This window comes from Undibacterium pigrum, from assembly GCF_003201815.1.
Taxonomy (GTDB): domain Bacteria; phylum Pseudomonadota; class Gammaproteobacteria; order Burkholderiales; family Burkholderiaceae_D; genus Undibacterium; species Undibacterium pigrum.
Window position 1 is genome coordinate 1,038,085 of sequence record NZ_QJKB01000001.1, and the last position, 57,671, is coordinate 1,095,755.

General features: G+C 49.3%; 56 protein-coding genes (2 of these 56 only partly in view). 26 read left to right on the forward strand and 30 right to left on the reverse strand.

Features of this window, described 5'->3' with window-relative positions; all coding sequences use genetic code 11:
* The 13 genes from DFR42_RS04555 to DFR42_RS04620 all read right to left on the reverse strand — a co-directional run.
* Positions 1–1,543: the 5' portion of a methyl-accepting chemotaxis protein gene (locus tag DFR42_RS04555; RefSeq protein ID WP_110253730.1), read on the reverse strand. The gene continues 191 nt to the left of window position 1, outside the view; 1,543 of the gene's 1,734 nt are visible here — the first part of the coding sequence; its start codon is at positions 1,541–1,543; its stop codon lies off the left edge, out of view.
* Between the two features lie 80 nt (positions 1,544–1,623).
* Positions 1,624–2,133 carry a chemotaxis protein CheW gene (locus tag DFR42_RS04560; RefSeq protein WP_110253731.1) on the reverse strand — a complete coding sequence of 170 codons (510 nt, stop codon included), beginning with the start codon at positions 2,131–2,133 and terminating at the stop codon, positions 1,624–1,626.
* A 35-nt stretch (positions 2,134–2,168) separates the two neighbouring features.
* Positions 2,169–4,202, reverse strand: a complete 2,034-nt coding sequence (cheA, locus tag DFR42_RS04565; RefSeq protein WP_110253732.1) for a chemotaxis protein CheA — start codon at positions 4,200–4,202, stop codon at positions 2,169–2,171.
* Positions 4,203–4,252: 50 nt separating this feature from the next.
* Positions 4,253–4,618, reverse strand: a complete 366-nt coding sequence (locus DFR42_RS04570; protein WP_110253733.1) for a response regulator — start codon at positions 4,616–4,618, stop codon at positions 4,253–4,255.
* A gap of 51 nt (positions 4,619–4,669) precedes the next feature.
* Positions 4,670–5,218: a chemotaxis protein gene (locus DFR42_RS04575; protein ID WP_110253734.1), complete on the reverse strand. Its 549-nt coding sequence runs from the start codon at positions 5,216–5,218 to the stop codon at positions 4,670–4,672.
* Positions 5,219–5,283: 65 nt separating this feature from the next.
* Positions 5,284–6,207 (reverse strand): flagellar motor protein MotB, encoded by a 924-nt coding sequence (gene motB, locus DFR42_RS04580; protein ID WP_110253735.1) that lies wholly within the window; start codon positions 6,205–6,207, stop codon positions 5,284–5,286.
* Positions 6,208–6,233: 26 nt separating this feature from the next.
* Positions 6,234–7,094 (reverse strand): flagellar motor stator protein MotA, encoded by an 861-nt coding sequence (gene motA, locus DFR42_RS04585; RefSeq protein ID WP_110253736.1) that lies wholly within the window; start codon positions 7,092–7,094, stop codon positions 6,234–6,236.
* 118 nt (positions 7,095–7,212) lie between these two features.
* The gene (locus DFR42_RS04590) at positions 7,213–8,019 is read right to left on the reverse strand and encodes a class I SAM-dependent methyltransferase (RefSeq protein WP_245936823.1); all 807 of its coding nucleotides are present in this window, start codon (positions 8,017–8,019) and stop codon (positions 7,213–7,215) included.
* Positions 8,020–8,044: 25 nt separating this feature from the next.
* Positions 8,045–8,599, reverse strand: coding sequence for a flagellar transcriptional regulator FlhC (flhC, locus tag DFR42_RS04595; protein ID WP_110253737.1), 555 nt, complete (start codon positions 8,597–8,599; stop codon positions 8,045–8,047).
* 38 nt (positions 8,600–8,637) lie between these two features.
* A complete protein-coding gene (flhD, locus tag DFR42_RS04600) occupies positions 8,638–8,955 on the reverse strand; it encodes a flagellar transcriptional regulator FlhD (protein WP_110254236.1) in 318 nt (105 codons plus the stop codon).
* 535 nt (positions 8,956–9,490) lie between these two features.
* Positions 9,491–10,198 (reverse strand): DNA polymerase III subunit epsilon, encoded by a 708-nt coding sequence (gene dnaQ, locus DFR42_RS04610; RefSeq protein WP_110253739.1) that lies wholly within the window; start codon positions 10,196–10,198, stop codon positions 9,491–9,493.
* Positions 10,199–10,231: 33 nt separating this feature from the next.
* Positions 10,232–11,623 (reverse strand): tRNA lysidine(34) synthetase TilS, encoded by a 1,392-nt coding sequence (gene tilS, locus DFR42_RS04615; protein ID WP_110253740.1) that lies wholly within the window; start codon positions 11,621–11,623, stop codon positions 10,232–10,234.
* The gene (locus tag DFR42_RS04620; RefSeq protein WP_110253741.1) at positions 11,620–12,594 is read right to left on the reverse strand and encodes an acetyl-CoA carboxylase carboxyltransferase subunit alpha; all 975 of its coding nucleotides are present in this window, start codon (positions 12,592–12,594) and stop codon (positions 11,620–11,622) included. Before DFR42_RS04620 ends, tilS begins: the two co-directional genes overlap by 4 nt.
* Positions 12,595–13,073: 479 nt before the next feature.
* Between DFR42_RS04620 and DFR42_RS04625 the strand changes: the two genes are divergently transcribed.
* Genes DFR42_RS04625 through DFR42_RS04645 form a run of 5 tightly spaced genes read left to right on the forward strand, consistent with a single transcriptional unit; the run spans position 13,074 to position 17,426 of the window.
* On the forward strand, positions 13,074–14,102 hold the full coding sequence (locus tag DFR42_RS04625) for a YybH family protein (RefSeq protein ID WP_110253742.1): 1,029 nt from the start codon (positions 13,074–13,076) through the stop codon (positions 14,100–14,102).
* Complete coding sequence (locus tag DFR42_RS04630) at positions 14,102–15,376, forward strand: L,D-transpeptidase family protein (protein ID WP_110253743.1); 1,275 nt, start codon at positions 14,102–14,104, stop codon at positions 15,374–15,376. Before DFR42_RS04625 ends, DFR42_RS04630 begins: the two co-directional genes overlap by 1 nt.
* A 38-nt stretch (positions 15,377–15,414) precedes the next feature.
* A complete protein-coding gene (locus DFR42_RS04635; protein WP_110253744.1) occupies positions 15,415–16,086 on the forward strand; it encodes a peptidylprolyl isomerase in 672 nt (223 codons plus the stop codon).
* A gap of 35 nt (positions 16,087–16,121) precedes the next feature.
* Positions 16,122–16,610, forward strand: a complete 489-nt coding sequence (locus DFR42_RS04640; protein WP_110253745.1) for a peptidylprolyl isomerase — start codon at positions 16,122–16,124, stop codon at positions 16,608–16,610.
* A 30-nt stretch (positions 16,611–16,640) separates the two neighbouring features.
* The gene (locus tag DFR42_RS04645) at positions 16,641–17,426 is read left to right on the forward strand and encodes a UDP-2,3-diacylglucosamine diphosphatase (RefSeq protein ID WP_110253746.1); all 786 of its coding nucleotides are present in this window, start codon (positions 16,641–16,643) and stop codon (positions 17,424–17,426) included.
* A 20-nt stretch (positions 17,427–17,446) separates the two neighbouring features.
* Here the strand turns inward: DFR42_RS04645 and DFR42_RS04650 are convergent, their stop codons facing one another.
* Positions 17,447–18,139 carry an ABC transporter ATP-binding protein gene (locus tag DFR42_RS04650; protein WP_110253747.1) on the reverse strand — a complete coding sequence of 231 codons (693 nt, stop codon included), beginning with the start codon at positions 18,137–18,139 and terminating at the stop codon, positions 17,447–17,449.
* 13 nt (positions 18,140–18,152) lie between these two features.
* Between DFR42_RS04650 and DFR42_RS04655 the strand changes: the two genes are divergently transcribed.
* Positions 18,153–18,812, forward strand: a complete 660-nt coding sequence (locus DFR42_RS04655) for an arylesterase (protein WP_211324150.1) — start codon at positions 18,153–18,155, stop codon at positions 18,810–18,812.
* A 28-nt stretch (positions 18,813–18,840) separates the two neighbouring features.
* Positions 18,841–19,911 carry a tRNA 2-selenouridine(34) synthase MnmH gene (gene mnmH, locus DFR42_RS04660; RefSeq protein WP_110253749.1) on the forward strand — a complete coding sequence of 357 codons (1,071 nt, stop codon included), beginning with the start codon at positions 18,841–18,843 and terminating at the stop codon, positions 19,909–19,911.
* A gap of 23 nt (positions 19,912–19,934) precedes the next feature.
* On the opposite strand, the gene ccoS is transcribed toward mnmH, so the two are convergent.
* From ccoS to DFR42_RS04695, 7 genes are all read right to left on the reverse strand, one after another.
* On the reverse strand, positions 19,935–20,078 hold the full coding sequence (ccoS, locus tag DFR42_RS04665; protein WP_110253750.1) for a cbb3-type cytochrome oxidase assembly protein CcoS: 144 nt from the start codon (positions 20,076–20,078) through the stop codon (positions 19,935–19,937).
* Positions 20,079–20,094: 16 nt separating this feature from the next.
* The gene (locus tag DFR42_RS04670; RefSeq protein WP_110253751.1) at positions 20,095–22,359 is read right to left on the reverse strand and encodes a heavy metal translocating P-type ATPase; all 2,265 of its coding nucleotides are present in this window, start codon (positions 22,357–22,359) and stop codon (positions 20,095–20,097) included.
* A gap of 4 nt (positions 22,360–22,363) precedes the next feature.
* Entirely contained in the window at positions 22,364–22,606 is a 243-nt protein-coding gene (locus DFR42_RS04675; RefSeq protein ID WP_110253752.1) for a heavy metal translocating P-type ATPase metal-binding domain-containing protein, read from the reverse strand.
* Positions 22,607–23,067: 461 nt separating this feature from the next.
* A complete protein-coding gene (locus DFR42_RS04680; RefSeq protein WP_110253753.1) occupies positions 23,068–24,051 on the reverse strand; it encodes a S49 family peptidase in 984 nt (327 codons plus the stop codon).
* 15 nt (positions 24,052–24,066) lie between these two features.
* A complete protein-coding gene (locus DFR42_RS04685; RefSeq protein ID WP_110253754.1) occupies positions 24,067–24,432 on the reverse strand; it encodes a Rieske (2Fe-2S) protein in 366 nt (121 codons plus the stop codon).
* Between the two features lie 26 nt (positions 24,433–24,458).
* Entirely contained in the window at positions 24,459–25,118 is a 660-nt protein-coding gene (locus DFR42_RS04690) for an HAD-IIIA family hydrolase (RefSeq protein WP_110253755.1), read from the reverse strand.
* Between the two features lie 101 nt (positions 25,119–25,219).
* Positions 25,220–26,227 (reverse strand): RluA family pseudouridine synthase, encoded by a 1,008-nt coding sequence (locus DFR42_RS04695; RefSeq protein ID WP_110253756.1) that lies wholly within the window; start codon positions 26,225–26,227, stop codon positions 25,220–25,222.
* Between the two features lie 628 nt (positions 26,228–26,855).
* Between DFR42_RS04695 and DFR42_RS04700 the strand changes: the two genes are divergently transcribed.
* The 10 genes from DFR42_RS04700 to DFR42_RS04745 all read left to right on the forward strand — a co-directional run bounded on the left by DFR42_RS04700 (position 26,856) and on the right by DFR42_RS04745 (position 39,339).
* Complete coding sequence (locus DFR42_RS04700; protein ID WP_110253757.1) at positions 26,856–29,855, forward strand: Rne/Rng family ribonuclease; 3,000 nt, start codon at positions 26,856–26,858, stop codon at positions 29,853–29,855.
* Between the two features lie 151 nt (positions 29,856–30,006).
* Entirely contained in the window at positions 30,007–31,308 is a 1,302-nt protein-coding gene (gene chrA, locus DFR42_RS04705; protein WP_110253758.1) for a chromate efflux transporter, read from the forward strand.
* Between the two features lie 84 nt (positions 31,309–31,392).
* Complete coding sequence (gene moaA / locus DFR42_RS04710) at positions 31,393–32,511, forward strand: GTP 3',8-cyclase MoaA (protein WP_110253759.1); 1,119 nt, start codon at positions 31,393–31,395, stop codon at positions 32,509–32,511.
* A 43-nt stretch (positions 32,512–32,554) separates the two neighbouring features.
* Positions 32,555–33,178 (forward strand): molybdenum cofactor guanylyltransferase MobA, encoded by a 624-nt coding sequence (mobA, locus tag DFR42_RS04715; protein ID WP_342766831.1) that lies wholly within the window; start codon positions 32,555–32,557, stop codon positions 33,176–33,178.
* A 1-nt stretch (position 33,179) separates the two neighbouring features.
* Positions 33,180–34,481, forward strand: a complete 1,302-nt coding sequence (gene moeA / locus DFR42_RS04720; RefSeq protein ID WP_110253761.1) for a molybdopterin molybdotransferase MoeA — start codon at positions 33,180–33,182, stop codon at positions 34,479–34,481.
* A 109-nt stretch (positions 34,482–34,590) separates the two neighbouring features.
* Complete coding sequence (locus tag DFR42_RS04725; protein WP_110253762.1) at positions 34,591–35,433, forward strand: peptidylprolyl isomerase; 843 nt, start codon at positions 34,591–34,593, stop codon at positions 35,431–35,433.
* A gap of 87 nt (positions 35,434–35,520) precedes the next feature.
* Positions 35,521–35,895, forward strand: a complete 375-nt coding sequence (locus DFR42_RS04730; protein ID WP_110253763.1) for a ComEA family DNA-binding protein — start codon at positions 35,521–35,523, stop codon at positions 35,893–35,895.
* Positions 35,896–36,032: 137 nt separating this feature from the next.
* Positions 36,033–37,238 carry a hypothetical protein gene (locus DFR42_RS04735; RefSeq protein ID WP_110253764.1) on the forward strand — a complete coding sequence of 402 codons (1,206 nt, stop codon included), beginning with the start codon at positions 36,033–36,035 and terminating at the stop codon, positions 37,236–37,238.
* 9 nt (positions 37,239–37,247) lie between these two features.
* Positions 37,248–37,676 carry a hypothetical protein gene (locus DFR42_RS04740; RefSeq protein ID WP_110253765.1) on the forward strand — a complete coding sequence of 143 codons (429 nt, stop codon included), beginning with the start codon at positions 37,248–37,250 and terminating at the stop codon, positions 37,674–37,676.
* Between the two features lie 10 nt (positions 37,677–37,686).
* On the forward strand, positions 37,687–39,339 hold the full coding sequence (locus tag DFR42_RS04745) for an EAL domain-containing protein (protein WP_110253766.1): 1,653 nt from the start codon (positions 37,687–37,689) through the stop codon (positions 39,337–39,339).
* Here the strand turns inward: DFR42_RS04745 and DFR42_RS04750 are convergent.
* Positions 39,318–40,385 (reverse strand): questin oxidase family protein, encoded by a 1,068-nt coding sequence (locus tag DFR42_RS04750; protein ID WP_170133410.1) that lies wholly within the window; start codon positions 40,383–40,385, stop codon positions 39,318–39,320. The genes DFR42_RS04745 and DFR42_RS04750 overlap by 22 nt on opposite strands.
* Before the next feature lie 90 nt (positions 40,386–40,475).
* Here DFR42_RS04750 and soxR point away from each other — a divergent pair, with 90 nt between their 5' ends.
* Positions 40,476–40,946, forward strand: a complete 471-nt coding sequence (gene soxR, locus DFR42_RS04755) for a redox-sensitive transcriptional activator SoxR (RefSeq protein ID WP_110254237.1) — start codon at positions 40,476–40,478, stop codon at positions 40,944–40,946.
* Between the two features lie 16 nt (positions 40,947–40,962).
* Here the strand turns inward: soxR and DFR42_RS04760 are convergent, their stop codons facing one another.
* From DFR42_RS04760 to DFR42_RS04785, 6 genes are all read right to left on the reverse strand, one after another.
* Complete coding sequence (locus DFR42_RS04760; protein WP_110253768.1) at positions 40,963–42,432, reverse strand: DNA recombination protein RmuC; 1,470 nt, start codon at positions 42,430–42,432, stop codon at positions 40,963–40,965.
* A 50-nt stretch (positions 42,433–42,482) separates the two neighbouring features.
* A complete protein-coding gene (locus DFR42_RS04765; protein WP_110253769.1) occupies positions 42,483–42,896 on the reverse strand; it encodes a group II truncated hemoglobin in 414 nt (137 codons plus the stop codon).
* A 34-nt stretch (positions 42,897–42,930) separates the two neighbouring features.
* Entirely contained in the window at positions 42,931–43,563 is a 633-nt protein-coding gene (gene yfcF, locus DFR42_RS04770; protein WP_110253770.1) for a glutathione transferase, read from the reverse strand.
* A gap of 39 nt (positions 43,564–43,602) precedes the next feature.
* Entirely contained in the window at positions 43,603–46,101 is a 2,499-nt protein-coding gene (locus DFR42_RS04775) for an ABC transporter permease (RefSeq protein ID WP_110253771.1), read from the reverse strand.
* A 117-nt stretch (positions 46,102–46,218) separates the two neighbouring features.
* Positions 46,219–47,472, reverse strand: a complete 1,254-nt coding sequence (locus tag DFR42_RS04780) for a cystathionine gamma-synthase family protein (protein ID WP_110253772.1) — start codon at positions 47,470–47,472, stop codon at positions 46,219–46,221.
* A 99-nt stretch (positions 47,473–47,571) separates the two neighbouring features.
* A complete protein-coding gene (locus tag DFR42_RS04785; RefSeq protein ID WP_110253773.1) occupies positions 47,572–48,465 on the reverse strand; it encodes an alpha/beta fold hydrolase in 894 nt (297 codons plus the stop codon).
* A 145-nt stretch (positions 48,466–48,610) separates the two neighbouring features.
* On the opposite strand from DFR42_RS04785, the gene DFR42_RS04790 reads away from it, so the two are divergent.
* On the forward strand, positions 48,611–50,335 hold the full coding sequence (locus DFR42_RS04790) for an acetate--CoA ligase (protein ID WP_110253774.1): 1,725 nt from the start codon (positions 48,611–48,613) through the stop codon (positions 50,333–50,335).
* A gap of 23 nt (positions 50,336–50,358) precedes the next feature.
* On the opposite strand, the gene DFR42_RS04795 is transcribed toward DFR42_RS04790, so the two are convergent.
* The gene (locus DFR42_RS04795) at positions 50,359–50,913 is read right to left on the reverse strand and encodes a flagella assembly protein FlgT middle domain-containing protein (protein ID WP_170133411.1); all 555 of its coding nucleotides are present in this window, start codon (positions 50,911–50,913) and stop codon (positions 50,359–50,361) included.
* A gap of 184 nt (positions 50,914–51,097) precedes the next feature.
* Between DFR42_RS04795 and DFR42_RS04800 the strand changes: the two genes are divergently transcribed.
* Both DFR42_RS04800 and DFR42_RS04805 read left to right on the forward strand, forming a co-directional pair.
* A complete protein-coding gene (locus tag DFR42_RS04800) occupies positions 51,098–51,634 on the forward strand; it encodes a GNAT family N-acetyltransferase (protein WP_110253776.1) in 537 nt (178 codons plus the stop codon).
* Positions 51,635–51,742: 108 nt separating this feature from the next.
* Complete coding sequence (locus DFR42_RS04805; protein ID WP_110253777.1) at positions 51,743–52,372, forward strand: GIN domain-containing protein; 630 nt, start codon at positions 51,743–51,745, stop codon at positions 52,370–52,372.
* Here DFR42_RS04805 and DFR42_RS04810 read toward each other — a convergent pair.
* Positions 52,369–53,175: a ferritin-like domain-containing protein gene (locus tag DFR42_RS04810; RefSeq protein ID WP_170133412.1), complete on the reverse strand. Its 807-nt coding sequence runs from the start codon at positions 53,173–53,175 to the stop codon at positions 52,369–52,371. The genes DFR42_RS04805 and DFR42_RS04810 overlap by 4 nt on opposite strands.
* A gap of 95 nt (positions 53,176–53,270) precedes the next feature.
* Here DFR42_RS04810 and DFR42_RS04815 point away from each other — a divergent pair, with 95 nt between their 5' ends.
* The 5 genes from DFR42_RS04815 to DFR42_RS04835 form a co-directional block, all read left to right on the forward strand.
* On the forward strand, positions 53,271–53,795 hold the full coding sequence (locus DFR42_RS04815; RefSeq protein WP_110253779.1) for a gamma carbonic anhydrase family protein: 525 nt from the start codon (positions 53,271–53,273) through the stop codon (positions 53,793–53,795).
* Positions 53,796–53,808: 13 nt separating this feature from the next.
* Positions 53,809–54,735, forward strand: a complete 927-nt coding sequence (hslO, locus tag DFR42_RS04820) for an Hsp33 family molecular chaperone HslO (protein ID WP_110253780.1) — start codon at positions 53,809–53,811, stop codon at positions 54,733–54,735.
* 149 nt (positions 54,736–54,884) lie between these two features.
* Entirely contained in the window at positions 54,885–55,298 is a 414-nt protein-coding gene (locus DFR42_RS04825; protein ID WP_110253781.1) for a DoxX family protein, read from the forward strand.
* A 99-nt stretch (positions 55,299–55,397) separates the two neighbouring features.
* A complete protein-coding gene (locus DFR42_RS04830) occupies positions 55,398–56,438 on the forward strand; it encodes a MerR family transcriptional regulator (RefSeq protein WP_110253782.1) in 1,041 nt (346 codons plus the stop codon).
* Between the two features lie 21 nt (positions 56,439–56,459).
* Positions 56,460–57,671: the 5' portion of an MFS transporter gene (locus DFR42_RS04835; RefSeq protein WP_245936825.1), read on the forward strand. It continues 102 nt past the right edge of the window; only the first 1,212 of its 1,314 coding nucleotides appear in the window; it begins with the start codon at positions 56,460–56,462; its stop codon lies beyond the right edge, outside the window.

Genomic DNA, 57,671 nt, shown 5'->3' on the forward strand with positions numbered 1-57,671 from the left:
AATTCATCTTGAAAACGCTCACTGCCTGGGCCAATGCTACGGCCTGCTCTTCCATGCTTTCTGCGGCTGCCGCTGCCTGCTCCACCAAAGCTGCATTTTGCTGCGTCATCTCATCCATTTGCGTAATGGCCAGGTTCACCTGTTCTATGCCTGAACTTTGTTCCTGGCTGGCGGCGGTGATCTCGCTCATGATGTCGGCCACATGTTGAACACTGGTGACGATTTCATCCATGGTCTTGCCTGCCTCATCCACCAGCTTACTCCCCTGATCGACTTTGTCTACCGAATCACTGATGAGGGATTTGATTTCCTTGGCTGCACTGGCACTGCGCTGGGCCAGATTACGCACCTCTGCTGCCACCACCGCAAAGCCACGGCCCTGTTCACCTGCCCTGGCGGCTTCTACCGCTGCGTTCAAGGCCAGAATATTGGTCTGGAAGGCAATACCGTCAATGACGCCGATAATATCGACAATCTTGCGCGAGCTTTCCTTGATGGAGCCCATGGTGCTGACCACTTGTCCAACCACCTCACCACCTTTGACGGCAACACTGGAAGCAGAGACCACCAGTTGATTCGCCTGACGGGCGTTGTCAGCATTTTGCCTGACCGTACTGGTCAACTCTTCCATGGAACTGGCGGTTTCTTCCAGTGAACTTGCTTGCGACTCTGTACGGCTGGAAAGATCGGCATTACCAGAGGCAATTTCTTGCGAAGCCACAGTGATGGTTTCAGTGCCAGTCCTGACTTGCCCTACAGTAGCAGCCAGATTGTCATTCATGTTCTTCAAAGCCTGGAACAAGGACGTAACTTCATCGTTACCTGATACGGTCACCTGACTGCGCAAATCGCCTTCAGCTACGGTTTCAGCCAGTGTCAAGGCCTCTTGCAATGGTTGGGTAATGCTACGAGTGATAGTCCAGGCGAATAATGCACCTACAGCCAGAGCAGACAGCAGAATCACATACAACCAGATCGTCAGTTTCGCGCCTGCTGCGGAAAAGGTTTCAAAAACCTGTTTCGATGCCACATCCTGCACATCAACCAGCTTGTTCATCTCCTGAATAGACTTTGTGCTGAGCGGGTCGATGACTGTTGCAATAATTTTTGCTGCACCTTCGGCATTGAATGCCAAGGCCTGCCCAACGGCGTCTTTTAAAGGCTTGTCTATTTCCTTATCAATCTTGGCGATATCACCAAGAATTTTCTTTTCCTCTTCACTCAACCCTAAAGACGCAATTTTTTCTTTGGCATCTTCATACTTTTTCTTTTGCAGTTTGACCTTGGCCTCTTCTTTTTGCATCTCTCCGACATCGGACTGTATGCCAATATTACGCATGGCTATGCCGCCCTCAAACAGGGCGCTTTTCATATTGTTGGCCAAAACCTGTTTTTGCGCGGACAGGTTCAAGCCATCTACCATTGCCTTGCGATTATTACCGCTCAGTGCATTAACAAATAATATAACTGATATCAGACCTGCCAAAATAAGCGCGAAGCCGACCCCCAAACGGGTGCCAATTTTAAAATTTCTCAGATTCATAGCGTCTCCTATTTATTTTTTAGCCAGCTTCTATGTCTACTCTTTTTTACTGATAGAGCAATCAGAGAGAAACCATAAAATCAAACTTCTGCATCCACGAGCCCCATTTCTGGACTGGACATCAATTTATCGATATCCACCAGGATCAGCATGCGATCATCCAGAGTACCCAGTCCAATCAGGAAATCTGTACTGAAAGTCGTTCCCATTTCAGGCGCTGGCCGGACCTGCTCTGGCAGCAATGTCGTGACATCAGACACACTATCAACCACCATACCAACAATACGTCCTTCAATATTCAAAATGATGACGACTGTGAATTGATCGTAGGTAGGCGTACCAAGATTAAACTTGATACGCATATCAACCACAGGAACAATAATGCCTCGTAAATTAATGACACCTTTCAAGAATTCTGGTGCATTGGCGATACGTGTTACGGCTTCATAGCCACGTATTTCCTGCACCTTCAGAATGTCGATGCCGTATTCTTCATTACCAAGAGTAAAAGCAAGGAATTCATGCCCAGCAATATCGGATTTAGTTCCATCATTGGAACCTTGATCACCAGCCTGTGAAATTTGCGTCATTTCTTTTTCCTCGTCTTAAATTTCTAATTCAATCTTTATCGTGCCGTGCGCAAAACAGCAGCGACATCCAAAATAAGTGCAACGCCACCATCACCCAGAATAGTTGCTCCTGAGATTCCGGGGACTTTCTTGTAATTTGATTCTATATTCTTTACCACAACTTGTTGCTGCCCTACCAAATCGTCTACAAACAGTGCGGCTTTTTTACCATCCACTTCAACGATGACGACAATGCCATCAGATGGATCAGTATATTTGGGCTCAATGTCAAAATACTCGTATAAAGGCACCAAAGGCAGATATTCATCACGAACCTTGACTACCCTGCCCTTACCACTGATTTCTTTAATATCGGCCTTGGCTGGCTGCAGTGACTCCATGACAAAACCCAAAGGCAGAATATAAATTTCATTGCCGAACTTAATCGACATGCCATCAAGAATTGCCAGCGTCAATGGCAAAGAAATGGTGATCGTCGTGCCATACCCCATTGCTGAGCGTATATCAACGACACCACCCATGGCAGCAATATTACGCTTGACCACATCCATGCCTACACCACGACCAGATACGTCAGTCACGGTTTCTGCAGTAGAAAACCCTGGGGCAAAAATTAATAACCAGACTTCACTGTCACTCATGGAGTCGGATACAGCCAAACCATTTTGCCGGGCTTTGGCGAGAATTTTTTCCCGGTTCAGCCCACCACCATCATCACTGACTTCGATGACAATATTACCGCCCTGATGCACGGCTGAAAGAGACAATTTACCCGTTTCATTTTTACCAGTTTGCGCCCTGGTCGCTGGCATTTCTATGCCGTGATCGATACTATTTCTGACCAGATGGGTAAGTGGATCAACTATGCGCTCAATCAAGCCCTTATCCAGCTCCGTCGAAGCACCATAAGTAACAAATTCAACTTTTTTGCCAAGTTTTGTCGCCAGGTCCCTGACCATGCGCGGGAAGCGTGAGAACACATAATCCATAGGCATCATGCGTATGGACATTACTGCCTCTTGCAAGTCACGGGTATTGCGCGTCAAATGTGCAACGCTGCTTAACAAGCGTTCATTAGCGATAGGATCAAGGTCCTGAGTGCGCTGTTCCAGCATCGCCTGGGTAATGACCAGTTCACCGATCAGGTTAATCAACTGATCGACTTTTTCTATCCCTACCCTGATAGTCGAGGATTCTTGTGAGGCTGCAGGCTTTTCAATTTTTTTCTCGGCTTGCACGACCTGTTTTTCAGCAACGACTACATCCACCACTTTTTCAGCGACGGCCTGGTCTTTATTTTCTTCTGGCGGGAACATGGATTCCAGCGGTTCAAAGAATCCATATCCAAGATCATCGTCTGTAGGTGCAGCCTTGCTTACCGGTAAATTGGCGATCTGTTCTTCAGTTATCTTCAGCGTATCCGGGTTAAGGATGAAAGAGCAAATCGAAATGATATCGTCCTTGCTTTCATTTGTGCGTAATGCCAGCACGACGTTCTTGCCGTTGTTATCCAACCTGAAAATTGCACCCAGCAAGCCCATCTCGGACATAATGGCTGCAGCATCCGCCTCAGAGACATCAGGCATTTCAATTTTGAATGCGGTTTTAAACACCACATCAGAATGATCAACTTCAGGTGTACGACTGGCGAAACTGGCAGTTGGTGCAGCAATGGGCACAGCATCCTGCGACAGGGATTGCAGCAGCATCCTGACATCGGCGACAGCATCCTGATCAACCGGCGTGCCCAGCCTGTGCCCGTCAAGCTGCATCTTCAAAATGTCTTTGGCGATGAGAAAAGCATCGACGTGCTCACCCGTCAGCGCCATCTCTCCCTTGCGTATCTTATCGAGCAGTGACTCCAGTATATGAGTCACTTCCGTCATATCCGTCAGGCCAAAGGTCGAAGCGCCACCCTTGATGGAATGAGCTGCCCTGAAAATGGCATTCAAGTCCTCAGGATCTGGCGAAGAGATATCGACGGCAAGTAACAATTTTTCCTTCTCGGCAAGAAGCTCTTCCGCCTCGTCGAAAAACACTTGGAAAAACTGACTCATGTCAATCGTCATTATTAAACTCCGTGATTTACATTTGTTTGCCCGGACTACAGGCCATGAATTCAGCCAATCACTTTTTTAACTACTTCAGTCAACTTCTGTGGATCAAAAGGTTTTACCAGCCAGCCATTGGCACCCGCTGCCCGGCCTTTTGCCTTCATGTCGTCGCTTGATTCGGTTGTCAGCATCAGAATAGGGACGCGTGCATAGGATGGCAAGCCACGCAAAGACTTGATCAGGGTAAGGCCATCCATACGTGGCATGTTTTGATCTGTAAGCACCAGATCAACTACCTGATTGCGCGCTTTTTCCAGACCGTCCTGGCCATCAACTGCTTCAATTACCTGATATCCCGCCGCTTTTAAACTGAAAGCTACCATCTGCCTCAAGGAGCCAGAATCATCCACAGCTAAAATTGTCTTGGCCATATTTACTCCGTTATACGAATTGTAGGCAGCTTATGCTCACCGCCACTTGATTTAAAATAACTCTATGTCACCGCTATCCAGATGCTTTTGATGCACTGCTTTACGTAACAAATTCTTCAGGTCCGCACTTTGTTTTTCCAGGCGTACGGTAGTTTCTCGCAATAACGCCGTCAATTCATCTGATTCACCATCATGTTCGATATCATTACCCAGCACACCTAAAGTTCCCAACACTTCACGCAAACCTTCACATCTTTGCAAGGTCCGTGAAATCAATTGGCTGGTCAAATCCTGAAATTGCAAACTGGTGACAGCCGAACTGATATGTCTGGCGATATCTTCCTGTATGACCTTGAGTCGCAATACACTTTCGTCTGAAACCCCGCCAGAACTAACGATCAAATTGATTTCTTCCTGCTCGCTCGATATTGCTGCATGCAGCGCCATGAAGCTGACACCGAGCTTCTCAATCGCTTCACCCAAGAGTATCGTAGTTTGCGCAAGGTCAGTCTCAACCTCCAGCAAATGTGCATTTCCGTGATCAGACACACCTGATAAAAGTTGCTTAACCTGAGAACCCAACAGTTTCTTTTTGGACATCTTAAGCATCCTATCTATGCATTTTGACTTAATGATGCTGCAGTCTTACGTGTCACTTGCTTCTATCAAGGCTTGACTGAAATTTCTGCACTTGAGTCAGACTGATTTGCGACCTCAATGGAGCCGCCATCCTGAGATGCAGATTGCTCTGCTTTTTTATTCATAACGATGATGCTGATCCTGCGATTGATAGGATTTAAAGGATCTTGCTTGTCAAACAGCACCGAAGAAGAAAGACCGACCACTCTTAACATCTTGGTTTCATCCATACCGCCATAAATCAACTCCCGTCTGGAGGCATTGGCACGATCAGCCGATAGTTCCCAATTGCTGTAGCCACGTTCGCCACTACCATAAGGTGCAGCATCAGTGTGACCAGACAAGCTGATGCGGTTGGGCACATCATTGAGTGCCTTGCCTATCTCGTGCAAAATTTCTCTGGTATACGGCTGCAAGTCAGCCTTGGCTGAGGCAAACATGGGGCGATTTTGTTCATCCACCATCTGTATGCGCAAACCGTCGGTCGTAATATCCAGCAGCAACTGCTTCTTGTATTGTTTCAATGTAGGATTGGATTCAATTGCCGCTTCAATTTTGGACTTCAATCCCTTCAAGCGGTCTGCCTCAACCTTGGCCAAAGCAGCCTCTGCGGCCTGAAGATTGTAAGTCTTCTTCTGGGCGTCAATTTCACCTTTGCGATTCTGCCCTTCGCGCGCACTCAGGTCCTTGCCGCCACCCTTGATGACACTTGAGCTATCGCCACTACCATCACCACCAGCCATGGCTACTTTCAAGGGTGTCTGAAAATACTCGGCAATGCCGTTCAAATTACCCTTGGCCGTTGAACCCAGCAACCACATCAGCAAGAAAAACGCCATCATCGCCGTCACAAAGTCAGCGTACGCAATTTTCCATGCGCCACCATGGTGACCACCGGCCACCTTCTTGATGCGCTTGACAATAATCGGTCGTAGTTCTTCGCTTGCCATCACCAATCCTGCATTTTTTATTTAATTTATTTAGATTTTGATTGCTTGATATGCTCTTCCAGCTCTGAGAAAGTAGGTCTCTCAGTTGAGTACAGCACCTTCCTGCCAAACTCGACTGCCAAGGCAGGGGCATAACCATTCAGGCTCGCCAGTAAAGTTACCTTGATACACTGAAAAGTTTTGGATGATTCATCCAGTTGTTGCTCCATCAGGCTGGACAATGGTCCGACAAATCCATAAGCCAGCAAAATACCCAGGAAAGTACCAACCAGCGCATGCGCAATCAAAATACCCAGCTCGGCAGGTGGAATACCAACAGACTCCATCGTATGCACAACCCCCATCACCGCCGCCACAATACCGAAAGCGGGCAAACCATCACCGAGCTTGGCAATGAAATGCGCAGGAACATGTCCTTCGTGGTGATGCGTTTCCAGTTCATTGTCCATCAGATTTTCAATCTGGAAGGCATCCATATTCCCTGAAACCATCAGACGCAGATAGTCCCCTATGAATTCCATCATATGATGATCATGGACGATTGCAGGATATTTACTAAAAAGCGGGCTTTCTTCAGGGCGCTCGATATCACCTTCAATCGACATCAGGCCTTCTTTGCGTACTTTGGTCAGCACGTCAAACAGCATCGTCATCAATTCCATATACAAAGCTTTGTTGTATTTGGAACCTTTCAATACGCCAGGAAGCGCTTTCAAAGAAGCCTTGAGCGTTTTTGCATTATTACCTACCAGTGAAGCTCCTACAGCCGCACCACCGATCATTAACAATTCCAATGGCTGAAACAATACCGCCAGATGCCCACCGGACATCACAAAGCCACCAAAGACCGAGCCCACCACGACGATATAGCCGACGATAACTAACACGAGCTTTTACTCCTTAGAGAGGATTTTTTATAATATCGACTACACTACCTCAGACCTGAAACATTCACCAGAAATGGAAGGTTAAATATTGCTTCAGGAATACATTTCACTATGATCATTATATGCGCCAGATATAGAGAACGGGGTCATTCGCATTGCTTTTTATAATTAAATCCGCCTCAACACCAGGCACTTTAAACTCGTAACTCATGAATATGGCACCGGGCCGCATCTCTGAACTGACTTTCATCCACAGCTCAGGCATGGCCGCTGGCGACAAATACGCAAATACCACATCAAAATCCGCAAAATCAAGTTGCAGGTAGTCTTTCAGATAAAACCCCAGCCTGCGACCAGACAGTTTCGCTCGCAACCAACTCACCAGCCAGGGGAATGGCGCTATTTCAACGCCATAAAATGTTTGTTGCGGCCGCAGCTTTGCCAGACTGAGGGACACGCCACCAAAGCCGCTACCTATATCAATGAAACGTAAATCCTCACTCGCAGGTAGTTGCTCAAGAATACACGGCAATAAACTGGATTTGGAAGGAAAATATGGGACTTGCGTGCGGTAAGTTGACCAAAACAACAATACCATCAGCAAAAAGATGCACAAACTGAGTGCAGGATGCAGTTGAAAAACCAGAGAGGCAACAACTGCGAAAGGGAAAATAAATTGTATCAGCCACCACCACCAGCTCATGCCCGACAGGAAACTGAGCACTGCAGCCAGACTGGCGTGAATAACAAGAAGCAAATAAGGGGAAAGTGTGCCAGCAAATTGCCACCGGTCGATGGCATATAGCAGATAGGACAGGCCAAACGCTAGCAGTTGTATCAGCAAGGCCTGAAAGACGGGCGACGAAAAAACACCTTCATCAGGGAGGAGTTTGCCTTTGCGGGTTTTTGATGATGCTACCTCCAAGGCTCCTCCTGAATTTTATGCCACCTTATGCCACCATTTCCAGCGCGGCCTCCGCATCTTTTGCTTTTTTTGTTTTACCTGCCCTTGACGGGACGTGGCATAAACCACAAGCATAATCATCATGCAAATCGAGGCTATGCGCAACAAAATGCCCACTGCATTTGCAACATTTTGCAAAACTCAGCATTTTACCTTCAAAGAAGCGAACCAGCGTCCAGGCACGCGTCAGTGACAATACTGGCTCCTCACCTGCAGGAACAGGCACTTGCTCCAGGTACAGACGATACGCTTTGATGATTGCATCAATCCCATCCACACCTGCATGGTCACGCAGATATTTATGGATATTCATGAACAGAGAAGAATGAATGTTCGGCTGCCAGGTAACAAACCAGTCAGCAGAAAAAGGCAACATACCTTTTGGTGGAGATACACCCTTCAATTCCTTGTATATCTTCAACAGACGCTCACGCGACAAGGAAGTCTCAGATTCCAGCAATTGCAATCTGGCACCCAGATTGACCAGTTCAATTGCCAGTTGAATTTCGTGAGCTTCGTTTACTACGCTTTTGCTTGCCATGATTTTTCTCCGTCTGCTTCGATTCAATGCCCGACAAATTAATGGATTTCTTCAACTGGCTGACCAGCCATCAAAATCGCAGCATGGGAATGCGCAAGAGCACGTTCCTTGTTGTAATTTGTCAACATGCACAAAATGGAGCTATCTTCAAAGCGGAAGCGCGCCAACATCATATTGGAGCCAGCCAATTTCAAAATCTGGGCATTATTCAAACCTTCGATCAGGTCTGCAATTTCTTTACCGATACCCAAACGGAAAATAGCGGTCGCTTTATCAGCGCGAATCATTTGTTGTGCCAACATCAAATAACTCAAATTGGCATCCCGAATCTCGGCCATCATATCGTTCTGCGTCATTTTCTCACCCTCCAGTTTGTAATCAGCGGCATGTTTGCGTTGCCAGTGAGATACATTGTGCAGGCTGAGGAAAAGCGGCTGTATAAGCGGGAATCCGTATTTGAACCAAGAATAAAACGAAGACATGCCGTAGGAAAATATCCTACAGGCACATTTAGACATCTACAAAATGAAATTTCGTAGAAAACAGATTTTTATTTTTTCGGATCAGCAAAATTGGCCAATTCAAAAAACATCAATGAAAACAATTACTTACGTAAAAAACGAGCTTTTACTTCATCGTCTTATAATCATTAACGGCAGCGCTTTAGAAAACTTTAGGGAAAATTTAAAAATATTTTCGATTTATTTTCATGCCCATCTAACGGCAACAAATTGTGAAAACTTTAGGCTTGGGACCAAAAAAAACTCAAAAAAATCACCTGTTTGCAACAGGTGATCATTTTTGAGTCTTTTAGATGGCAATTAAAGCTAGTAATTCTTATATTTATTGTTATTTATGCATTTCTTTAAAAGCAATATTTACCATTATTTCCTACACGGTCGTGCGCCAGATGCATTTATCCTTGATTTGCTTATCCAGACCCGACAACAGGGCTTCATGCTCCCCCATCTCTTCATCCGTTGCCATCAAGACAGCAATCTCTCCGACCGGCATATCAAAGGCGACAACTTCCTGTTCTTGTGGGGTGTCATCCTCCTCGATATCGATCTCAAAACTATTTTGTCCACGCGACATTGCCAGAAAAACATCTGCCAATAATTCAGCATCCAGCAAAGCGCCATGCAATTTGCGGTGTGAGTTTGAAATCTCATAGCGAGTACAGAGGGCATCCAGAGAATTTCGCTTTCCGGGATGCAATTCCTTTGCCTGCACCAGGGTATCTACAATGCTGGGACAATATTCAGTCAGCACTGGCAAATTCAGGCGCGCGAGCTCTGCATTCAGGAAGCCGACGTCAAAGGGTGCATTATGGATAATGATTTCCGCACCTTTGATATAGCTGCAGAATTCTTCAACCACTTCGGCAAACTTGGGCTTATCGCTTAAAAACTCTGTCGTTAAGCCGTGAACTGCCAGCGCGCCTTCTTCTGAATCACGCTCGGGATTGATATAGCGATGGAAATTATTTCCAGTCAGCTTACGGTTAATTAATTCTACACAGCCAATTTCTATGATGCGGTCGCCATTGCGTGCATTCAAACCTGTGGTTTCGGTATCGAGGACTAGCTGCCTACGCATATTGAATATTCCTATAAGACGACAATACTTAATTTAATCAAAAACCCAGCGCAGGGAAATACATGCGCCCGGTGCCGCCTTGCAAAACCGGCTTTGCATGCCGACGCCGGCAGCAAACAGTAAATTCTGGCCTGTAGAGACATAGGGTAAGCGTTCCCGCTGCCAGAATGGTATGCGCAAGGACTGAAAATGGCTCTTCATGTCACGGGTAGAACGGTTTTCTGCCAGCTTCAATCGCTCTCCTCCCCTGCGCAAATGCAGAGAAAGCGCCTGCGACTGCAACCAGGCCGCATCAAAACCATGATCACTCTGGTCAAAATGCAGGCTACCAGCAAATTCAGGGAAATGGATATGTGCCTGCCCTTGCCAGACAAACCCTAGCAAACGGCTTTCCTCAGACACCTCAGCTTGTTGCGCTGATAAATAGACAGTGTCTTTATAGCGGTGTATGGCAATAGTATCGTGCTGCACTGTAATACGCGCATCTTCACGTCCATCAAACAACTGGCTTTGCATTTCCTTCAAGCGCGAGGTCGTTGGCATGCGCACACCAGCCCTGGAAAACCAGTAGCGGAACAAATTGTCCCTGCGTGCAGGACTCAGCGCTCGCATGGCAGCAATTGCCAGGCCAGTATCATGCGTGCAACTGACAAAATCTTGCTCAGCAACTTCCAGCAGCAAATCTTGCGCCGCCTGGAAATGGGTGGCAGAACGCGCGATGCGCTCTGAATAGCCTGGCGACAAACCCTCAAGCACCGGCATCACACTGTGGCGTATGGCATTGCGCAGATAACGCTGGTCAGTATTGGATTCATCTTCGATGTAGCTTAAACCCTGCTGACTCGCGTAAGCTTCGAGTGTGCTTCGTTTTTCTGTCAGCAGTGGCCGCCCCAGCATGACTTCATCATGGCCAAACAAATTGGGCGCGCGATGACAAACATCCATACCCGACATGCCAGCTACGCCGCTGCCCCGCAACAACTGCAATAACAGGGTTTCAGCCTGGTCATCCTGATGATGAGCAGCCAGGATTAATGGAATGCCGGCATTTTTCGACATTCGCCCCAAAGCCTGATAGCGCCCCTTACGTGCAGACGCTTCCACCCCATCACCACTGTCGCGGCTAACCTGTATGCATTCAGATTGAAAGCTGATGCCAGTGGCAACACAACCAGCCCGGCAGTGGTCCAGCCAGGCGTCGGCATTGGGACTCAGGCCGTGGTGTATATGAAATGCAAACAGGGGGATGTCGCTGCGGCGGCAATAATTGATTGCCAGGGATAGCAAAACCGTGGAATCCAGACCGCCGCTATAAGCTACCGCGAGGCCATTTTGCAGCTTTCCTTCACAGAAATCAGCAATAATGGCATCGAGTTTTTTTGAGAATGTTTGCTCAAGACTGGAGCAATGTTGATCTGGCCTCATTCAGCAAGTTTCGTTTCCTTAAACTTACCGTAGCTCAGTAATTTTTCATGACGGGCAGCCAGCAAGTCCTTGGTTTTTACACCCTGGAATTGACGCAGGGTATCTGCCAGCGCGCGTTTTACCAAAGCACACATTTGCTTAGGGTCCCTGTGCGCACCACCCAATGGTTCATTGATGATCTTGTCGATCAGGCCCATGGCTTTCAGCCTGTGAGCCGTCAGGCCCAGAGCTTCAGCAGCATCGGATGCACGGTCAGATGTCTTCCACAGGATGGAAGCGCAACCTTCTGGCGAAATCACAGAATAAGTCGCATATTGCAACATCAATACGGCATCACCTACTGCCAGTGCCAGCGCACCACCAGAACCACCTTCGCCAATAATGGTGGTGATCAGCGGCACCTTGAGTTCTGCCATGACATACAGGTTATGGCCAATGGCTTCAGACTGACCGCGCTCTTCTGCATCTATGCCAGGCCAGGCACCTGTGGTATCTACAAAGGTAAATACAGGAATATCGAATTTCTCGGCCAGTTTCATCAGGCGCATGGCCTTGCGATAGCCTTCTGGCTTGGGCATACCAAAATTGCGCATGGCGCGCTCTTTGGTATCCCGACCTTTTTGATGGCCCATGACCATACAGGCTTGGCCATTGAACCTTGCCAAACCGCCTACGATGGATTGATCGTCAGAAAAACTGCGGTCGCCATGCAACTCATGGAAATCAGTAAACATCTGATTGATGTAGTCCATGGTATATGGACGCTGGGGATGACGCGAAATCTGCGACACTTGCCACGGAGTCAACTTGGCGTAAATATCCTTGGTCAACATCTGGCTTTTTTTCGACAGTCTGTCTATTTCCTCAGAAATATCGACTGCGGAATCATCCTGAACAAAACGCAGTTCTTCTATTTTTGTTTCTAGTTCTGCAATTGACTGTTCAAAATTTAAAAATGTCGTTTTAGTCATCGTGCCTCCTTAACATCACACGAGTTGATAAAAAAATCCAATTTCATTCTGGCGCTGGCGCTATGTTTAATTGAATCAAGTGTCGCTGTGCTTAGCGTACAAAACAAGCATTTAGATGCTTATTTTGCAAAATTCATGTGCTTTTATAATGGACATTTAGTCCTGACGGACCAGATTAGATATCAAAACCTGCCCCGCTGTCCAGTATTCCCCGCTTTTGGCTTGCGTCAGAACAGTAGAAATCAGCACCGTCAGCTTGTTTCCATAACGCAAATTCGTTTGACTATCCTCGTATTCAAGAGACATAACGCCACAGATTTTGCTAAAACTGAAAAATAAAGTGAAGGTGAAATGCTGTTTGTTTGTCAAACACCCATAGTCGGCAACTTATTTGATAAGATGGCGTTTTGCTTGCGAGCCAGTATACCATTGCTGCTTATATGTTCTGCCAAACTCCTATAAATCCAAGACCGAACACCATGCGCCACATTTTAAAGAATGTACTTACCGTATCCAGTCTGTCCTTGCTATTGATGTCTGCCCATGTGCGTGCAGATGAGGCCGCCGATGTTGGCAAATTACTCAGGGCTGGCCAGGTAAGCGAGGCTCTGCAGAAAGTGGATGCAGCATTGGCACAGCGTCCCAAGGATGCGCAGATGCGCTTCCTGAAGGGTTTGATATTGACAGAACAAAGCAAATCGGCAGAAGCCATCACGGTTTTCTCGAAACTGACTGATGATTACCCTGAATTGCCTGAGCCCTATAATAATCTGGCAGTGTTGTATGCCTCTTCAGGCCAATACGACAAGGCGCGTGCCGCGCTGGAAATGGCCATCAGAACCAATCCTACTTATGGCACAGCCCATGAAAATCTGGGTGATGTCTATGCCAAACTGGCAAGCCAGGCTTATGACAAGGCTTTGCAACTCGATTCTGGCAACAATACCGCTAAATTAAAGCTCACCCTGGTTAAAAATCTGGTTGGCAATACCACCGGCGGCACCAATCCCAAGACTGCCATGCCTGCAGCAGCGGCGCCAACGCCTGCAGCCCCAGCCAAGGCCAGCGCTGCTACAGTAGCAGCGGCAAAACCGGAACCCGAAACTGCCAAGCCTGAACCCAAGGCCAAACCTGCTCCTGCAGTTGTTGCAACTGCAGCCACTGACAAAGCAGAAGAAGATGTGCTGAAAGCAGTAGAGAACTGGGCCAAAGCCTGGAGTAGCAAAGACACCAATGCCTATCTGGGCCATTATGCAAAAGATTTCCAGACACCTAAAGGTGAAAGCTATAAAGCCTGGGCAGAAGAACGCCGCAACAGGATAGAAGGCAAAGGCCGTATCAATGTCAAAATTGAATCCGCCAAAGTCGATGTGGATGGTAGTACTGCGACAGTGAAATTCCGCCAGATTTACACCTCTGACCAATTGACTGCCAATAGCCGCAAAACCCTGCATATGGTAAGGCAGGACGGCAAATGGCAGATCAAACAGGAGCGCGCGGGTAGCTAATGTTTTTCGCAGTCAATTCTGGTCCTCCGGCTGCTGGCAAAGCCGGAAAATCGCGTATTTTTGCTATTTTTGCATTGTCTTGTCTGGTGTATGGCTTGGGCTTGTCACCAGCCATCGCCACGGCCAAGTCACGCCCGACTAAGGTCGCACCTGCTGAAATCAATCCCAATGCACCTGACCCTGATGCCTTGCTGATTGAAGTCTATAAGTATCTGGCTGCCAACAATCTGCAAAAAGCCCAAAGCAAGATAGATGCGCTGGTAGAGGCGTATCCGCATTTTCAATTGGCCCACCTGATACAGGGCGATTTGCTCTTGATGCATACGCGCCCAGTGCGTAATTTTGGCGTTGGTGCTTTAACCCAGCCAGATAAACTGAAAGATCTCAGAGATGAAGCCGCGGCACGCATACGCTCTTACCGCGAACGCCCCGATCCGGAGCTAGTTCCCCGAGCTATCCTGCAATTGCGCGATGACCAAAAACAGGCGATCGTCGTCGATGCAAAAAAATCTCGCTTATATGTCTATGAGAATGCCGCCGGCCAGCCACGGCTGATCAATGATTTCTATATCAGCCAGGGTAAGTTCGGCATCAACAAGATCAAGGAAGGCGATCAAAAGACACCCATAGGCGTGTACTACATTACCAGTCGCCTCGCTGGCACCAAGCTGCCCAGCTTCTATGGCCCAGGTGCCCTGCCCTTGAATTACCCCAATGAATGGGATAAATTCAATGGGCGCAATGGCTCTGGCATCTGGCTGCATGGTATGCCGCCGGAAAACTTCAGCCGCCCGCCTTTGGCATCGGATGGCTGCGTGGTATTGACGAATCCGGATTTTTTAAAAATCTCTTCCATGGTCGACATAGGCAAAACGCCCGTCATCATTAGCGAGCAGGTGGAATTTGTCACCCGCAATAAGTGGATAGTCGATAAAACCCTGGCAGAAAAACTGGTGGATGACTGGCGTCTGGACATGCAAAGCCAGAATGCCAACCGGATTCTGACCAATTATTCGCGCAATTTTAAGACTACCCAGGGCGACAATCTGAATACCTGGTTTCCAAAGCAGCAACAAAGCTGGGATAACTGGCATAATCCTGCTATTAAATTAAAAGATGTCACCCATTTCCGCTACCCAGGCAAGGATGAGCTGATCGTCAGCACATTCACCCAGGAGACGACGAATGGCAAAACCAGAGCCGCAGTTCGCAAACGTCAATATTGGCTGAAAGAAGCAGCTAGATGGCGCATAATTTACGAAACAACTGTCTGAATTCTTTCATATAAAATTAAATCATCAATCAATCACTTATGCTGACTATGAAAATATCAAAATCCGGACTGAGCAGTGTATTGCTGGGCACCTGCCTGATGATGGCAAGCGCCTTCAGTTTTGCTGAAGGGCAACCAAAGGTGGCATTTAAAACCAATATGGGTGAGATCATTATTGAACTCTATCCTGAGGCTGCCCCAAAAACCGTAGAAAACTTCCTCAAGTACGTCAAAAGCGGCCACTACAAAGGAACCATCTTTCACCGTGTCATTGATAACTTCATGATACAGGGCGGTGGCTACGATAAAGACATGAAAGAAAAACCAACCAATAAACCAGTACCGCTGGAAGCACGTGAAGCGCTGGATAAAGGTTTGAAAAATGATCTGGGTGTAGTTTCCATGGCGCGCACACAAGACCCTAATTCGGCAAGTGCGCAGTTTTATATCAATGTCAAAGACAATGATTTTCTCAACCATCAAATCCTGCCTGAGGGTGATCCGGTAGAATTCCAGTATCGCGGCAATACCGTTACTGAAAGGCGTGCCCGTGCACTGGCAATGACTGCTGGCTACACGCCATTTGGCAAGGTCATCAAGGGTATGGAAGTGGTTGAAAAAATTAAAGTGGTAGAAACTGGCGAGGCAAAAATGATGCAAAATGTGCCTGTCAAACCAGTTATCATTCAATCCGCTACCTTGTTAAAATAAACAAATCTCTAAACTTTTTGAAACGAAAGACTATCATGGCCGTTATTCTGACCACCAACTTCGGTAACATCAAGATCGAACTGAACGAAGAAAAAGCACCAAAAACTGTTGCCAATTTCCTGGCCTATGTTGAATCTGGTCACTATAACGGCACGATTTTCCATCGCGTCATCGATGGTTTCATGATACAAGGCGGTGGTTTCGAGCCAGGCATGAATCAAAAATCCACTAATGCACCTATCGAAAATGAAGCCAAAAACGGCTTGAAGAATGAGCGTTATGCATTGGCCATGGCCCGCACTGGTGATCCGCACTCTGCTTCTGCACAGTTTTTCATCAACACGAAAAGGAATGACTTCCTTGACTACCCAGGCCAGGATGGTTGGGGTTACTGCGTATTTGGCAAAGTAGTTGAAGGCATGGATGTGGTCGACAAAATCACGGCTGTAAAAACTACCCGTACTGGCATGTTCCAGGATGTACCGGTAGAAAACGTCCTGATCGAAAAAGCAGAAATCGTTTAATACTTATCAGCATATTTATCAGTACAGTCCATGATCGCAGACCACAACGCGAATCAGACAAAAGCGCAACCTGAACTGGTTGCGCTTTTTGTTTCTGACACGCATTTAAATCCCGGCCTCCCGCTTACCACCGAGGCTTTTTTGCGCTTTCTTGAAAAGCAGGCCATTTCAGCAAAGGCACTTTATTTGCTGGGGGATTTATTTGAATACTGGGTGGGTGATGACAATATCAACGATGCCTATAATTTACGCATCGTCCAGGCCTTGCGCAAAGTCCATGATCATGGTGTGCAGCTTTACTGGATAGCAGGTAATCGTGATTTTTTAATTGGCACTGATTTTGCGGCAGCAACTGGCGCAGTCTTGTTGCATGACCCCAGTGTGATCGAACTGGCTGGAAAAAAAGTGATCATCAGTCATGGTGACGCACAGTGCACCGATGACCATGCCTACATGAAATTCAGGGAGCAAGTCAGGCAGGCAGAATGGCAAAACAACTTCCTGGCCATGCCACTTGATCAGCGTAAAAAGATTATTGAAGGCTTGCGGACAGAAAGCAAGATGGAACAAAAACAAAAATCCGTCGCCATCATGGATGTCAATGCAGATGCCATTGCTGCATTATTCTCGCAAACTGGCACCAGCACCATGATACACGGCCACACCCACAGGCCCGCCATCCATGTCAGTAATGACCAGACCAGATATGTATTACCCGACTGGGATTGCGAAGACCCCGATAAGCGTGGCGGCTGGCTGGCCGCCTATAGCGATGGCAGCATTCAGACTTACGACTGGGACGGAAGCCTGAAATAAATTATTACATCAGTCGCAATTTAAGCATTCACCGTATCTGAACGCAAATGTCCGGCACTGATCGTCAGCACCCGACCACATCGCGCTGCTATCGACAAATCATGCGTCACAAGAACCAAGGTAGACCCACGCTCACGGTTCAAAGTGAACATCAGATTGATAATCGCCTCGCCCGTAGCAGCATCCAGGCTACCAGTAGGTTCATCGGCAAACAACAGTGGCGGCTCAGTGACAAAAGCCCTGGCCAGCGCCACCCTTTGCTGCTCGCCGCCAGATAAGAACTTGGGATAATGTCTGAGTCTTGAGCCCAGGCCGACGTGCTCAAGCATTTTTTCTGCTTTCGCACGTGCCTGTTTATCACCACGCAACTCCAGCGGCAGCATGACATTTTCCAGCGCATTCAAATGCATCAGCAACTGAAAAGACTGGAACACAAAGCCCAGCTTTTCTTTACGGAATTGCGCCCTGCCATCCTCTGTCAAATCGAAAATGTCCACTCCATCAAGCAAGACCTTGCCTTCAGTTGGCGTATCCAGGCCAGCCAGTATGCCCAGCAAGGTGGACTTGCCAGAACCAGAGGCACCAACAATTGCAAGCGTCTGCCCGGCTTGCGCGGTAAAATCTATGCCATTCAGTATGCTCAACTCGCCCGTTGCATCCGCTACGCGCTTGGTCAGATGCTTTACTTCGATTGCCGCTTTATTTGATTCCATAAGGTCTTTACGTATGCTTTTCACTCAATTGTCAGGTCACGTCAGCAGGCTATCAAAACAAGCCCTGATGTTTGTGATGTTTGCTGCATCCATTTTCACTACTTTACCTGCTCATTCTGCATCAAAAACCATCCTTGTGCTCGGTGACAGTTTATCAGCAGAATATGGCCTCGTACGCGGCAAAGGCTGGGTTGCCTTGCTGGAGCAGAGATTACAGCAAAAAAATATCGCTGCCACGGTCATCAATGCCAGCATCAGTGGCGACACTACCAGTGGCGGCAAAGCCAGGCTGGCAACCCTGCTGGAAAAACATCATCCAGACGTGCTGATCATAGAACTGGGGGGTAACGATGCCTTGCGTGGTTTACCACTTAAGGCTTCCGAGGATAATTTCAAGGCCATGATAGAAATGGCAAAGGCACAGCGCAGCAAAGTACTGCTTGCGGGTATGCGCATCCCGCCCAATTATGGCCCCGATTATTCTGAACGCTTCTTTTCGCTTTACGAAAAACTGGCCAAGGCAAACAAGACTGCTCTCGTGCCTTTTCTTTTGGAAGGCGTAGCAGAGAAAGATACCCTGTTTCAGGCTGACCGCATCCACCCGCTTGCAGAGGCCCACCCTGCCATACTCAATAATGTCTGGCCACATTTATTGCCATTATTAGGCAAATAAAATACGCACAAAAAAAGAGTAATAAACCATGAAATATCCAGAACTACTCGACTTCCCGGAGGCTTTCAAAAGACGCGCAAAATTTGATGCCATCATCGATGTGCGCAGCCCGGCAGAATTTGCTGAAGACCATATTGCCCATGCCATCAATTGCCCGGTGCTGGATAATGAAGAACGCATTATCGTAGGCACCATGTACAAGCAAGTTGGCGCATTTGAAGCCAAGCGCCTGGGCGCAGCCCTGGTAGCAAAGAATATAGGGCGACACATAGAAAACCTGTTCCAGGATAAGCCGCATGACTGGCGCCCCTTGGTTTATTGCTGGCGTGGCGGCAACCGCAGTGGCGCCATGGCGCATATCATGGCAAAAATAGGCTGGCCGGTAGCGCAATTGAATGGTGGATACAAGGCCTACCGTCATTACGTCAATCAAAGCCTGAGTTCTGAAGCTCAGCAATTTCAATGGCAGGTATTATGTGGCCCAACCGGTAGTGGTAAAAGTCGCAGCTTGCAGACCCTTGCAAATTTGGGCGCACAAGTCCTGGACCTGGAACAACTGGCGGCCCATAGAGGTTCGGTTTTTGGCGGCATACCTGAATATACGCAACCATCTCAAAAGCAGTTTGAAAGTCGCATTTTCGAGAAATTGCAAGAATTCAATGCGCAGAAAATTATTTACGTAGAAGCAGAAAGCAAAAAAATTGGCAGCCTGCGCATACCGGAGAGTCTCATGCATGCCATGCGCGCCTCAGCTTGCCTGCGGCTCACACTTCCAATGGAGAAAAGAGTAGCTTTGCTGACTGAAGAATATGCTCACTTCATGCGTGATACAGAAAGCCTGAACAGGCAATTGCATTTTTTGACTGCATTGCATGGTAAAGAAAAGATATCACACTGGAGGCAACTGGCAGAAGGTGGGGAACTACAGCGTCTGGTACAGGAGTTACTGGAACAACATTACGACCCTGCCTATGACAAATCTATCATAAGAAACTTTGCTGCGTATCCCCATGCCGAAACAATAGAGCAAAATGATATTGATGAATCTGACTTCAGGCAAACAGCAAATCGTATATTAAGTCTTACTGAGCGCAAATAAGCGAACGCGTAAAAAAGAACACCTCAACCATCAAGGTCATCAACTATCCTTTGCCCCTGGTCTTCCAGATCATCGAATTGTTTGTGATTGACTGCCCACCAGAATACGGCACCAATGGCAAACACCAGCACCAGACTTAGAGGTATCAATAAATAAAGGATGTCCATAATTTTCTTGTTACCCCTATCTCAATCCTGCATCAGATTCCGGTATCAGATACGCAGGCTGCTCCAGCAAATATAATCGCAGCGCATTAAGGACCACAATCAACGAACTCAATGACATCCCCAGAGCAGCATGCCAGGGTTCCAGCAAACCACTCATGGCAGCCGGTATCGCAAATAAATTATATAGTACTGCCCAGGCCAGATTTTCGCGTATCAGCCGGTAAGCTTTGCTGGCAACTGTCATTCCAAAGTCCAGATCAAGCAAGCGATTTGACATCAGCAATACATCGCTGCGCGACTGTGAAATGGGAGCGCCCTGCCCCATCGCAACCGACACATCAGCCAGTGCCAATACCGGTCCGTCATTCATGCCATCACCAACCATGACCACCGTCGCACCATCTGCCTGCAGCTTTTGCACTATGGCGTATTTACCTGCGGGACTAAGGCCAGCGTGCGCCGCCTGAATATCACATTGTGCAGCGACTTTATTAACCACATCCTGCCTGTCGCCCGACAGCAGCAATATTTGCTTACCCTTGTTTTTTAAATTGCTGATAGCGGCAATCGCATCGTCACGCAATACATCATCGAGTGCAAACCAGATCAGGTTGCCATGTTCACTGGCGAGTACGCTCAGCGTCTGACCTGCAAAATTTGGTGGAATGGGTAAGTCCTGCGCATGCAAGTCACTGGCAAATTCCACGCTACCCAAACGATAGGTTTTACCTTCACATTCAGCCTCAATGCCACCACCCGGCACTTCCCTGACTTTGCTCAAGCCAGCCACATCTGCCAGCTCATGATTCGATTTTTTTTGCGCCAGATAATCACCAATTGCCCTGGCTACCGGATGCGAAGACTGGCAGGCCAGTGCCATGGCAATTGCTTCGCTGGCAGATGCACCTTCACCATGCAGCATTTCCCTGACCTGCAATTTACCCATGGTCAGCGTGCCAGTTTTGTCAAAGACTATATGTGTTGCCATTGCCATGGCTTGTATGGCTTTTGATTTTGCCAGCAACACCCCATTTTTAGCCAGCATGCCTATGGCTGCAGACATGACACCCGGCGTTGCCAGAGACAAGGCACATGGGCAGGTTACGACGATGATACTGATAGCTATCCACAAGGAACGACCAGGATCAATTTGCCACCAGACTATGCCGCTGATAAAAGCCAGCACAAGAATAATGATCAGAAAACGGCTGGCATGTTTATCTGCAAGCAAAACCAGAGGTGGTTTTTCCAGTGATGCAGACTCCATCATGGCTATCAGTGCTGACAGCTGAGTTGCACCGCCCACCTCTTTGGCCTGCATCACCAAAGCACCCTGAAGATTCACAGCACCCGCCAGCACATTACTGCCCTTGGATTTATTGACAGGTAAAGATTCACCGGTCATCAATGCCTCATCGCAACTGCTATCGCCAGTAATGACCACACCATCAGCAGGAATATGCTCACCCGCAGCAACAAGCAAATAATCTCCAGCTTGCAAGCTGGCCACATCTACCGTTTCAGTCGCCACTTGCGGATATGCAAGAAAACGTTGCGCCATTGCCGGCGACAATTGCGTCAATATTCTCAATGCAGCGGTCGTGCGTTTTTGTACCCTGGATTCAATCAGCCGCGCACCAAGCAACAAGAATACAAACATGATGGCTGAGTCAAAATACACAGCACCACCATGAAACGTTGCCCAGACGCTGGCGAAAAAAGTCAGCAATATGCCGAGAGAAACTGGCACATCCATGCCTATGTGGCGATTTTTCAAATCACGCCAGGCAGAAGAGAAGAAAGGTGATGCTGAAAAACCGATGACAGGCACGGCAATAATCATGCTGGCCAGCTTGAGCAGCTTATCCACATCTGGTGTCAGGTCTCCATCAATTTGCGGTACAGGAACCAGATAAGCAGGAAAGGCATACATCATGACTTGCATCATGGCAAAACCAGCCACAAACAAACGCCATAAGGCGCGCTTGTTTTCTTTTTGCTCTAGCTCATCAAGCGATTGACTGGCTGGCAAGGCACCATAACCAAGATCAGTAATGGCTGCGAGAATACGCTTGAATGTCAGTGACTGAGTATCCCAGGTGATATCGGCACGATGACTTGCAGGATGGATTTTGAATGAAGTAACGCCCGGCAACTGCCTGATACGAAATTCAATTAATTGCACACAGGCGGCGCAGCGCATGCCAGACAAATTCAGTTTTTCAGAAACAAGCTGCTGATCTATAGAACCAGGGGCAGGCAATGCGTAATGGGGATCCATATCATTAACCGACAACAGACTGGCTGGCTTTATTTTTCATATAGTCATTTACCAGATTATTTTGCTCAACTGTACGCAGGATGGCGAGACATCCATGACAACAAACTGGCTGTAGCTGACCATTGAACCGGGCTGCCAGTGCATTGCTTTTGCGCATTTTTTCACCACAATGAAAACAGTCTGTCTTCTCTCCTGTTTTAAAAGAAAAGAGAACAGATTCAAGAAGTGATGAAAATGCAGAAGCCATGTACTCAAGCAAGAAGCATATGAAAGAAGTTGATTTTGATATTACAGGAAGGAAAATGAAGATACTTGATGCACATCAAGTATGACTACAGAAATTCAGACATAAAAAAACGGTAGCATTGCACTACCGTTTCTTTTACTTCATGGATGCTTAAGACTACATTACTGCTACCACTGTTGCTAACTTAGCGAGGAATCCAAGACACCTCAGATCCGTAAACCAAACGGATGGGCACTGCACAAATTGTAGATCTATCCACTTCATTAATAACCGGCACACAAGACATTACCGGAGCTCAAATTCAATCCGCCTAGGATACAAAAAACAATTTTGTATATCGACCTCCTTCTTTTGAACCAGTTACGCCCCTAATATATGCCAACTCATTAACGAGTGAAAGAAAAAAATAACTATGTAAGCAGCCAACCAGATTAAGAAAATCAACCAAACAAAATAGCTAATTAGCGCATGCTGGGAGTATTTCCCTTCAACAAGGTAGTTGCAGCACCGGCACCGACGGAAGCACCAAATTTCTTCAAGACGCGCTCTGGCAAGCCTTCTTTCTGGGTGTAATCAACAATGTTTTCGACCTTGATGACATCTCGCGCCACCGAATCCACAGATCCAAAATCATCTGCCAGCCCCATTTGGACAGCCTTGCTGCCTATCCAGAAAAGACCAGAAAACATATCTGGAGTTTCTTTCAAACGCTGACCGCGGCCAGCACGCACCGTATCAATGAATTGCTGATGAATTTCATTGAGCATGGCTTGAGAAAATGCCTTTTGTTTTTCTGTTTGCGGCGAGAACGGGTCCATAAAACCTTTGTTTTCACCTGCAGTCATGAGGCGACGTTCAACACCCAGTTTGTCCATCAAACCGGTAAAGCCGAATCCATCCATAAGTACGCCTATAGAACCAACAACACTGGCTTTATTGACGAAAATTTTATCTGCTGCAACGGCAATGTAATAACCGCCAGATGCGCAAATTTCATCAACGACGACATACAGTTTTTTATCTGGATATTCTTTGCGCAACCTGCCCATTTCATCATTGATCATGCCTGCCTGCACGGGGCTGCCGCCAGGGCTATTGATACGTACGACAACGGCAACAGAGCCAGGGTCAGCAAAGGCCCGGTTCAAGGCTGGTATAACAGCGTGGGCGCTGCCAGTGCCTTCAGATTCGATAGTGCCATCAATTTCTATCAAGGCAGTGTGATGCCCCAGGTTTTCCATCTCACCGGTTGCATAATCGCTGAAATAGTAAAACGCGAAAATAATGACCGACAACAATGCAAATCTGAAAAAGATACTCCAGCGTCTGCGCAAGCGTTGCTCACGCAAGGAATCGGTCGCCAGTTTTTCCAGCAGTTGACGTTCCCAGCCAGTTTCTTTTTTATCGATTTCGCTCACTGGCGAACTCGGAAATTGCTCATTCATAATTTTTTCCAGAAATCAGGCAATGACAGCTTGTATGTAATCATCGGGATGCCAGTAAATTTGCCCGTCTTCTTCACTGACATTAATTTTTCGCAGACGACCGCCACGGCAAGGACCACCCGTGCAATAGCCAGTATCTGGCTGGTAAATTGCGCCATGGGTGGCGCACATGATGTAAAGACCGCTGGACTCCAGGAATTCACCCGGGTTCCAGTCCAGCTCTACGGGGACATGGGCGCAGCGGTTCAAATAACCATGGACTGCACCGTCATAGCGAATGACAAAGCCTACGGCATCATCACTGCCAGCGGTAACAGGAAAGCGCACGCCCTTGCCGCCTTCTATCAAATCATCTGATTTACATACTGAAATTGCCGTCATCTCTACCTCTAATCTACCTCTATGGTTCAGGCGTTTTCACGCAGCCACTCATGCAGTTGTGCTACATCCTTTGCAGAAAACAGGGGTTGCATGTTTTGCAAAGCCAACACATCATGTGCACCATACTCAACCGCAATTGCGGCGGCACCTGCATTATTGGCCATCTGCAAGTCATGGGTGGTGTCACCTATCATGACAGTGCGGCGCATATCCTGCCCCAGCTCACGCGTCAATTCTTGCAACATGGCAGGGTGAGGCTTGGAAAATGTCTCGTCGGAACAACGGGTTGCATCGAACACTGAGGTCAGCCTGGCAGTATGCAAAGCGCGGCTCAGGCCTACCCGGCTAGCACCTGTAGCCACTGCGAGGAAGTAACCCTCTTGCGCCAGCTCGGCCAACATTTCCCTTACACCGTTAAACAGGGGCAACTCATGGTCCCTGGTCAGGAAGTGATGACGGAAGCGGTCAACTACCTTGGGATACAGCTTGGGGTCTATGCCCGGCATGGCCACCTGAATCGCTTCGGGCAAGGCCAAACCGATGACATACGAAGCGATATCTTCTTTGGGGACCGGCAAACCAAGGTCTTTCGCTGCGGACTGTATGCATTTGACGATGGCAGCAGTGCTGTCCATCAAGGTACCATCCCAGTCAAATACAATTAAATCGAATTGCTTTTTTGCCATATATTCATTAAACGCACATACATCAGCATGTGCGACATGTTTCTCATCAATAACGGCATCATACCATTACTAAACCATTAAGACTTTTCCTGACCAGACCACTAAGCCAGGCTTTTCAGGAAATCTTCACATTCTTTAGGCAAGGCCGCATTCACCGTCACGGTCTTGCCTGTTTCTGGATGAACAAAGCTGATCTGGTGCGCATGCAGGAACATGCGTTTCAGTGCACCGCGATCTTCTGTCGCCTTCAGCAAAGCACGGTTCAGAGAAAAATCGCCATATTTGTCATCGCCAGCAATTGCAAAGCCACTGGCCGAGAGATGCACACGGATTTGATGGGTACGACCGGTTTTCAACTCCGCTTCGAGCAGTGCAAAGTCATGATATTTTTTCTGCAAGGTAAATACCGTATGCGAAGCCATGCCGTCGGCCTGTACCCGTACGCGGCGCTCACCTTCAGCCGTTGTGTATTTATGCAGGGCCAGCTTGACATGCTGACGGGCATTTTTCCAGTCGCCATGCACCAGTGTCAGGTAACGTTTGTCCGTGACACCATCACGCATTTGTTCATGGAGATTTGTCAATGCACTGCGCTTTTTTGCCAATAAGAGTATCCCGGAAGTTTCCCGGTCCAGCCTGTGCACCAGTTCCAGGAACTTGGCATCCGGCCGGGATGCGCGCAATTGCTCGATGACGCCATAACTGATACCGGAGCCGCCATGCACTGCCACGCCGGCCGGTTTGTTAATTATCAATAAATGATTATCTTCAAACAGAATGGGAAATTCATGCTTGGGTGCAGTCTGTTCTGTGGGTTCTGCCATGCGTATCGGCGGGATACGCACAACATCGCCCTCCACCAGGCGATACAACTGGTCTATGCGCCCTTTGTTGACTCGCACTTCACCAGAGCGTAACACCCGGTAAACGTGACTTTTTGGTACGCCTTTACAGATGCGCAGCAAAAAATTATCGATGCGCTGCCCAGCCTCTTCTTCCGAGATTGTAAGCATCTGAACTTTGGGTTGTGAGGCCGAAGGCTGCTGAGGGGAAGTCTTTTCCATCTGAATTTGATGTGCTCCCCTATTAATTGTCGCTAAGTCCTTCATTTTGAATATATAATCATTTTCGCTTCAGCATTTTGCGCTTTAGCAGTGTAAGAGGAATAAACGCCTATTTTACACAGGGGCATGTCCATAAGCCTCGCCTGTTTGCAAATTTGATGGAAAAGATGTGTATGCAGCGTCATTTGCAGGTCAAGGTAGCAGCCAATTGTTGTTATCGGGCGTAGACAAATGAAGTTGGATCAGAGAGTTTGAATTGTAAGGATATTAGTCTGGCAAGAGGCGCGGGTTTAAATATGAACCAGCGAGCTTGCCGGTTGATGGTTGAAGTAACAGGGTCGATTCCGCCAGACACAACACAATAAGATGGTCTGGCACCAAAGTTGCGCATCGCCTGGCGTTGTACTTGCTTGTTCAATCAATAAGCAGGTCAGACAACGCGGGGGACATGTGCACTCGAACTTTTTTACCTTGACCGTCCGCGCCCAACGCAAAACAGATGGCCGTTTTACCAACTCTACCTGGCTTTTTATGCCATATAGACTTCGCCCTGCTTTGCCTCAGGCATTTCCCTCCCCCTCAAACACTCCGCTCCCGCATACATCCCGTATCAGCACAGTTGCCTCTTTGAAAGAAGGCAACACAAGATGACCACCAGGTCACGGAGTAAAACATGAAACGTATGCTGTTCAACGCGACGCAGCAAGAAGAGTTGCGCGTTGCCATTGTCAATGGGCAAAAGCTGATTGACATTGATATCGAGACTGCCGGTCGCGAACTGCGCAAGTCCAATATCTACAAAGGCGTGATCACTCGTATCGAGCCTTCCCTTGAAGCCTGTTTCGTCAACTACGGCGAAGAACGTCACGGTTTCCTCCCCTTCAAAGAAGTTGCACGCACCTATTTCAAAGAAGGTGTGGACGTACGCAATGCTTCCATCAAAGAAGCGCTGCGCGAAGGCCAGGAAATCATGGTCCAGGTAGAAAAAGAAGAACGTGGCAACAAGGGCGCTGCCCTGACCTCGTTCATTTCCCTGGCCGGCCGCTATTTGGTCTTGATGCCTAACAATCCGCGTGGTGGTGGTGTTTCCCGCCGTGTTGAAGGTGAAGACCGTCAGGAATTGCGCGAAACCATGGACAAACTGGACTTGCCTAGCGGCATGTCTGTGATTGCCCGCACTGCTGGCATAGGCCGCAATGTTGATGAATTGCAATGGGATTTAAACTACCTGATGCAACTCTGGCGTGCAATTGAAGGCGCTGGCAAGTCCTCCCCGGGTGCCTTCCTGATTTATCAAGAGTCTTCCCTGGTGATCCGCGCCATCCGCGACTATTTCCAGCCTGACATTGGTGAAATCCTCATCGATACCGATGAAATCTACGAACAGGCTCAACAGTTCATGAGCCACGTGATGCCAGACATGGTGCATCGCGTTAAACGTTACAGTGATGATGTACCGCTGTTCTCACGTTTCCAGATCGAACACCAGATCGAAACAGCCTATTCCCGTACAGTACCCCTGCCATCTGGCGGCGCGATCGTTATCGATCATACTGAAGCCCTGGTATCTGTAGACGTCAACTCTGCCCGCTCCACCCGTGGTGGCGATATCGAAACGACGGCCTTCAATACCAACCTGGAAGCCGCTGAAGAAGTTGCCCGTCAATTGCGCTTGCGTGACCTGGGTGGTTTGATCGTGATCGATTTTATCGACATGGAAAACGCCAAGAACCAGCGCGAAGTTGAAACCCGCCTCAAAGATGCACTGCGCTATGACCGTGCACGTGTACAAATGGGCAAGATTTCCCGCTTCGGCCTGATGGAATTATCCCGTCAGCGCCTGCGCCCTTCGCTGTCCGAAGGCAGCCATGTGACTTGCCCACGTTGCAACGGCACTGGCCATATCCGCGATACTGAATCTTCTGCCCTGCAAGTCCTGCGCATTATCCAGGAAGAGGCCATGAAGGAAAACTCAGCAGCGATCCACGTCCAGGTACCTGTCGACGTTGCCGCTTTCCTGCTGAATGAAAAACGTGGCGAGATCCTGAAGATAGAAACGCGTCACCGCGTCACTGTCATCCTGATCCCGAACAAACATCTGGAAACCCCACATTACAAACTGGATCGTCTGAAAACAGATGATCCGCGCCTCGAAGACCACCACGCCAGTTACGCCATGGCTGAGCAGGCTGACACCGACATTGGCTATAGCAAACGTCAGAAAGAAGACGTCAAGCCACGCCAGGAAGCCATGGTCAAGAGCATCACGCCTGAGACAGCACCTATCGTTGAACGCAAGGAAGTCGTTCCAGTGGTCGTTGCACCAGTTGCAGCCCCGGCAGAACCTGGCTTTTTCGGCAAGCTGTTTGGTTTCTTGTTTGGCAAGTCTGAACCAGCCAAGGTAGAAGCACCGAAACCAGCAGAAGAAAAAGCTGGCGAGCGCGACCGCAGCGCCCGTGGCCCCCGCAATGGAAACGGCAGTGGCAATGGCCAGCGCAACCGCAATCGCCGCAACCGTGACCGTGATGAGCGCGAAGACCGTCCGGCGAAGGCAGATAAGGCAGAAAAAGCTGAAAAGCCAGAGCAGGAAACAGCCAAGCCGGTAGCCGCGGAAAATCCACGTCCACCAAAAGCACCCAAGCCACCACGTGAAGAACGTGAATCCCAGGAAACCCGCCGCGAACGCCAACAGCGTCAACGCGACGAGCGCAAGGAAAACCAGGCTCAGGAAAGCAAGGAAGAACCCATCCACAAGCACGCAGATCCAGTGCCTGTCGATGTCATGCCAGCAACACCACAACTGGAAGCACTGGAATCCGGTGCAGAAAACGACAATAGCGAGCAAGGCGAAGAGCGCCGTCGCCGTCGCCGTCGTGGCGGCCGTAACCGTAATCGCCGCGACCGCGATGGTAACGAGCAAGTCAATGAGCAAGGTGAATTGCCAATTGACGGTAGCGAGGCGGTTAATGCTGATGCAAGCAGCAATGATGCACCTGCACATGCACAAGCAAGTACTGCAATAGCTGCAGCTCCTGAAACGACTAACACGGCCAATACCGTGGCCGAAGTCAGTCAGCCTGTGACTTTTGCAGCACCTGACGCAGTTGCAGCGTCTGAGGCTGCGCCAGTAGTCGCAAGCCCTGTCGTCACTGCTCCTGAAGCAGTTGTAGAGACAATTGCTGCGCCTGTCGTGGTTGCCGCTGCTCCACAAGAAGTTATCAGCGCTCCAGTCGCTATTGAAGCGCCTGCTGTAGCAACTGAAACGGCGCCAGTGGCTGCTGAAGTCGTAGCACCTGTAGCAGCGCCTGCCGTCGTTGAAACTGCTGCCGCACCTGCTCCTGAAGTGATTGTTTCTGCTCCTGCAGAAGTGGTAACTCAGGCTGCTGCTGTTGAAGTGACGCCAGTCGTTGCAACTCCAGTACCTGCAACTCCTGCGCCAACAGTCAGCGCTCCTGCAGCAACACCGCAGGATGCCACCATGCCTTTGGAAACCTTGCATAGCATGCTGAAAGAAGCTGGACTGGAATTGGCCAGCACCGACCCTGTCAAGCTGCAAGCCGCCAAAGCGGATGCAGAAAAACTGGTAGCACCGGCACGTGTTCCACGCGAACGCAAACCAGTACCAGTGACAGCTGATGAACCATTAGTCATGGTGGAAACACGTCGTCCATGATGGTGATGAACGGCCTGTAGACAGTCTTCTATGCGGGCTTTAGAAAAAACCGGCTTTCGTCATGATTGCCGGTTTTTTTGTTTCTCATCTGGCAAACAGAGATATGCTGTCGAAACATCCTTAACGAAACTTTAGAAAGCCTGCCTTGCGTATGCATGAGATAAGCTTGAGAGCAGCATTTCTTTACTGGCTCAAACTGGGCTTTATCAGCTTTGGAGGTCCCGCAGGGCAAATTGCGCTGATGCATACAGAACTGGTAGAAAAACGTCGCTGGATATCTGAGGCACGCTTCTTACACGCGCTGAATTACTGCATGCTTTTACCTGGGCCTGAAGCGACGCAACTCGCCATTTATATAGGCTGGCTCATGCACAAAACCAGAGGCGGCATCATGGCGGGTTTGTTATTTGTTTTGCCCGGGCTTCTGATTTTGATCTTGCTGTCCTGGATTTACATGGCTTTTGGCGACAATACTGTGATCAAGGCACTCATGAGTGGCATCAAGCCGGCAGTGGTGGCCATCGTGCTGGCTGCAGCCTGGCGCATCGCAAAACGCACCTTAAAAACAGGTGTGCTGATTGCTGTAGCAGTTGCTGCCTTTGTTGCCATTGCATGGCTGCACCTCCCTTTCCCCCTGCTTATCATCGCTGCCGCCTGCACAGGCTTAGTCTTTCGCAAATCCTGCACCACGACAAAATCTGCCCACCAACAAACCACACGTCAACATTTGCCCGCGATTATTAACGACGACACACCCACGCCAGAACATGCGCGCTTTTCCTGGCTAAAAGTACTTATCACCTCAAGCGTGGGTATCTTGCTGGCAATTACCGTGTGGCTATTACTTGCACTCAGTTTTGGTCTGCCTCACCCGTTAACTGATATGGCCAGCTTTTTCACCAAGGCAGCCTTACTCAGTTTTGGCGGTGCATATGCGGTGCTGCCATATATGATGCAAGCAGCAGTGGAGCAATACCACTGGTTAAACACCGCGCAAATGATGGACGGTCTGGCACTGGGCGAAACCACACCCGGCCCATTAATCATGATCGTTGCTTTTGTTGGTTTCATTGGCGGCTGGAGCCGTGCCTTTTTAGGAGCAGATCACTTATTGCTGGCAGCAAGCCTAGGGGCCAGCGTTGCCTGTTTTTTTACTTTTTTGCCTTCATTTGTTTTCATTCTGGCAGGTGGCCCCTTAGTTGAATCCAGTAGGGACAATTTGCATTTGAATGCACCTCTGAATGCCATTTCAGCGGCTGTAGTTGGCGTCATCGTCAGTCTGGCATGCTTGTTTGCCAGTCATGTCTTTTTTAAAGATGCGGCAACTTTAGATATTCAGGCCATCTTGCTCACAATCCTGGCCAGCATCGCTGTTTTCAAGTTCAAGCTCTCTACTGCCAAGCTGCTGGCAATCTGCTCCCTTGCTGGCTATATGCTGTCACTATTAACTTAAATTCAATAAAAGTCTATGCAATCGCATGAAATTTCAAGTCGTGCTATTGTTCATCATTAAGCTCAAAAATTACCCACCCCAGCTATGACGGAAAAATTTATTCCGCTATCAGAATTAAAACGATTTCGTCCTGCATTGTCTGTTCCAGATGTATTGAAAACACCCGATGGTCAATTGCAGGATGTCTTGTCACGTCCGCTGCATGACTTGCGCATATCGGTAACTGACCGTTGCAACTTTCGCTGCGTGTACTGCATGCCCAAAGAGGTTTTTGATAAAGACTATCAATACCTGCCGCATAAGTCCCTGCTCAGCTTTGAAGAAATCACGCGTATTGCCAGCATATTCGTGGCGCATGGCGTCAGAAAAATACGCCTGACTGGTGGGGAACCACTGTTACGCAAACATCTGGAACGCCTGATAGAAATGCTGGCCAAGCTCAGAACTGTCGATGGCAAACCGCTGGACCTGACATTAACCACAAATGGCTCACTGCTGGCCCGCAAGGCACAGAGCCTGAAAGATGCAGGCCTGACCCGCGTCACAGTCTCACTGGATGCATTGGACGATGCGATTTTCAAGCGCATGAATGATGTCGATTTTTCTGTCAATGAAGTGCTGGAAGGCATAGCTGCGGCTGAGGCCGCCGGACTGGGACCTGTGAAGGTGAACATGGTCGTCAAAGCTGGTTTGAACGATCATGAAATCATACCCATGACCCGTTATTTCAAAGGCAAACCACATATACTCAGATTTATAGAATATATGGACGTAGGCGCTTCGAATGGCTGGAAACTGGATGAAGTCATCCCGTCATCACAAGTGGTGCAACGCATACAGGATGCAGGCATGCCGCTAATTGCTCTGGATGCCAATTACACGGGAGAAACCGCAGCACGCTGGCAGCATGCAGACGGCAGCGGCGAACTGGGGTTTATCTCCAGCGTTACCCAGACTTTTTGCCATGACTGCAGCAGAGCCAGACTGTCAACAGAAGGGAAACTTTACACCTGCCTGTTTGCCAGCCGCGGCCATGATTTACGCGCCCTGATACGTGACACAGAACTACATTCAGACCTGGCAATTGCCAATGTCATCGCCCAAATCTGGCAGCATCGTGACGACCGCTATTCTGAAATGCGCAGCCAGAACACACCGGGCCAGCAGCAAAAGAAGATTGAAATGTCTTACATTGGCGGCTGATGACAGTATCATAAGCACTTTAGGTATCAGCAAGTCAATTTCCGTGTCTATTTCCAGCTCAGCCCCAGACAAATCCCTCATCACTGGCCTGCTACTCGCAGGTGGTCGGGGTACACGCATGGGCGAAACTGATAAGGGCTTGCAGTCACTACATGGTGAAGCCTTGGCTTTGCATGTCTTGCAAAGACTGACAGCACAAACAGCCACTGTCATGATCAGCGCCAACCAGAACATTGATGTGTACAAAGAATTTGGCTTTCCAGTATGGCCAGATCACATGCAAGGTTTTGCCGGTCCTTTGGCAGGCATACAAACCGGCTTGCTGCATTGCCAGACCCCTTACCTGCTTTGTGTACCCTGCGACTCACCATTTTTGCCACCTGATCTGGCCGAGCGACTATTGTCTGCACTTATGCAACGCGATGCAGACCTCGCAGTCGCAGTGACACTGGAAAAGCGGGACGGCATACAACAAAAACAAAACCACCCGGTATTTGCCCTGATGAAAACCAGCGTGCTGGCGGGACTGACGACTTATCTGGAAGATGGTGGACGCAAAATGCAGGCATGGCATGCAAGCCTGCAAACTTGCGAAGTCATGTTTTCGGACAATACTGCGTTTCGGAATATCAATACACTGGAAGAATTGCGCAAAATAGAAAACTGATATGAATACATCCCCATCATCTGCAAGGAACTTGCAGGACATCACCTCGCGCCTGCCTGATTACAAGCCAGAAGCACTGACAGTCCAGCAGGCGCAAGACATCATGCGCGAATATATCCAGCCAATTTGCAGCTTCGAAAAACTCACCCTGCGCCAGGCTCTGGGACGCGTTCTGGCTGCCGACATTGTGTCTCCCATTGACGTGCCTGCACATGACAATTCTGCCATGGATGGCTATGCCTTACGAAGTGAGGATTTATCAGCAGACCAGGAGCTGCATCTGGAAATCGTGGGCACAGCAATGGCCGGTACAGCGTTTACAGGCGAAGTCGGGCGCAAACAATGTGTACGCATCATGACTGGCGCAGTCCTGCCCGATGCTTGTGACACTGTAGTACCACAGGAATTCACGACTAAAGTCAGCGACAGTGAGATCACATTAAGTGCGGGCAATTTGCACGCTGGAGATAACCGTCGCCTGAAAGGTGAAGATCTGGCGATGGGTAAGGTCGCCATACGCAAAGGGAAAATACTGACACCGGCTGATCTGGGTTTATTGGCCTCACTGGGTATCCCCGAAGTCAGCGTACAACGACGCTTGCGTGTCGCCATTTTCTCTACCGGAAACGAATTGCGCTCGGTCGGCGAGGTACTGGAAGCTGGTTGCGTCTATGACAGCAATCGCTATACCCTGCACGGCATGCTGACACGCATGGGTTGCGATGTGCTCGACATGGGCGTGGTTCAGGATAATCCAGATGCACTGGAAGCCACCATGCGCAGCGCCTGCGAAAATGCCGATGCGATTATCACTTCAGGCGGCGTCTCGGTGGGCGATGCGGACCATACGCGTCAAATGATGGAGCGTCTGGGTGATGTAGCTTTCTGGAGCATCGCCATGCGCCCCGGCCGTCCCATGGCCTTTGGCAAAATCACGTCTTCTGGCAAAAGCGCCTATTTATTTGGCCTGCCAGGCAACCCCGTCGCTGTCATGGTGTCTTTTTATTTTTTTGCAAAACAAGCCTTGCAGCAATTGATGGGGGCCACGAGCTCACCTCCGCCGCTACTCAGCGTCAGGTCAAACGACGCCATACGCAAACGCCCTGGGCGCACAGAATATCAACGCGGCATACTTTCTGTGGGTGAAGATGGGGAACCCTGCGTCAGCATCACCGGCGCTCAGGGCTCAGGCATCTTACGCTCCATGTCAGAAGCCAATTGCATGATCGTCCTGCTTCATGATCAAGGCCCGGTTTCAGCAGGCGACAAAGTCCGTATTCTGCTATTTGATGGCCTGATTTGACAAAAAAATCTTCACAATTGTATAGAAATCGTAACAGCTACAGGCTTGATGATAAAAATACGGATAAGCAAAGTAAAATACTCACATTTATTTACTTTTGGAGAACAGTTTGAAAGCGACAACATGGATTTTGGGTGCCTGCGCATCTCTCGTATTACTTAGTGGCTGCGGCGGTTCAAAATCTGACACGCCTGCTGTCATCCCTTCCGTGACAAAAGTTACTACTGATCAAGTGGTTTATCGTAAAGTCACCAATTTTACGATTACTGGCCAGAATCTGGATAAAGGCTATAACGCCAGCATTCCTGCCTGCCTGAGCATTACTGAACTGGCTGGAGGCTCGGCCACACAAAGAGTATTGTCCTGCAAACTGGTCGGCGTTGGTTCCACCACTTATTCCATCACTGCTGCAAACGGTACCACCCTGTATTCAGGCATAGTGGATCTGACTTTAAAAGCGCAGCCACAAGTGACGATGACGACCAGTATGGGCACTATCGTACTGGAACTTAATCCAGCGAGAGCACCACTCACAGTCGACAATTTCCTGAACTATGTGGAAAGTGGATTTTATGTAAATAAAATTTTCCACCGTGTTATCAAGAGCTCCATCGTCCAGGGCGGTGGTTTCACTGCCGATTTGCAGCAACCTGCAACACAAACGCCAATCAAGCTGGAAACACCTAATGGCCTGAGCAATCTGCGCGGCACTATCGCCATGGCACGTACCAGTGATCCGAACTCGGCGACAGCACAGTTTTACCTGAATGCGGCTGACAACACAGGCTTTGATGGCGTGGCAGCAGGTACTGGTTATGCTGTCTTTGGCAAAATTGTTACCGGGCTGGACATCATGGACAAGATCAATGTCGTGCCAACTACAACAGCTTTGGGCATGGCTGATGTGCCTGTGACACCAGTCTTAATTAATTCAATGGTACAAACACAATAACATGTTATGCTGCTCTGGCAGCGCTCATGATTGTTGTTAAAAACAGGAGCCTCGTGCTCCTGTTTTACTTTTTGGGATGGGGTAAAGATGAAAAAACAATGGCAAACAATTTTGTTGTCGGCAGTGCTGACAACAATGGCTGCAGGCACTGCACTTGCTGCCGATGCTTCCAAAAAAGCATCCGCCTCAGCGAGCGCGTCTGCTTCTGCTTCAGCTTCAGCTTCTGCTTCTGCCTCCACATCTGCATCAGCCAAGGCAGAACTGTTGGACTTGAACAGCGCCAGCAAAAAAGAACTGGCGACCCTGCCTAAAATCGGTGACGTACGCTCAGACGCCATCATCAAAGGCCGCCCATACAAAGGCAAGGATGAATTGCTCAGCAAAAAAATATTGCCTGAAGATGTGTATAACGGTATAAAAGACCTGGTGATCGCCAAACAAAAACCGGCAGAAAAAAAATAGTGGTCTGCACTTGCAGTGTTTGTAAAATTTGTTTCAAACACTGCACAACAATAGCTTGCCTTTGATTTTGTAGCACTTTGCCGTAGCAGTGAGGTTCTATGTCAAGCAGGTTTTTACATCTATTTGTATGCGTCAGCATGCTAAGCCTGGCGGCGCAAGGGCGTGCTGCTGATGACAAACCCTTTAGCATCAGCGGCTTTGGCACGCTGGGCGTAGTCCACAGCGATAATCGCAATGTCGATATAGTTCGCGACCTCACGCAAAACGATGGTGTTGGCTTTACCAGACAAACAGATTTTGGCATGGATTCCAATTTTGGCATCCAGATCAACAAGCGCATCAACGACAATCTCGATACTGCGCTGCAAATCGTCAGCCGCAGGTCTGCCAATAATTTTCAACCTGAAATCACCTGGGCCTATGGCCGTTACCTGCCCAGCGATCACCTGCAACTGCGTGCAGGTCGCCTGGGGTTTGATGTCTACCTGCTGGCTGATTCGCGCAATGTGGGTTATTCCTATCAATGGGTACGGCCACCGATAGACTTTTTTGGCAGCCTCATCATTTCTTATTTTGATGGCGCAGACATGGTGGTTTCCAAACCACTGGCTGGCGGTATTTTGCGGGCCAAGGTTTTCGCCGGGGTGGCGCGGGAAAAAACTTTTACTGGCAATTCAGATGATTTTCTGTCGCTAAACCGTTCCCGACTGATGGGTGGTCATATTGAATACCAGACTCAAAACTGGATATATAGACTGGGTTATACCCAGTTAAAATTCAGGAATGACTTCCCTGCCCTGCAACCCTTGCTGGATGGTCTGCGCTCACCTTATCTGAATGCCCTGATCCCCAGTGCGGCAAGTGCGGCAAATGACCTATCCCTGGAAGGCAAGAAGTTCAAATACCTGTCGGCAGGCATTGCTTACGACCAGGGACCTTTGCAAGCACAGTTGATGCTCAATCAGCTCAGTTCAGAATCCCTGATTTTCCCCACCAATAGAGCGGCCTATCTGACGGTGGGTTACCGCATAGATCAATGGACGCCTTACTTTACCTATTCGGCATCCCGTCCAGTCGACCGAAAAATCGCCAACCCCTTGCCCGCAGGCCTCAGTCCCGATATTGATATGCTGTCTGCGGGTTTTAATGATGCCATTGAAAACCAGTTCAATCATCAAACCACGATATCCCTGGGCTTGCGTTACGACCTGACGGAGAAATCAAATATAAAATTACAATATGACAGCATAAAAACCAGGGATTATCTGCTGGTGCGCAGTAATCAGCCGGGGTGGGATGGCAGGGCCAATTTGATCAGTGTTGCCTACAATTTCATATTCTAGGAAAGCCTGATGAAAGCCTTATATCATCTTCTTCTATATGTCGGCTTCTGGAGTTGTTGCCAGGCGGCGCAGGCTGACCTGGTCGTGATTGCCAATTCACAAAGCGGCATAGAAAAACTGAGCAAGGATGAAGTGATCAACCTGTACATGGGAAGAAATCGCAAGCTGCCCACAGGTGTAAATGCCATGCCGCTTGATCTGGCAGCTGTCAATGCAGAAAAAGCCAAATTCTATGCAATGCTGGTGAATAAAAATTTACCAGAAATTAATTCCTACTGGGCCAGATTGATGTTTTCGGGGCAAGGCTCACCGCCTTTACAAGTGGAGACAAGCGATGAAGTATTGGATATAGTAGGTAGTAACAAAGCTGCCATCGGGTATATAGAGCGAAAGAAACTAGATAAACGGGTAAAACTGATTTATGACCCTACACAGTAAGTGATTTTGCATGTTAAGACTGCTACGCACCAGTATCGTCTATCGCAGCGCATTTATTGTGCTTGGCATTGCCCTGCTTGTAGGCATTTTCTTTGCCCTGCTCAGCTATCACTTCTCAGCACAATCCGAACAGGCACAGGCACGCCAGCGCATGCAGGCCTCATTGAGTACAGTCGAAAACACAGCCAGCATCGCCTGCTTCGTGCTGGACCAGAACCTGGCTGCAGAGCTGGTGCGCGGCTTATTAAAAAATGGCGATATCAGTCGCGTACAAATTATCTCGGACGGCAAAGTCCTTGCTGAAGCCGACAAGCAAAGCACACAAAAATCAGAAACCTCAGCACTTGCCATACTGCCTGGCATCAATGCTTCAAACCAGCTGGTGCATGAAGTCTATTCTCCTTTCAATCCCAACGAAAAAGTCTGCGAAATCCACCTGGACCCAAATCTGGATTTCATACGTGAGCAAAGCACATCCAAGGCACGCTTTATCGTCTATCTGCTGTTATTGCAGGCTTTGGCCATGGCTTCAGCAGTGGTGTATGTGGTGTTGAACATGATTACCAGACCGATCAAGAACATTTCGGATAGATTGCATACGCTTGCCCCAGAATCAGGAGACAAACTCGGCCTGCCCGATGGCAATGAAAAAGATGAAATAGGCCAACTGGTGCGTGACGTTAATACCCTGGTTGCCAGCCTGTTAAAAACCCTGAACGAAGAACGCACTTTGCGCATCAAGCATGCAATCGGCGAAGCTAAATTCCAGACCATTTTTGAAAATGCAGAGACAGGGATATTCCAGCTCAATTTTGCAGGTGAGCTACTTTCCTATAACCCCGCTTTCCTGCGCATGTTCAATCTCGATGCCAATAGTGGCAGCACCAATATTGCAAACGCCCTGACCTCCTTACTGGAAGGCCAGGAATTACGCCTGCATTTGATGATAGACACGGCCATCAATGAGGCCAGAGTCATGTCTGACGATTTTTATATACAACTCACGTCGACAGCGCACAAGAAGTGGGTGCATCTGGTTATCAGCCCGGCCGAAGACGGTATCTTGCAGGGGCTGGTCAATGACATTACCGAGCGCAAGTCGCAAGAAGAAAGCGCCAACCAGCTCGCGGTCACTGACCATTTGACCGGCCTCAATAATCGACTGGGATTTGAAAAGGAGATCAGCCGTCTATCCAAAGAACATGCGAATGGCAATGCCGCGGGCTTCTTCCTGTTAATGATAGACCTGGATAAATTCAAGCAAGTCAATGACAGCCATGGCCACACGGTGGGTGACCAGGTATTGATCCACTTTTCTCAGCTTGTCAGCAACACTGTCAGAAGATCCGATTTTGTCGCCAGACTGGGTGGTGATGAATTCATCATCTTGCTCAAAGATTTGACGCATCTGGCAAAAGCCGAAGAGATAGCGCAGAAAATAATCACCCAGGTCAGTATTCCTATCAGCATCAATGACAAACTAGCAGTACAAATTGGGGCCAGCATAGGCATCAGCTATACCGGCCCGACAGAATTCATTGCTGACGACTTGTTAACGCAGGCGGATGCAGCCATGTATGAAGTCAAGCGCAGCGGCAGGAATGCCTATCGCGTGGTGCATCTGGGTGGCCATCAAAGCCCTCAGGATGCGGAGACCGTGTAAGCCTCCAGCATCTCCATGACCACCAGTTGATACAGGATATTGGGATGCAAACTGATTTCCAGAGCACAAGTATACGTAAATTTAATGACATGATCGTCATTGCTATTTATCGCTTCTGCAAATAACTCAGTCCAAGTACTTATTTGCCCGTGTTTCGCACGCATCCCGCTCTCATATCGGGCCGCGTCAATTAAGACTGGCGCACCAACAGACACATAGGCTGCGCATAGTGCAATCCATAAATCCTGCAACCTGCTGGTTAGCACGTTTTTATCCAGATACGGCAACAATTCCCGGGTAGCATTGATACCCGTCACTATATGCAAAATCGTAAAGTCTCTGGTCTGCCCGTAGGCAGAGATTGCCCAGAGTGCCAGCTCATCCAGTAATTTATCAATAGAATGAACAACAGGCATGCCCGGCAGGCTTTGCAGGAATTCTTCGTCATTGACTACCGCCCGCATTTTTTCAACGATCATCCTGCCAGGATAGGTTTTTCCTTTCATGTTTTGCGACAGCTGATAAAAACCTGTAGCAACCGAACTTGCCGCTTGCCGCCCGCGCATATCGATAGTGATATCAAAATTGGTGGCTACCAGAGCTGCCAGGCCGGCGGCTATTTCCCCCTCATGCTCAGCCTGTACGCCATAGGCAAGCCGTATTAATGCATGAAATGCGGTCGTCGCAGGAGCGAATGGAACCAGGGTAAATACCTCTCTGATGACCTCACTCTTCCCGCGCTCGGCAATACGAATGGCAAAGCAGGTTTGCAGGTCAGCAAAATTTTCTCTCTTGCCAAGATAAGCCTGAAACTCTTCATACCTGATAGTTATAGCGGGAGGCAAGGCTGGCAAGGCATAAGTATCGCGCCAATGTGCAAAGAATTCCTGCAAACGTCCGTCACTCGCCCCCATGCAAGCAAGTGCACACAAGGCCATGGGGCAATGGTTGGTGGTTCCCTTGCCATTCAGGGCGAATTCCCGGTTCTTGTCCAGCAAGTTCTTAAGAATCACATTGCTGCACATCGCTGTTGTTGAAGCCATCATTTGCATCCTCCATCGTTGATTGATGTGCTGTAGTATGCAAGTTCAAGTTAACTTGAAGTCAAACACTTTTTTATGCAATGGGGTGAAACGATGGCTGATGCAAACAATACAAATCTGATCAGCATAGGCGAACTTGCCAAACGCTCAGGCATTGCAGCCAGTGCTTTGCGATTTTATGAAAGCCGTGGTTTGATTACCAGCGTACGCAGCCCCGCGCAACGCCGTCAATTTGCGCGTGAAGTATTGCGTCGCGTTGCTTTTATCAAGGCTGCGCAAACTGCCGGACTAACACTGGAAGAAATAGAAAACAGTCTGGCGACACTGCCCGGCCAGCGGACACCGACAAAGCAAGATTGGGAAAAGCTATCAAGATCATGGCATACCCTGATAGAAGAACGCATCAGGGCATTGACAGCCTTGCGTGACCAGCTAAGTTCCTGCATAGGCTGCGGCTGCCTGTCGCTCAAATCCTGCGCGCTATACAATCCGCAAGACATTGCCAATACCAGAGGTACTGGGCCGCGTTATTTGATGGGGGATAAATCTTCAGACCTGATTTGACCAGATTGAAGCATATTTATTCAGTATCTGCATCACCAGTATCAAGACTGGTTCCCAGCAGGCTTTGTGCAGCATCGGCAGGCAAGGCTTCGACGCTTTTGAGTTTACGTGTCATTTGCCGCGTCCTGACTTCTGCCTGATCGATATTTTTTGCCGCTTTTTCCAGCGCGACTTTGGTGGCTGTCAATACATCAGCAAATTTGCCAAACTCTGTCTTGACTGCACCCAGCACCTGCCAGACTTCCGATGAACGCTGCTCCAGCACCAGGCTGCGGAAGCCCATTTGCAGGCTGTTCAGCAAGGCTGACAAGGTAGATGGACCAGAGATGGAGACGCGGCAAGTACGTTGCAATTCATCAGCCAGACCCGGTCTGCGCATGACTTCTGCATACAGGCCCTCAGTCGGCAGGAACAGAATGGCGAAATCTGTTGTCAGTGGTGGTGACAGGTATTTCTCGGAAATGGTTTTGGCTTCGAGACGTATTGCTCTCTCCAACTCTTTGCCAGCCTGCGCGACCCCTTCTGCATCGGCGCGCTCTGCGGCATCGATCAGGCGCTCATACTGCTCTTTAGGGAACTTTGCGTCGATGGGCATCCATACCGGGGCCCTGTTTTCTTCCTTGCCTGGCAGCTTGATGGCGAATTCCACCCGCTCACCTGAGCCGGGTATTGTTTCTACATTCTTGGCATACTGGTCTGGCGTCAGCATTTGTTCCAGCACCATTTCCAGTTGCACTTCGCCCCAGGTGCCACGGGTTTTGACATTCGTCAGCACTCGCTTGAGGTCACCAACACCTATCGCAAGTTGTTGCATCTCACCCAGACCCTGATGCACTTTTTCCAGACGGTCAGAGACCAGCTTGAACGATTCACCAAGACGCTGCTCCAGCGTCGCATGCAGCTTTTCATCGACGGTCTTGCGCATTTCTTCTAGCTTACCTGCATTGTCAGCCTGCAATTGCTGAATTTTTTGTTCCAGCGTTGCGCGTATTTCATTCATGCGCTGGGCATTTGATTCTGTCAGTGCCAACAGAGTTTGATTCAGGCTATCACCAAAGCGCTTCAGGCTCTGGCCTTGCTCGTCACGGGCGACCTGTCCTTGCAAAATGAAAGCCTGCCTGAATTGCTCCAGTTGCTGGGCATTGGTTTCATTGAGTTTCACCAGTTGCTGGGAGAATGCATCGATCTGGTTATTTTGCAGCGTCGCTACGCTGGTCAGCTGGGCGGCCAGGTTTTGCTGTAGCTGGCCGAAGCTACCAGAAAGTTCCTGGCGGCCAGTCTGGGCGGTCAATTGCACCTGTTCTCTCAACGCACGCTCACTACGCTCCTGTGACATCTGCGATTGCTGCTGGGTCTGGCGCAGTTGTTCCTGTATGGCCGCTATGCCACCGGCATCCTGCGTGCCAGACTTGCGCAGCAAAAGCATAATATTCAGGACGACGGCCAGCGCAGCCAGCAAAAGTATCAATACCTCAAACAGGCTCATAGAAAAATATTCAGGTGAAAAGGGGATTTCAAATTGCAAAACCTGGAAACTCAGCCAGGACGGTTACGCATCCAGTCAGCCGTCTGATAAAACGATTGCATCAAATGCTGCTGCAAATCTTCACTGACGCCGACATCCTGCATGGCCCAGGCCATACAGCGCAACCATTGATCACGTTCGCTACTGGCGATGGCATAAGGCAGATGACGCGCTCGCAGGCGTGGATGACCAAACTGCTCTATATACAAATCCGGGCCGCCCATCCAGCCGGACAAAAACCAGAACAGCTTGTCGCGTGATCCATCCATGGGAGTGGGATGCAATGCACGTATACCAGCAAATTCTGGCTCCAGCTCCATCAAGTCATAAAAACGGTCAACCATCTCACGCAGTTTTTCTGCACCACCCAGCAATTCATATAAATTGACCTGGGCTTCTTCATTATTTTCAACTTCAGTATTCATGTCATCGCTAATTTAAAGCCGTTCTTAAAACCGTTCAGAGTGCTGGCCTTGCCTGATTAACCCACAATTGCACAGCGGGTCTTTGCCATTGCTGAGCTGCGAACCGGGCTAGTTTTTCAGGCACCTGATCGCCATGCAAGACCAGGCGATTAATCATCAAGGCGAGATCAAGGTCAGCGACAGACCAGTCACCGAAGAGGTTTTCAGCATTATCTGGTATCAATGATTCACCCACCAGGAATAATTGCGCCGCTGCTGCTTTGGCAGCGTCAGACAGAGGTGCCAGCTTCTTGCCATAGAAGATGACCTGGGTATTGCGCTCCACCCGTATAGGCATCAGGGCACTGCGTATCCAGGCCTGTACCTGCCTTGCCCTGGCGCGGGCATGCGTGTCTTTGGGATAAACTGCCTGTTGTGGGAATACTTCTTCCAGATACTCGGTAATCGCTGAAGATTCAGATAATGCAAAACCATTGTGCACCAGGGTAGGCACACGCTGCGTCAGGGACGTGGCTGCATAGTCGGGCGCATGCTGGGCATCGGCTTCCAGGTCTACCGTCAGCAAATCAAAGTCCAGGCCTTTTTCATGCAGGGTGACGAATACTGACATCGCATAAGGGCTGGTAAATTGCGAGTCCACATAGAGTTTGATGTCTTGTTTTTGCAAGATATATCCTTTTAAATTAATTCACTAGTACGCTTGCTATCAAGCTTCGCGCAGGCTTTGCAGAGGCGGCTGATTCAATACATTGCGCAAACCCAGCCAGCCACCGACTACGGCGCAAGTAGCACCAACAATCAGACCCGCCAACCAGACCAAGGGGGAGAAAGTCCATTCAAAGTTGAAGCTGAAACGTGCCAGTGCCCAGCCTATGGCTGATGCCCCCGAAGCTGCCAATACACCAGACAAGCCACCTATCAGCAAGAATTCTATCCACTGCGCCTGCGAAAGTTGCTTACGAGTTGCACCCAGTGCACGCAAGAGTGCTGCTTCTCGCATACGTACATCTTGAGAGCCAGCCAGCGCGGCATATAACACCAGGACGCCAGAAGCCAGGGTGAACAGGAACAGGAATTCAACGGCCGTAATCACCTGGTCCAGCACATCCTGCATTTGCTTGATCATGGCACCGACATCCACCACGGTCAGGTTAGGAAAATCACGCATGAAGCGATTGACAAAATTTTTATCTGTTTCAGGTAAACGGAAAGCCGTAATCCAGGTTTGCGGCATATCGACCATGGCTTTGGGATTAATAATGACAAAGAAGTTCACCCGCATAGAACCCCAGTCCAGCTTGCGCAGGCTGGTGATGGTTGATGTCACCTGCTGACCTGCGACATCAAAAGTCATCTTGTCACCCAGCTTGAGCTTCAGGGTCTTGGCGATACCCTCTTCCACTGAAGCCTCGGCCTCGGTGGCCTTGCTATCGTCATACCAGCGACCGGCAGTGATTTTGTTCAAGGCAGGCATGTCGGGCATGGTAGACAGATTGAATTCGCGGTCCACCATGCGCTTGGCCTGGTCCTCTACATAGCTTTCGCCAGTAACAGGCTTGTCATTCAGGGCGATCAGACGCCCGCGTATCATGGGGTACAGCAGTGGCTTGCCAAAGGCATCAAGTTGTTTAGCGATATCTGCTTTTTGATCTGGCTGTATATTGATGACAAACTGATTTGGCGCATCTGCTGGCGTGGCTTTTTTCCACGCAGTGATCAGGTCACCACGCACGACAGTTAACAATAACAAGGCCATCAGCCCCAGAGCCAGTGAAACGACTTGGACGATAGTCGCGCCAGGTCGTCTTTGCAAAGCAGTAATGGCAAAACGCCAGGCAGAATGCGCAAATAAAGTACGCATGCGCTTGAGCGAAAACATGCCCAGCCATGCCACCAGCGCAAACACCAGCAAACCAAGCAAAAAACCCGCAGCAGTCATCAAGCCCAGTTTGATATCAGCCGTTTGCCACAGCAACAAAGTCACGAACATGCCCAGGCCGCAGGCATAAGTCACCAATGTCATGGCCTTGGGTGCATCTTGTTCGCGTCGTATGACACGATTATGCGGCACATTACGCAATTGCAAAATCGGTGGCAAGGCAAAGCCAACCAGCAGCAATAAACCTGTGGCAATGCCCTGCACGGCAGGCAAGAAATTCGCATCTGGCAGATCCTTGGCGACCAGCTTACCCAACCATTCAAGCAAGACATAATGGCCTGCATAACCCAGCAGCACACCAGCGATACTGCCCAGCAAACCCAGGATCAGGAATTCAATCAGATACATGGACATGACCTGATTTTGTGTCAGCCCCAGGCAGCGCAACATGGCGCAGGCATCCAGATGGCGCAGCATGAAGCGGCGCGCTGCCATGGCAATCGCAACTGCAGCCAGCATGGCTGACAACAGGCTCACCAGTGACAGGAACTGATCTGCTCTGTCCAGGGTAGCGCGCATTTCTGGCCGGCCTGCCTCCAGTGATTCCAGGCGTACGCCTTTGAGTTTTTCGCTATTTATTTTTTCTTGCAACTCTTTTTGAAAGGCAGCGATCAACTTGGTATCGCCCGCCATAAGCAACCGATAAGTCACTCGAGAGCCGTTTTGTATCAGCTTGCTGGCGGGAATGTCCGTCAGCGATATCATGGCACGTGGAGCAAAATTCATGAAACCTGCGCCACGGTCCGGCTCCGTGCCTATGGTCTGGGTCACCGTCAGTTGCAGTTCGCCCAATTTGATTTTTTGGCCTACAGTCAAATTCAGGGCCGATAGCAAAGCCGGATCTACCCACACAGTTCCTGATTGAGGGACGATATCGGTAGCGACTTCTGTTTCGCCCTTGTTCAGCTTCAACTTGCCACGCAAGGGGTAATCAGCACTCACAGCCTTTAAAGAGACCAGGCGGGATATCGCTTCATCACCCTCGCCCGCCAACGCCATACTTGGGAAGACTACCGTCTCTGCAGTCTTGAAGCCGCGCTTTTCTGCTTCTTGTCGCCACTCTGGCTTGATAGGCTGATCAGCCGCGACCAGCAAGTCAGCGCCTAGCAACTGGTGCGCATCGCGGTTGAGACCACTGCGCATCCTGTCAGTAAAAAAACCGACCGAGGCCAGGGAGGCCACGGCGATCATCAAGGCAATCAGTAAAAAGCGCAGCTCACCAGCACGCCAGTCACGCATCGTCATACTGAGAGAGAGTTTGAACATAGTTAGCTTGCCAATACAGAAATAAAATAATCAAAGCACATGCAAAACACAGCACCACTCTTACCAACATACAGTAGTGCTGCAAATCAGTCTTTAGTTCAAACTTGCGCTATCTTTTTACTCAGATGCCAGCGCATTCGCAAAATCAGCCAGCAAATCCTGGGTATCTTCTATGCCCACAGATACGCGTATCAAGGAATCCGCTATCCCCATCTCGGCACGGCGCTCTGCCCCCATCTCAAAGAAAATGGTGTGTGCAACCGGAATAACAAGGGTGCGGGTATCACCAAGATGGGTTGCATTGATCGCCAGCTTCAGGCGGTTCAGGTAATCAAAACAATCAATCTCGGGTTTTAACTCAAAACTGAACAAGGCACCGTAGGCAGTAAACAACTCTGTGGCCAGGACATGTTGGGGATGGTCTGGCAGGCCAGGATAATGAACTGCTGCTACACGCGGGTCGGCAGCCAGCATTTTTGCCAGCGCCAGGGCGTTCGCACATTCCCTATCCATGCGCAGAGCGATGGTTTCTGCACCTACAGCAACCTGGTGTGCTGCTTCTGGCGACAGCGAGGCACCAAAATCACGCAAAGCCTTGGCCCTGATTTGTGCCAGACCCTGCATCTTTGCAGGCTGCTTGCGGAAGTTGGCGGCAATATTTGGAAATGCGCTCCAGTCAAACAAGCCAGTGTCCGTCAAGGCACCACCCAGCACATTGCCATGACCGGCGATGGATTTAGTAAGCGAATTGATCACCAAGCCTGCATGCACAACTTTGGGCTGGAACAGATAAGGCGAAGTCATGGTGTTATCGACCACAAACAGGATGCCTTTTTCACGGCACAGCTCACCTATTTTTTTCAAATCAGCGATTTGCGTGCGTGGATTGGCGATGGTTTCTACAAACACCATGCGGGTTGCTGGCGTCAGTGCGGCTGCGACGTGACTTGCATCAGTGGCATCCACCAATGACACATCGACACCCTGCCCGGCCACGGTTTGCCACAGGCTATTGGTATTGCCAAACAAGAATGAAGAAGACACCAGATGATCACCCTGGCGCAATAATGCCTGGAACACTGCGCCTATGGCAGCCATGCCGGTTGCAAATGCGATGGTAGCCAGCCCGCCTTCCATCTTGCTGATTTTTTCTTCCAGCGCAGAGACGGTAGGATTACCCTGGCGGCCATAGCGGTAGCCAGATTGTTTATTCTGGAACACCGCTGCCAGATCCCGCGCGTCGCCGTAGCCATACATGACTGAGGTATGGATGGGTTTATGAACAGAGCCATGCTCTATCTCTTTTTGTCTGTCGCTATGCAGGATGGTGGTGGTGAAACCGTATTTGGGTGATTGAGATGTCGTGCTCATAATGCCGGGAAATGAATGAGAAAATAAAAAGCGAGTTTTGGGAGTTTAACCCAGAACTCGCTTTCTCATTCTTGTACAGAGGTAGGCTGAGCAGCTAAATCAATCTTTCAGCAAGAATGCCTCTATCAATTCTGCCAATTTCTCAGGCTGGTCATGGTGCAGCATGTGCCCGGCATCGAAAATCATCTCTTTTTGTAGCTGCGGTATATGCTCCAGGCGCCTGTCTATTTCTACACGTGCTTCTTCTTTTGGCCCCATCCAGTGCCAGACATTGGTGTCATCTGCCTCCATCCACAATACTGGAGCAGTGATTTTTTGCCAGCAAGCCATGACCTCTTCAACCCGGTATAGGAGCGGACTGGTTTGCTTGTGGGCAGGGTCACCCAAAATTTCCCAGCAACCGGGGCTGGTTTCCTTGGCCCAATGTGCAGAAAGAAATGCCGCTCTTTCGTCTGACAAGCGTGGATTGGTTTTTTGCAAACGGGTGGCTACTTCTGCTTGCGAAGCATAAGTGCGCAGGCCAGCCTGGTTTTCCAGCTCATCTAGCCATTTCCTGTAACGCCCGGGTGCCTGCTTGGGATGGGTCACTGGCATGCCAAAGCCTTCAAGATTGATGAACTTGCGCACTCGCTCAGGGCGTACACCTGCATACAGGCCAGCGACATTCGCGCCCATGCTGTGTCCCAGCAAATTCACGGGCTCATCCGGCGAGATATGCCTTAGCAGCGCATCGAGGTCACCCAGATAATCCGGGAACCAGTAAGTATCGACATTGGGCGATTCAGTCAATCCAAAGCCGCGCCAGTCAGGTGCAAGCACTTGCCAGTCTTGCTTGAGGCAATCGACGACGAACTGGAAAGACGCAGACACATCCATCCAGCCATGCAGCATGATGATTTTGGGCGCATCTTCCCGCCCCCAACTGCGCACGTGGTATTGCAGGCCACGGATATCAAGAAAGGATGTGCGTGAAGGCTTGAATAGAGTATTCATAAGAATTTAATATTTTTCATCTGGAAATACAGGCAAACGCCAGCCTGCAAAGCACATAATCAAGTAGCATGATACTAATGCCTCAGGGCACTTGCAGCACGAACATGCAATAGCACGACCGTTCGATTATTATAACGGAGACAGGATGAAGCAGTTGAACAAACTCAAAGACAAGACAGAAAACGATACAAAAGCTGATCAAGTTACCCATGTTGACCATTATGATCAGCTTTATCACAAGTTCAGATGGGATGTACCCAGCAATTTCAATATCGCAGAAGCCTGTTGTCACCGGTGGGCGGTAAAGCATAAACATGCAAAGAAGACTGCCATTCTTTATGAAGACAGCGAAGGCAATAGCCGTCGCCTGACTTATCAGCAATTGCACGAACAAGCCAACCAGCTTGCCAATCTATTCTTGCAGGAAGGCATACAGCGTGGCGACGTGATTGCCTGCATCTTGCCGCAAAGGCCAGAAACCGCGATTACTATCATGGCTTGCCTGCAAATTGGCGCCATCGTCATGCCCCTCTCCTTTTTGTTCGGACCTGAAGCGCTGGAATACCGGCTGCAGCACAGCCAGTCCATCGCCATCGTTCTGGATGGCAGTGGGATCAAGGCATTTGAAGAAATACGCAGCCGCTGTCCCGACCTGAAAACCGTGATTACCGTCGACTGCGACACCAATAACGACATGCCGCCCTGCATAGACTGGGAAACGCATGTGCCCAACATGCCTGTTACTGCCCGCATTGCCGACACCCGTTCCAGTGACCCGGCGATCCTGATTTACACCAGCGGCACTACTGGTGCGCCCAAGGGAGCGCTGCTACCGCATTCTGCCATTATCGGTAACCTCACTGGCTTTGTGGCTTCGCAAAACTGGTTCCCGCAAGATGAAGATGTCTTCTGGTCACCGGCTGACTGGGCCTGGACTGGCGGCTTAATGGATGCCTTATTGCCTACCTTGTATTTTGGCAAACCCATCGTTGGCTACCAGGGTCGATTCACTGCAGAGACTGCTTACTATCTGCTGGAAAAATACCAGGTCACAAATACCTTCCTGTTCCCTACTGCCTTGAAGATGATGATGAAGGCAGAGCCCAAGCCCAGGAAAAAATACAATCTCGCCTTGCGCGCCATCATGACTGCGGGTGAAGCTGTCGGTGACGCCGTTTTCAACTGGTGTGAAAAGGCTTTGCACATCACACCAAATGAAATGTTCGGCCAGACTGAAATGAACTACATCGTCGGCAACAGCCATCAATTGTGGCCAGCCAAACCCGGTAGTATGGGACGGCCTTATCCTGGACACAGGGTGGCAGTTATTGACGATGATGGCAATGAAGTGGCAGATGGTGAAACAGGTGAAGTTGCCATGAGCCGTTATGATGCCTACGGCCATCTTGACCCTGTATTCTTTCTGGGTTACTGGAAAAACGACACGGCAACCCGCAATAAATTCACTGGCGACTGGTGCAGAACGGGCGACCTGGCTACCCGCGATGCCGATGGCTACCTGTGGTATCAGGGTCGCGCAGATGATATGTTCAAGGCTGCGGGTTACCGCATAGGCCCATCCGAAATCGAGAATTGCCTGGTCAAACATGCGGCAGTGGCAAATGTCGCAGTCGTGCCTAAACCAGACAAAGAACGAGGCAACCTGGTCAAGGCCTATGTGGTGTTAAGCCAGGGGTTTCAGGGTGGCGATGCACTGATCAAGGAATTGCAAGATCATGTGCGGGGCAAACTCGCACCCTATGAGTATCCGAAAGAGATAGAATTTATCGATGCCTTGCCGATGACCACTACAGGCAAAATACAGCGACGCATATTACGTCTGCGTGAAGAAGAGCGCGCAGCAAAATAATTCAAACTACAATTCAAACCCGCTCAGTGCTGCGCCATCACCGTGGCACTGACCAGGCTGGCAACCTGGTCCAGCATATCGCTGATAGTCTTGCCATACAGAGTGCTATTGAAAGCCGCTCCATCAAAGACATGTTCACGCCCTACGCTTACATTTCCCGCAACCGTATTTGAAAATTCCTGCTGCGCTAGCAGTTGACCAGTGCGCGCATCATAGATACGTACATCCAGTTCTATGGCACGGGTTCTTTTTTGCGTCAGGCCAAACAGATTACTATCTATCTTGGTGCCTGCATTGCGAATTTCTCCTGAGACGATGTAGCGGCTGGCATAAGTCTGGCCCAGTTGCTGCAAGAGTTTCAGTGGCGGAACATCCTGTTGCCAGTCAAACGACAATAGATCAGGCGACGTGCGCACCTGCACTTGCCGCTCACGCATGAGCCTGCGGGCAATCGCTTTGGGAAAGCCTTGGGCCGCATCATCAATATCGAGTACCTGCACGGGCTTATTGACGGCGAAACCTGTCAACACCAGAGCCTTATTGGATGGCAAATTAGGCGGCAAACCGGGATCGGTCATTTGTGCAATGGAGTGCGCAGAAAAGAATACGCCGAGTAAAATTAACGCAATCCGGTTTACCATTGATCTTAAGCCTGTCATTTTGTTCTTTTCAGGAATCATTGCTTTTATTACGACCGCATCAGCAACAACTTTAAGCATCTATTACAATCAATAAATCGCCAACCTTCATAGCCTAAGCAGAATGATCACTCCAAGCCTGAAAATTTCTCTGGTCAAAGCCGATGATGCAGCCGCCGTATTAGCATTTGAACAGGAAAATCGCCAGCATTTTGAAGAATGGATAGCCAGCCGTGGTGATGATTTTTATTATTTGCAAGAGGTCCGCTCCAGCCTGGAACAGGCACAATACCTGGCCAATGCCAAACGTGAATATCACTACCTGGCCTGGGTAGAAAATGAAGTTGTCGGCCGCATCACCTTGCGTGGCGTAGAACAGGACCAATACCACAAGGCATTTCTCGGTTACCGTTTCAGCCAGCGCCATGGCGGTCACGGTTATGCTACGGCAGCTGTCAATGCCGTGGTGAACCAGGCATTTGATGAATTCAGGCTAAATCGTATAGAAGCCGTCGTCATCATTGACAATCTGCCTTCACAAGCCATCATGCGCAAATGCGGCTTCAATGAATATGGCCATTCTCACGCATCCGTGCTGAGAAACGGCATATGGATGGATATGCTGCACTATGAAAAGCTGAACACAGTGCGCCCAGCCTGAATTACGGCTCATCCCCAGAATTTTGCAGTTCATCGCAAAGCGGGAGCAAGTGGAAATAAAATTGGCAATACTAGGACCAGTGCTACAAACTTACCACTGGAGAAAACCATGCGCCATATGTTGTTGATATCTGCCCTGCTCATCTGCTCTATCAGCTCCGTCGCATTCGCTGACGAGCAAACCCGTAATTTGCCTGCGTTTAAATCTATCAAGACCCGCAGTGCTTTCAGCCTGGTGGTTGAAGTTGGTAAGTCTCAGTCAGTACAAGTCAAGGGTAATGAAAAGTTTGTCAACAATATCATTACCGAAGTCATTGGTGAAGAACTGGTCATTTCCTATAAAGAAAAGAATACAGTCAAAATCAATGACAATTCTCAGGTCATCATCAGCATCCCTGAATTAAGCAGGTTCAAGATGGAAGGTGCTGGCAAAACCACGCTGAACAATCTGTCTGGCCCTCACTTTGCCTTGTCTTATGAAGGTGCAGGCATGCTGGTCGCCAACGGCAAGGTCAAATCTTTTACCTTACGTGCAGAAGGCGTGGGGCTGGTAGAAACCAAAAACCTGATTGCTGAGCAGGTGGATGCGCGCATAGAAGGCATAGGCTCAGTATCTGTGAATGCCAGCGACAGTCTGAATGCATCGGTACAAGGCATAGGCAGCCTGACTTATTATGGCCGCCCACGCAATGTCAGTAAATCTGTCGATGGTATAGGCTCGGTACGTGCCGGGGATTAAATATTTGCCGCTGCCTGCAGGGCACGCAGCTCATCCTCATCAAACCCTGCTGCCCTCCGGCCTTCCAGGTTAAAAGGCCCCCGCACTGGTGGGGCCTTGTATTTACGGGTCATCTCGGCATATGTTGAAATGATATCCAGGCTCTGCTCCGCACACATTTTTTTGTACCAAAAATTGCCGATGGCGACATGGCCAATTTCATCATGGAGGATAATCGCCAGAATATCGGCAGCAGCATGGTCACCTGCCTGTGCCAGCTTGGCCATGACGGCAGGCGTCGCATCCAGGCCGCGTGCTTCCAGCGTGCGCGGCACCAGGGCGAGACGGGCCAATAGATCACCCCTGGTTTTCTCTGCCATTTCCCACATGCTGTTATGCGCGGGGAAGTCGCCATAAGCAAAACCCTGGGTACGCAGATGCCCAACCAGCAATTGAAAGTGATAAGCCTCTTCCTTGGCCACTTTCAACCAGTCCAGGTAAAACTGCGCAGGCATGCCGGCAAAACGCCAGATGATGTCTGCCGCCAGATTGACTGCATTCAATTCTATATGCGCCAGTGCATGAATCAGCACCGCCCTGCCTTCTACCGTATTCATGGCACGACGGCCTACTTTACCCGGTGGCACCAGTTCAGGCTTACTCAGGCGACCAGGTATGCCCTCAGGCTCAGCAAAAACTGTGGCGACATCCAGCAGCGGCTCCTTGAGAATTGCATGGATAGCCTCACATTTACGTTGAGGATCTGGTTCCAGTACCGCAGCCAATGCGCATGCTCTTAACTCATTAATAACTTTATCTTTCATATACATGTGAAGCCAGGCAAGTAAGCCCGCAGGGGTTTACAATACTGCTTTAGCCAATAGGTTTAACCAATATTGCGTCATTTTACGGAACAACCATGCCCATTTACCAATTCGGTGACTTAAGCCCTGAAACTGATGCATCTGCCTATATTGCCGACAGCGCCAATATCATAGGCAAAGTCAAAATAGAAGCCAATGCCAGCATCTGGTTTGACGTCACCATACGCGGTGACAATGAATTGATTACCATCAGTGAAAACAGCAATGTGCAGGAAGGCAGCATTTTACACACTGATCCTGGTTACCCCATGGTGATAGGCAAAAATGTGACTGTCGGCCATCAGGCCATGCTGCACGGCTGCACCGTTGGCGATGGCTCATTGATAGGCATACAGGCTGTAGTGCTGAATGGCGCGAAGATAGGCAAGAACTGTCTGGTTGGCGCTGGTGCACTGGTCACGGAAGGCAAAGAATTCCCGGATAACTCTCTCATCATAGGCTCGCCTGCCAAGGTAGTCAGAACCCTGGGCGAAGCAGACATTGCCGGCCTGCAGCGCAATGCCGACACTTATGTGAAGCGCGGGCAAGCCTTTAAAACACAACTCAAACGCATAGACTGATTTAGCGATAACAATGACTGATACCTTACAAAAATTCATGTTCGAACATGCCGGTGTACGCGGCGAAATGGTCGAACTGACCCACACCTGGCAACAAACCCTGGCACGCAAGACTTATCCTGCTGCAGTACAAACCATACTCGGTGAATTGATGGCCGCATCTGCCCTGCTATCAGCCAACCTGAAGTTTGATGGCACCATGATCATGCAAATCCATGGTGATGGTCCGGTCAAGCTGCTGGTCGTTGAATGCGATGCTGAACTGAAAATGCGTGCCACTGCCAAACTCAGCGAGCATGCCAATATTGCGGAAGATGCCAGCCTGAGTGACCTGATCCATTCCCATGGTAAAGGTCGTTTTGTGATCACCCTGGACCCGAACAATAAATTGCCAGGCCAGCAGGCCTACCAGGGCATCGTGCCACTGGATGGGGACAGTATTGCAACGGTCATTGAAAACTATATGCAGCGTTCAGAACAGCTTGACACCAAGCTGTGGCTGGCGGCGGACGATCAGGTCGCACGCGGCATGTTGCTGCAAAAACTGCCTAAAACCGGTGGTGCTGAAGCCCAGGTAGAAGATGAAACCGAAGCCTGGAACCATGCCGTCATGCTGGGCGATACGCTGAAGCGCCCAGAATTACTGAGCACAGGTATAGACATACTCTTGCACCGTCTGTTCTGGGAAGAAACCATACGCGTCTTCGACCCTCTGCATCCGCAATTCCAGTGCAACTGTACGCGTGAAAAAGTCGGCGACATGCTGAGAATGCTGGGTGAAGAAGAAATACAGTCTGCCATTGCTGATCTGGGCACGCTGGATATCAATTGTGATTTCTGTGGCAAGCACTACGGCTTCGACAAGGTGGATTGCGCACAGTTGTTCGTTGCCAGCACGCTGACTGAAGGTACGCTGACCGCACCTGAAATCAAACATTAATTTCTGCTGGTCTGGTGATGCTGTCACCAGACCATTCCCGCAACAAGTCTTGCGAAATTCGTCACTCACCAATACAGTTTCGTCACTTGCTCTGATTTCCACTCCCGCATTCTGTCATTCTCGAAAGCTCATTATTCCGGAGACTTTCCATGATTCAGCAATGGTATAAAACGAACCCAGCCAACCTGCACCGAGGTATGGATATCGTACGCATCGGTGTCGCATTGATTATTTTGATGCACCCTCTGCATGGATACACCCACCTGGCAAATATCCCAAAATTTGGCGAGTTCCTGACCGAACTTGGCTACCCCTTTGGCACTGCTCTGGCATGGCTGGTCTTGCTGGTGCAAACCTCAAGTAGCCTGGCATTACTTGCTAACCGCTTTGTCGTCCCTGCCTGCTTAGGCCATATCGTTGTTGTCTGCTTTGGACTAATCCATGTTCACTCCCACTATGGCTGGTATGTTGTCGGCCCCGGTCAGGGCGGCATGGAATGGGGCTTTATCCTGCTGACCAGTTTGCTGGGCGTCATGTGGGCTTATTGGCCAGAAAAAAGATAAAAAAGACAAATACGTCGATTAGCAAAATTATTTTCAAAAAACCTTTGACCCTGACATTAGGTGAGGCTTTATAGTCTCTCTCATTGGAGGAGATCAGGTATGTTATTGAAAATCGGTGAACTGGCCAGCCGCACTGGCCTGACCATACGCACACTGCATCATTACGACAAAATTGGCTTGCTCAAGCCATCTGCGCGCTCAGAGGCTGGGTATCGCCTCTACGACAGGTCGGATATCAAACGCCTGCATCATATCCAGGCCCTGCGCCGCCTCGATTTATCTCTGGCCGAGGTGGGCGATCTCATCAATGGTGCAAGTGGCGACTTACACAGTGTCATAGACGAACAGATTTCTGGCCTGGATCAACAGATAGCCCAGAGCATGGAGTTACGCGACAGGCTACAACAATTGTCTGGCGTGTTGAAAGCTAAAAGCGAACCCAATCTGGAATATTGGCTTTCAACGCTGGAAATGATGAGTTTGATAGGCAAGTACTTCAGCCGCGATGAGATTTTGCATATGCGTGAACTGGAGCTACAGGCGAAAAGCAAGCTTGAAACGCATATGTCGCCCCTTATCCAGGCAGCCAGGAGCTTGCTGGATCAAAAAACCTCACCACATGATCATGCTGCCAAGCAATTGGCCAAAGAATGGGTGCTAGCCATGAGCAAGATCATGCCTGATCCCAGATTGCTCAGCAAATTCACCTTGATGCACAGAAAAGAACCTTCACTGCAGTCATTAAGCGGTGTGGATGATGAAATGATGGATTTCATCACCCAGGCATCAGTTGAGGTCAGGTACGACATTTACAGAAAACACCTGAGTGAAGAAGAGCTGAAGTATTTTCGTCACTCCTTTTTTAAAAATGCCGAATCCTGGACGCGGGTCTTTTCTGAGGTAAGGCAAAAAATGGCCCTGAACCTGCCACCTGAACACCCTGACGTACAAGCCATTTTAATCAAGTGGCGTACCCTGTTCATGGATGCCTGGGGTAACCATCTGCCGACCATGCTCAAGGTAAGGAGCATCCATGAAAAAGAGCCAGAGCTAAGCATAGGAGGCGGATTGACGCCATCCATCATTTCCTACGCTCGCCAGGGATTGGCAACTCTCGAAAAGAATTACCCCTTGAAATGAAATAGAATTTAAGGAAATAGAATGAACGAAATAAACAAGAATACAGTCGACAGCAAGCCCAAAGGCATGTTCAAGGACAGTAATTTTCTCTGGATGATAGGCGGCGGCGCGATCTCCATGCTGGGTGACCAGTTCACTTTAATTGCCCTGCCCTGGCTTGTCCTGAAAATGACCGGTGATACTCTGATACTGGGTATCGTACTGGCACTGATCAGCGTACCGCGCGCACTGTTGATCTTGCTGGGTGGCGCAGTGGTCGATCGTTATTCACCCAAGACAGTGATGATGCAAACCAAGTACATCAATACGCTGCTGTTGGGCATATTGAGCGCCCTGATTTTTTACGGCAAGCTGGAATTATGGATGGTGTACGCTCTGGCGCTAGGCCTGGGTATATCAACCGCATTCAGCATACCGTCAGGTACGTCAATGTTGCCGCGTGTCGTGCAGCCATCCCAATTGCAATCTGCGAATGGCATCATGCTGGGTATGCGCCAGTTGACCATGTTCATAGGGCCGGTGCTGGCAGGCTTGTTGATTGCCATGTTTGGTACGCAGGGAAGCGGCATGGTTCATGATGCGCAAGGCCTGGCAGCAGCATTTTTCTTTGACTGCTTTACCTACGCTTTCTCAGCCTGGACACTGAACAAGGTCAGGATGAATGATGGCGTACCAGCCCCCGTTAGCACAGCACCTGCGTCACAAAAACCGGCATTGCTACAGTCACTTGCGGAAGGTTTGCGTTACTGCTGGAATGAAAAACAGTTGCGTAGTTGCTTTATCTACTGGGCGGCAATCGCTTTCTTCATCATGGGGCCGATACAGATTGCCCTGCCGGTGATGGCAAACCAGCTTAGCAATAGTGCCAGCGCACTTGGCTTGCTGGCAGGTTCTCACGGTGCAGGCACTTTATTGGGTATGGCGCTGGCAGGCATGAAACCCAATCTGCGCTTTGGTAACCTGGGGCGTACTATCCTGCTGGTCGATTTTATTGTGGGCATATTGTTCGTCCCCATGGGCTTGATCAGCTCCAGCTGGCAAGGTGCAGGCATACTGTTAAGTGTGGGTATCCTGGGTGGTTTCTTGCATGTGGCCGTGTTTACCTGGGTGCAAAAACAGGTGCCACCAAATATGATAGGCCGCGCCATGAGTATGTTCATGTTTATCTTCATGGGCATAGGTCCGGTCTCTGCAGCATTCACCGGCTGGCTGCTGCGCGGTATCACTATCCCG

Excerpts from the sequence above, each read along its gene's own strand:
- DFR42_RS04775 (WP_110253771.1), bottom strand. The coding sequence starts at position 46,101 with ATGTTCAAACTCTCTCTCAGTATGACGATGCGTGACTGGCGTGCTGGT.
- DFR42_RS04645 (WP_110253746.1), top strand. The coding sequence starts at position 16,641 with ATGATCGCAGACCACAACGCGAATCAGACAAAAGCGCAACCTGAACTG.
- motB (WP_110253735.1), bottom strand. The coding sequence starts at position 6,207 with ATGGCAAGCGAAGAACTACGACCGATTATTGTCAAGCGCATCAAGAAG.
- hslO (WP_110253780.1), top strand. The coding sequence starts at position 53,809 with ATGACTGATACCTTACAAAAATTCATGTTCGAACATGCCGGTGTACGC.
- DFR42_RS04730 (WP_110253763.1), top strand. The coding sequence starts at position 35,521 with ATGAAAAAACAATGGCAAACAATTTTGTTGTCGGCAGTGCTGACAACA.
- DFR42_RS04685 (WP_110253754.1), bottom strand. The coding sequence starts at position 24,432 with ATGACGGCAATTTCAGTATGTAAATCAGATGATTTGATAGAAGGCGGC.
- DFR42_RS04675 (WP_110253752.1), bottom strand. The coding sequence starts at position 22,606 with ATGGCTTCTGCATTTTCATCACTTCTTGAATCTGTTCTCTTTTCTTTT.
- DFR42_RS04670 (WP_110253751.1), bottom strand. The coding sequence starts at position 22,359 with ATGGATCCCCATTACGCATTGCCTGCCCCTGGTTCTATAGATCAGCAG.
- moeA (WP_110253761.1), top strand. The coding sequence starts at position 33,180 with ATGAATACATCCCCATCATCTGCAAGGAACTTGCAGGACATCACCTCG.
- DFR42_RS04650 (WP_110253747.1), bottom strand. The coding sequence starts at position 18,139 with ATGGAATCAAATAAAGCGGCAATCGAAGTAAAGCATCTGACCAAGCGC.
- DFR42_RS04655 (WP_211324150.1), top strand. The coding sequence starts at position 18,153 with ATGCTTTTCACTCAATTGTCAGGTCACGTCAGCAGGCTATCAAAACAA.
- DFR42_RS04745 (WP_110253766.1), top strand. The coding sequence starts at position 37,687 with ATGTTAAGACTGCTACGCACCAGTATCGTCTATCGCAGCGCATTTATT.
- tilS (WP_110253740.1), bottom strand. The coding sequence starts at position 11,623 with ATGAGGCCAGATCAACATTGCTCCAGTCTTGAGCAAACATTCTCAAAA.
- DFR42_RS04765 (WP_110253769.1), bottom strand. The coding sequence starts at position 42,896 with ATGAATACTGAAGTTGAAAATAATGAAGAAGCCCAGGTCAATTTATAT.
- chrA (WP_110253758.1), top strand. The coding sequence starts at position 30,007 with ATGCATGAGATAAGCTTGAGAGCAGCATTTCTTTACTGGCTCAAACTG.
- DFR42_RS04625 (WP_110253742.1), top strand. The coding sequence starts at position 13,074 with ATGCGCCACATTTTAAAGAATGTACTTACCGTATCCAGTCTGTCCTTG.
- moaA (WP_110253759.1), top strand. The coding sequence starts at position 31,393 with ATGACGGAAAAATTTATTCCGCTATCAGAATTAAAACGATTTCGTCCT.
- DFR42_RS04630 (WP_110253743.1), top strand. The coding sequence starts at position 14,102 with ATGTTTTTCGCAGTCAATTCTGGTCCTCCGGCTGCTGGCAAAGCCGGA.
- DFR42_RS04700 (WP_110253757.1), top strand. The coding sequence starts at position 26,856 with ATGAAACGTATGCTGTTCAACGCGACGCAGCAAGAAGAGTTGCGCGTT.
- DFR42_RS04805 (WP_110253777.1), top strand. The coding sequence starts at position 51,743 with ATGCGCCATATGTTGTTGATATCTGCCCTGCTCATCTGCTCTATCAGC.
- DFR42_RS04825 (WP_110253781.1), top strand. The coding sequence starts at position 54,885 with ATGATTCAGCAATGGTATAAAACGAACCCAGCCAACCTGCACCGAGGT.
- DFR42_RS04620 (WP_110253741.1), bottom strand. The coding sequence starts at position 12,594 with ATGACTAAAACGACATTTTTAAATTTTGAACAGTCAATTGCAGAACTA.
- DFR42_RS04760 (WP_110253768.1), bottom strand. The coding sequence starts at position 42,432 with ATGAGCCTGTTTGAGGTATTGATACTTTTGCTGGCTGCGCTGGCCGTC.
- DFR42_RS04830 (WP_110253782.1), top strand. The coding sequence starts at position 55,398 with ATGTTATTGAAAATCGGTGAACTGGCCAGCCGCACTGGCCTGACCATA.
- flhC (WP_110253737.1), bottom strand. The coding sequence starts at position 8,599 with ATGGCAAGCAAAAGCGTAGTAAACGAAGCTCACGAAATTCAACTGGCA.
- DFR42_RS04560 (WP_110253731.1), bottom strand. The coding sequence starts at position 2,133 with ATGACGCAAATTTCACAGGCTGGTGATCAAGGTTCCAATGATGGAACT.
- DFR42_RS04795 (WP_170133411.1), bottom strand. The coding sequence starts at position 50,913 with ATGACCGATCCCGGTTTGCCGCCTAATTTGCCATCCAATAAGGCTCTG.
- flhD (WP_110254236.1), bottom strand. The coding sequence starts at position 8,955 with ATGACGCAGAACGATATGATGGCCGAGATTCGGGATGCCAATTTGAGT.
- DFR42_RS04690 (WP_110253755.1), bottom strand. The coding sequence starts at position 25,118 with ATGGCAAAAAAGCAATTCGATTTAATTGTATTTGACTGGGATGGTACC.
- DFR42_RS04780 (WP_110253772.1), bottom strand. The coding sequence starts at position 47,472 with ATGAGCACGACATCTCAATCACCCAAATACGGTTTCACCACCACCATC.
- DFR42_RS04800 (WP_110253776.1), top strand. The coding sequence starts at position 51,098 with ATGATCACTCCAAGCCTGAAAATTTCTCTGGTCAAAGCCGATGATGCA.
- DFR42_RS04635 (WP_110253744.1), top strand. The coding sequence starts at position 15,415 with ATGCTGACTATGAAAATATCAAAATCCGGACTGAGCAGTGTATTGCTG.
- DFR42_RS04785 (WP_110253773.1), bottom strand. The coding sequence starts at position 48,465 with ATGAATACTCTATTCAAGCCTTCACGCACATCCTTTCTTGATATCCGT.
- DFR42_RS04815 (WP_110253779.1), top strand. The coding sequence starts at position 53,271 with ATGCCCATTTACCAATTCGGTGACTTAAGCCCTGAAACTGATGCATCT.
- DFR42_RS04790 (WP_110253774.1), top strand. The coding sequence starts at position 48,611 with ATGAAGCAGTTGAACAAACTCAAAGACAAGACAGAAAACGATACAAAA.
- mnmH (WP_110253749.1), top strand. The coding sequence starts at position 18,841 with ATGAAATATCCAGAACTACTCGACTTCCCGGAGGCTTTCAAAAGACGC.
- DFR42_RS04575 (WP_110253734.1), bottom strand. The coding sequence starts at position 5,218 with ATGTCCAAAAAGAAACTGTTGGGTTCTCAGGTTAAGCAACTTTTATCA.
- DFR42_RS04640 (WP_110253745.1), top strand. The coding sequence starts at position 16,122 with ATGGCCGTTATTCTGACCACCAACTTCGGTAACATCAAGATCGAACTG.
- DFR42_RS04740 (WP_110253765.1), top strand. The coding sequence starts at position 37,248 with ATGAAAGCCTTATATCATCTTCTTCTATATGTCGGCTTCTGGAGTTGT.
- soxR (WP_110254237.1), top strand. The coding sequence starts at position 40,476 with ATGGCTGATGCAAACAATACAAATCTGATCAGCATAGGCGAACTTGCC.
- dnaQ (WP_110253739.1), bottom strand. The coding sequence starts at position 10,198 with ATGCGTAGGCAGCTAGTCCTCGATACCGAAACCACAGGTTTGAATGCA.
- ccoS (WP_110253750.1), bottom strand. The coding sequence starts at position 20,078 with ATGGACATCCTTTATTTATTGATACCTCTAAGTCTGGTGCTGGTGTTT.
- DFR42_RS04810 (WP_170133412.1), bottom strand. The coding sequence starts at position 53,175 with ATGAAAGATAAAGTTATTAATGAGTTAAGAGCATGCGCATTGGCTGCG.
- DFR42_RS04680 (WP_110253753.1), bottom strand. The coding sequence starts at position 24,051 with ATGAATGAGCAATTTCCGAGTTCGCCAGTGAGCGAAATCGATAAAAAA.
- DFR42_RS04735 (WP_110253764.1), top strand. The coding sequence starts at position 36,033 with ATGCTAAGCCTGGCGGCGCAAGGGCGTGCTGCTGATGACAAACCCTTT.
- DFR42_RS04750 (WP_170133410.1), bottom strand. The coding sequence starts at position 40,385 with ATGATGGCTTCAACAACAGCGATGTGCAGCAATGTGATTCTTAAGAAC.
- DFR42_RS04570 (WP_110253733.1), bottom strand. The coding sequence starts at position 4,618 with ATGGCCAAGACAATTTTAGCTGTGGATGATTCTGGCTCCTTGAGGCAG.
- cheA (WP_110253732.1), bottom strand. The coding sequence starts at position 4,202 with ATGACGATTGACATGAGTCAGTTTTTCCAAGTGTTTTTCGACGAGGCG.
- DFR42_RS04695 (WP_110253756.1), bottom strand. The coding sequence starts at position 26,227 with ATGAAGGACTTAGCGACAATTAATAGGGGAGCACATCAAATTCAGATG.